General features: G+C 64.4%; 49 protein-coding genes and 1 tRNA gene (1 of these 50 running past the window's edge). 28 read left to right on the top strand and 22 right to left on the bottom strand.

What is annotated here, in order from left to right; translation table 11 throughout:
• Window positions 1-113: 113 nt before the first annotated feature.
• Entirely contained in the window at window positions 114-1,340 is a 1,227-nt protein-coding gene (locus AC3G7M_RS17235; protein WP_489213358.1) for a GGDEF domain-containing protein, read from the top strand.
• Between the two features lie 471 nt (window positions 1,341-1,811).
• Here the strand turns inward: AC3G7M_RS17235 and AC3G7M_RS17230 are convergent, their stop codons facing one another.
• Window positions 1,812-2,291, bottom strand: coding sequence for an Lrp/AsnC family transcriptional regulator (locus tag AC3G7M_RS17230; protein ID WP_489213357.1), 480 nt, complete (start codon window positions 2,289-2,291; stop codon window positions 1,812-1,814).
• 248 nt (window positions 2,292-2,539) lie between these two features.
• Here AC3G7M_RS17230 and AC3G7M_RS17225 point away from each other — a divergent pair, with 248 nt between their 5' ends.
• The 6 genes from AC3G7M_RS17225 to AC3G7M_RS17200 all read left to right on the top strand — a co-directional run bounded on the left by AC3G7M_RS17225 (window position 2,540) and on the right by AC3G7M_RS17200 (window position 7,856).
• Entirely contained in the window at window positions 2,540-3,487 is a 948-nt protein-coding gene (locus tag AC3G7M_RS17225) for a homocysteine S-methyltransferase family protein (protein WP_489213356.1), read from the top strand.
• Window positions 3,488-3,536: 49 nt separating this feature from the next.
• Window positions 3,537-4,334, top strand: a complete 798-nt coding sequence (locus AC3G7M_RS17220) for a transporter substrate-binding domain-containing protein (protein ID WP_489213355.1) — start codon at window positions 3,537-3,539, stop codon at window positions 4,332-4,334.
• A gap of 72 nt (window positions 4,335-4,406) precedes the next feature.
• Complete coding sequence (locus AC3G7M_RS17215) at window positions 4,407-5,714, top strand: NAD(P)/FAD-dependent oxidoreductase (protein WP_489213354.1); 1,308 nt, start codon at window positions 4,407-4,409, stop codon at window positions 5,712-5,714.
• Entirely contained in the window at window positions 5,711-6,463 is a 753-nt protein-coding gene (locus AC3G7M_RS17210; protein WP_489213353.1) for an amino acid ABC transporter ATP-binding protein, read from the top strand. Before AC3G7M_RS17215 ends, AC3G7M_RS17210 begins: the two co-directional genes overlap by 4 nt.
• On the top strand, window positions 6,460-7,167 hold the full coding sequence (locus AC3G7M_RS17205) for an ABC transporter permease (RefSeq protein WP_489213352.1): 708 nt from the start codon (window positions 6,460-6,462) through the stop codon (window positions 7,165-7,167). Before AC3G7M_RS17210 ends, AC3G7M_RS17205 begins: the two co-directional genes overlap by 4 nt.
• On the top strand, window positions 7,164-7,856 hold the full coding sequence (locus tag AC3G7M_RS17200; RefSeq protein ID WP_489213351.1) for an ABC transporter permease: 693 nt from the start codon (window positions 7,164-7,166) through the stop codon (window positions 7,854-7,856). Before AC3G7M_RS17205 ends, AC3G7M_RS17200 begins: the two co-directional genes overlap by 4 nt.
• Before the next feature lie 18 nt (window positions 7,857-7,874).
• Here AC3G7M_RS17200 and AC3G7M_RS17195 read toward each other — a convergent pair whose 3' ends face one another.
• A complete protein-coding gene (locus AC3G7M_RS17195) occupies window positions 7,875-9,500 on the bottom strand; it encodes an amidohydrolase (RefSeq protein ID WP_489213350.1) in 1,626 nt (541 codons plus the stop codon).
• Window positions 9,501-9,673: 173 nt separating this feature from the next.
• Between AC3G7M_RS17195 and AC3G7M_RS17190 the strand changes: the two genes are divergently transcribed.
• Window positions 9,674-10,915 (top strand): alpha/beta hydrolase, encoded by a 1,242-nt coding sequence (locus AC3G7M_RS17190; protein ID WP_489213349.1) that lies wholly within the window; start codon window positions 9,674-9,676, stop codon window positions 10,913-10,915.
• Window positions 10,916-10,923: 8 nt separating this feature from the next.
• Here the strand turns inward: AC3G7M_RS17190 and AC3G7M_RS17185 are convergent, their stop codons facing one another.
• Window positions 10,924-12,369 carry an aminotransferase gene (locus AC3G7M_RS17185; RefSeq protein WP_489213348.1) on the bottom strand — a complete coding sequence of 482 codons (1,446 nt, stop codon included), beginning with the start codon at window positions 12,367-12,369 and terminating at the stop codon, window positions 10,924-10,926.
• A gap of 165 nt (window positions 12,370-12,534) precedes the next feature.
• Between AC3G7M_RS17185 and AC3G7M_RS17180 the strand changes: the two genes are divergently transcribed.
• The gene (locus AC3G7M_RS17180) at window positions 12,535-12,969 is read left to right on the top strand and encodes a YeeE/YedE family protein (protein ID WP_489213347.1); all 435 of its coding nucleotides are present in this window, start codon (window positions 12,535-12,537) and stop codon (window positions 12,967-12,969) included.
• On the top strand, window positions 12,966-13,370 hold the full coding sequence (locus AC3G7M_RS17175; RefSeq protein WP_489213346.1) for a DUF6691 family protein: 405 nt from the start codon (window positions 12,966-12,968) through the stop codon (window positions 13,368-13,370). Before AC3G7M_RS17180 ends, AC3G7M_RS17175 begins: the two co-directional genes overlap by 4 nt.
• Here the strand turns inward: AC3G7M_RS17175 and AC3G7M_RS17170 are convergent.
• From AC3G7M_RS17170 to AC3G7M_RS17155, 4 genes are all read right to left on the bottom strand, one after another.
• A complete protein-coding gene (locus AC3G7M_RS17170) occupies window positions 13,360-14,298 on the bottom strand; it encodes a bifunctional helix-turn-helix transcriptional regulator/GNAT family N-acetyltransferase (protein ID WP_489213345.1) in 939 nt (312 codons plus the stop codon). The genes AC3G7M_RS17175 and AC3G7M_RS17170 overlap by 11 nt on opposite strands.
• Window positions 14,299-14,532: 234 nt before the next feature.
• Window positions 14,533-15,111, bottom strand: coding sequence for a hypothetical protein (locus tag AC3G7M_RS17165; protein ID WP_489213344.1), 579 nt, complete (start codon window positions 15,109-15,111; stop codon window positions 14,533-14,535).
• Window positions 15,112-15,269: 158 nt separating this feature from the next.
• Window positions 15,270-16,787 carry a DUF2142 domain-containing protein gene (locus AC3G7M_RS17160; RefSeq protein ID WP_489213343.1) on the bottom strand — a complete coding sequence of 506 codons (1,518 nt, stop codon included), beginning with the start codon at window positions 16,785-16,787 and terminating at the stop codon, window positions 15,270-15,272.
• Window positions 16,784-17,584, bottom strand: coding sequence for a glycosyltransferase family 2 protein (locus tag AC3G7M_RS17155; protein ID WP_489213342.1), 801 nt, complete (start codon window positions 17,582-17,584; stop codon window positions 16,784-16,786). The genes AC3G7M_RS17160 and AC3G7M_RS17155 overlap by 4 nt, the downstream gene beginning before the upstream one ends.
• A gap of 156 nt (window positions 17,585-17,740) precedes the next feature.
• Here AC3G7M_RS17155 and AC3G7M_RS17150 point away from each other — a divergent pair, with 156 nt between their 5' ends.
• Window positions 17,741-18,589: a DUF6502 family protein gene (locus tag AC3G7M_RS17150; protein WP_489213341.1), complete on the top strand. Its 849-nt coding sequence runs from the start codon at window positions 17,741-17,743 to the stop codon at window positions 18,587-18,589.
• Window positions 18,586-19,812 (top strand): DUF5666 domain-containing protein, encoded by a 1,227-nt coding sequence (locus AC3G7M_RS17145; RefSeq protein ID WP_489213340.1) that lies wholly within the window; start codon window positions 18,586-18,588, stop codon window positions 19,810-19,812. The genes AC3G7M_RS17150 and AC3G7M_RS17145 overlap by 4 nt, the downstream gene beginning before the upstream one ends.
• An 89-nt stretch (window positions 19,813-19,901) precedes the next feature.
• Here the strand turns inward: AC3G7M_RS17145 and AC3G7M_RS17140 are convergent, their stop codons facing one another.
• The 3 genes from AC3G7M_RS17140 to efeU are packed head-to-tail and all read right to left on the bottom strand — an operon-like array spanning window position 19,902 to window position 23,966.
• Window positions 19,902-21,134 (bottom strand): Dyp-type peroxidase, encoded by a 1,233-nt coding sequence (locus tag AC3G7M_RS17140; RefSeq protein ID WP_489213339.1) that lies wholly within the window; start codon window positions 21,132-21,134, stop codon window positions 19,902-19,904.
• A 20-nt stretch (window positions 21,135-21,154) separates the two neighbouring features.
• A complete protein-coding gene (gene efeO / locus AC3G7M_RS17135; RefSeq protein ID WP_489213338.1) occupies window positions 21,155-22,378 on the bottom strand; it encodes an iron uptake system protein EfeO in 1,224 nt (407 codons plus the stop codon).
• Complete coding sequence (gene efeU, locus AC3G7M_RS17130) at window positions 22,365-23,966, bottom strand: iron uptake transporter permease EfeU (RefSeq protein ID WP_489213337.1); 1,602 nt, start codon at window positions 23,964-23,966, stop codon at window positions 22,365-22,367. The genes efeO and efeU overlap by 14 nt, the downstream gene beginning before the upstream one ends.
• Window positions 23,967-24,361: 395 nt before the next feature.
• Between efeU and AC3G7M_RS17125 the strand changes: the two genes are divergently transcribed.
• The 10 genes from AC3G7M_RS17125 (at window position 24,362) to AC3G7M_RS17080 (ending at window position 36,725) form a co-directional block, all read left to right on the top strand.
• Entirely contained in the window at window positions 24,362-25,744 is a 1,383-nt protein-coding gene (locus AC3G7M_RS17125; protein ID WP_489213336.1) for an LLM class flavin-dependent oxidoreductase, read from the top strand.
• 41 nt (window positions 25,745-25,785) lie between these two features.
• Window positions 25,786-26,757 (top strand): sugar ABC transporter substrate-binding protein, encoded by a 972-nt coding sequence (locus tag AC3G7M_RS17120; protein WP_489213335.1) that lies wholly within the window; start codon window positions 25,786-25,788, stop codon window positions 26,755-26,757.
• Window positions 26,757-28,103, top strand: a complete 1,347-nt coding sequence (locus AC3G7M_RS17115) for an LLM class flavin-dependent oxidoreductase (protein ID WP_489213334.1) — start codon at window positions 26,757-26,759, stop codon at window positions 28,101-28,103. Before AC3G7M_RS17120 ends, AC3G7M_RS17115 begins: the two co-directional genes overlap by 1 nt.
• 2 nt (window positions 28,104-28,105) lie before the next feature.
• Window positions 28,106-29,314 carry an acyl-CoA dehydrogenase family protein gene (locus AC3G7M_RS17110; protein ID WP_489213333.1) on the top strand — a complete coding sequence of 403 codons (1,209 nt, stop codon included), beginning with the start codon at window positions 28,106-28,108 and terminating at the stop codon, window positions 29,312-29,314.
• A gap of 277 nt (window positions 29,315-29,591) precedes the next feature.
• Entirely contained in the window at window positions 29,592-30,980 is a 1,389-nt protein-coding gene (locus AC3G7M_RS17105) for an LLM class flavin-dependent oxidoreductase (protein ID WP_489213332.1), read from the top strand.
• Window positions 30,977-32,182, top strand: a complete 1,206-nt coding sequence (locus AC3G7M_RS17100; protein ID WP_489213331.1) for an SfnB family sulfur acquisition oxidoreductase — start codon at window positions 30,977-30,979, stop codon at window positions 32,180-32,182. The genes AC3G7M_RS17105 and AC3G7M_RS17100 overlap by 4 nt, the downstream gene beginning before the upstream one ends.
• Before the next feature lie 2 nt (window positions 32,183-32,184).
• A complete protein-coding gene (locus AC3G7M_RS17095; RefSeq protein ID WP_489213330.1) occupies window positions 32,185-33,702 on the top strand; it encodes a sugar ABC transporter ATP-binding protein in 1,518 nt (505 codons plus the stop codon).
• Complete coding sequence (locus AC3G7M_RS17090; protein ID WP_489213329.1) at window positions 33,699-34,733, top strand: ABC transporter permease; 1,035 nt, start codon at window positions 33,699-33,701, stop codon at window positions 34,731-34,733. The genes AC3G7M_RS17095 and AC3G7M_RS17090 overlap by 4 nt, the downstream gene beginning before the upstream one ends.
• A 1-nt stretch (window position 34,734) precedes the next feature.
• A complete protein-coding gene (locus AC3G7M_RS17085; RefSeq protein ID WP_489213328.1) occupies window positions 34,735-35,727 on the top strand; it encodes an ABC transporter permease in 993 nt (330 codons plus the stop codon).
• A gap of 26 nt (window positions 35,728-35,753) precedes the next feature.
• Window positions 35,754-36,725 carry a sugar ABC transporter substrate-binding protein gene (locus tag AC3G7M_RS17080; RefSeq protein WP_489213327.1) on the top strand — a complete coding sequence of 324 codons (972 nt, stop codon included), beginning with the start codon at window positions 35,754-35,756 and terminating at the stop codon, window positions 36,723-36,725.
• Window positions 36,726-36,812: 87 nt separating this feature from the next.
• On the opposite strand, the gene AC3G7M_RS17075 is transcribed toward AC3G7M_RS17080, so the two are convergent.
• The 3 genes from AC3G7M_RS17075 to AC3G7M_RS17065 form a co-directional block, all read right to left on the bottom strand.
• Window positions 36,813-36,962 (bottom strand): hypothetical protein, encoded by a 150-nt coding sequence (locus AC3G7M_RS17075; RefSeq protein ID WP_489213326.1) that lies wholly within the window; start codon window positions 36,960-36,962, stop codon window positions 36,813-36,815.
• Between the two features lie 143 nt (window positions 36,963-37,105).
• Complete coding sequence (locus AC3G7M_RS17070) at window positions 37,106-37,327, bottom strand: hypothetical protein (protein ID WP_489213325.1); 222 nt, start codon at window positions 37,325-37,327, stop codon at window positions 37,106-37,108.
• Between the two features lie 50 nt (window positions 37,328-37,377).
• Window positions 37,378-38,112, bottom strand: coding sequence for a Crp/Fnr family transcriptional regulator (locus AC3G7M_RS17065; RefSeq protein WP_489213324.1), 735 nt, complete (start codon window positions 38,110-38,112; stop codon window positions 37,378-37,380).
• A gap of 324 nt (window positions 38,113-38,436) precedes the next feature.
• Between AC3G7M_RS17065 and AC3G7M_RS17060 the strand changes: the two genes are divergently transcribed.
• Window positions 38,437-40,974: an HWE histidine kinase domain-containing protein gene (locus AC3G7M_RS17060; RefSeq protein ID WP_489213323.1), complete on the top strand. Its 2,538-nt coding sequence runs from the start codon at window positions 38,437-38,439 to the stop codon at window positions 40,972-40,974.
• A 42-nt stretch (window positions 40,975-41,016) separates the two neighbouring features.
• Here AC3G7M_RS17060 and AC3G7M_RS17055 read toward each other — a convergent pair whose 3' ends face one another.
• Window positions 41,017-41,916, bottom strand: a complete 900-nt coding sequence (locus AC3G7M_RS17055; RefSeq protein WP_489213322.1) for an SDR family oxidoreductase — start codon at window positions 41,914-41,916, stop codon at window positions 41,017-41,019.
• A gap of 98 nt (window positions 41,917-42,014) precedes the next feature.
• Here AC3G7M_RS17055 and AC3G7M_RS17050 point away from each other — a divergent pair, with 98 nt between their 5' ends.
• Complete coding sequence (locus AC3G7M_RS17050; protein WP_489213321.1) at window positions 42,015-42,854, top strand: helix-turn-helix transcriptional regulator; 840 nt, start codon at window positions 42,015-42,017, stop codon at window positions 42,852-42,854.
• Between the two features lie 21 nt (window positions 42,855-42,875).
• Here AC3G7M_RS17050 and AC3G7M_RS17045 read toward each other — a convergent pair whose 3' ends face one another.
• From AC3G7M_RS17045 to AC3G7M_RS17015, 7 genes are all read right to left on the bottom strand, one after another.
• Window positions 42,876-43,019 (bottom strand): hypothetical protein, encoded by a 144-nt coding sequence (locus tag AC3G7M_RS17045; RefSeq protein WP_489213320.1) that lies wholly within the window; start codon window positions 43,017-43,019, stop codon window positions 42,876-42,878.
• A gap of 121 nt (window positions 43,020-43,140) precedes the next feature.
• Window positions 43,141-43,216 (bottom strand) — tRNA-Glu (locus tag AC3G7M_RS17040).
• A 159-nt stretch (window positions 43,217-43,375) separates the two neighbouring features.
• Window positions 43,376-45,253 carry a single-stranded-DNA-specific exonuclease RecJ gene (gene recJ / locus AC3G7M_RS17035; RefSeq protein ID WP_489213319.1) on the bottom strand — a complete coding sequence of 626 codons (1,878 nt, stop codon included), beginning with the start codon at window positions 45,251-45,253 and terminating at the stop codon, window positions 43,376-43,378.
• On the bottom strand, window positions 45,219-46,202 hold the full coding sequence (glpX, locus tag AC3G7M_RS17030; protein WP_489213318.1) for a class II fructose-bisphosphatase: 984 nt from the start codon (window positions 46,200-46,202) through the stop codon (window positions 45,219-45,221). Before glpX ends, recJ begins: the two co-directional genes overlap by 35 nt.
• 174 nt (window positions 46,203-46,376) lie before the next feature.
• Window positions 46,377-47,678: a homoserine dehydrogenase gene (locus AC3G7M_RS17025; protein WP_489213317.1), complete on the bottom strand. Its 1,302-nt coding sequence runs from the start codon at window positions 47,676-47,678 to the stop codon at window positions 46,377-46,379.
• On the bottom strand, window positions 47,675-48,904 hold the full coding sequence (locus tag AC3G7M_RS17020) for an LL-diaminopimelate aminotransferase (RefSeq protein ID WP_489213316.1): 1,230 nt from the start codon (window positions 48,902-48,904) through the stop codon (window positions 47,675-47,677). Before AC3G7M_RS17020 ends, AC3G7M_RS17025 begins: the two co-directional genes overlap by 4 nt.
• A gap of 82 nt (window positions 48,905-48,986) precedes the next feature.
• Window positions 48,987-50,222, bottom strand: a complete 1,236-nt coding sequence (locus AC3G7M_RS17015; protein ID WP_489213315.1) for an OmpA family protein — start codon at window positions 50,220-50,222, stop codon at window positions 48,987-48,989.
• 67 nt (window positions 50,223-50,289) lie between these two features.
• Here AC3G7M_RS17015 and AC3G7M_RS17010 point away from each other — a divergent pair, with 67 nt between their 5' ends.
• The 3 genes from AC3G7M_RS17010 (at window position 50,290) to AC3G7M_RS17000 (ending at window position 54,304) form a co-directional block, all read left to right on the top strand.
• Window positions 50,290-52,098: a PHA/PHB synthase family protein gene (locus tag AC3G7M_RS17010; protein WP_489213314.1), complete on the top strand. Its 1,809-nt coding sequence runs from the start codon at window positions 50,290-50,292 to the stop codon at window positions 52,096-52,098.
• 183 nt (window positions 52,099-52,281) lie between these two features.
• On the top strand, window positions 52,282-52,788 hold the full coding sequence (locus tag AC3G7M_RS17005) for a YgdI/YgdR family lipoprotein (protein WP_489213313.1): 507 nt from the start codon (window positions 52,282-52,284) through the stop codon (window positions 52,786-52,788).
• A gap of 178 nt (window positions 52,789-52,966) precedes the next feature.
• Window positions 52,967-54,304: a DNA recombination protein RmuC gene (locus AC3G7M_RS17000; protein WP_489213312.1), complete on the top strand. Its 1,338-nt coding sequence runs from the start codon at window positions 52,967-52,969 to the stop codon at window positions 54,302-54,304.
• A gap of 51 nt (window positions 54,305-54,355) precedes the next feature.
• Here the strand turns inward: AC3G7M_RS17000 and AC3G7M_RS16995 are convergent, their stop codons facing one another.
• Window positions 54,356-55,072, bottom strand: coding sequence for an OmpW/AlkL family protein (locus tag AC3G7M_RS16995; RefSeq protein ID WP_489213311.1), 717 nt, complete (start codon window positions 55,070-55,072; stop codon window positions 54,356-54,358).
• A 378-nt stretch (window positions 55,073-55,450) separates the two neighbouring features.
• Here AC3G7M_RS16995 and AC3G7M_RS16990 point away from each other — a divergent pair, with 378 nt between their 5' ends.
• Window positions 55,451-56,881: the 5' portion of a glycosyltransferase gene (locus AC3G7M_RS16990; protein WP_489213310.1), read on the top strand. It continues 2,337 nt past the right edge of the window; the window shows 1,431 of its 3,768 coding nt (coding positions 1-1,431); its start codon is at window positions 55,451-55,453; its stop codon lies beyond the right edge, outside the window.

Raw genomic sequence — 56,881 nt, 5'->3', positions numbered from 1 at the left:
CAGCCCTGCCGATTGCTTGATCGGACGAGCCCGACAAGCCAAAGGGCGATACTATGATCATCACTGACCTTGCGAGTCTGCGCTCGATGGCCTGCCGGGGCGATGGCTAGCCAATGGTGCTGGACCCCGTCACAATCCTCGTCACGCATCTCCTGATCATTCTGCTGGTAAGCGTGAGCTACCTGGTGGCCTGGACACAATCACGGCGGGAGGAGCCGCTGCTGTGGATGTTTGGTGCCACGGTAAACGTTGGCATCGGCATTGCTGCCCGCTTCGTCCTGGCCGAGCCGCTGTCGCTTGTTCTCAGCAATGGGCTGATCGAAAGTGGCGCCGTCTGTCTGTGGTTTGCCTGCCGGCGATTGCGGGCCGCGCAGGTTTGGCCGGCGGTGCTGCCCGTGCCTCTGCTGCTGTGGTGTTCGCTGCCGGCCGTGCCCCTGCTGGGTGGGCTGGGTCCGCGGATCGTCATCGCCAATGTCGTTTTGGGCGGGTTCTTTCTGCTGGCCGCCCGCGAGATTTGGATTTTTGCGCGGGCCTATACGTTTCTGCGATTCTATATGGCCGGTCTTCTGGTGGCGCAGGCTGGCGTCTATGGCACTTGGGCGATGATCAATCTTGTCGACCCGCCGGGTCCGCGCGCCGATCTGCTCACGCTGCGCGGTCTTGCAGAGACCGATCTCGTCTCACTCGTCACGACCCTGCTGCTGGCGATCGGCTTTATCGTGCTGGTGCGGGAACAGACCTTACGTCGCTATCGGCAGGCCGCATTGCTGGATGCGGTGACCGGCATCGAGAATCGCCGCGCCTTCGATGACAGCTTGCCCGTGCTGATGGCCGAGGCTTATCGCCGGCGCCGGACGCTGGCTGTCATCATGATGGATGTCGATCATTTCAAATCCTACAATGACCTCTACGGTCATCCGCAGGGGGATGCGTGTCTGCGCCGGATCGCGCAGGCGCTTGAGGCCGCGATGCAGGCGGCCATGACGCCGCCCGGCGAGTCGGTCTATCGCTATGGCGGAGAAGAGTTCGTCGCCCTGGCCAGCGGGCTTGATCTGACAGCGGCCCAGAGCCTTGCCGAAGGTCTGCGTCGTGCAGTGCGGGATTTGCGCCTGCCGCATCAGGCGCAGCCTGACGGCATTGTGACCATCAGCATGGGCGTGGCGGTGGCGGAGCCTGCGCTGGACGGCGCCGCGCAGCCCGCACCGGCGGCAGTGCTGACCGCAGCCGATGAAGCGCTGTACCAGGCCAAGCGCAGTGGCCGTGACCGCATCGTAATCGTAAGCGCCGGGCAGAGTTTGGCTGTTTCGCCGCGAGACCGCATGGCCCCCGGCCTCAGCTAGCGCCTTGTCCGGGGTCAATCCCGACCTCAGGACGCCGGGTGCCCCATCATCGCCGCGGTGTTGTGTCAGGAGAGAGGCATTGCGTGACACAGTGTTGCTGTGACGCATTGCGGGGTTGAACCAATCGATTTTCACCTCACATACCATCCCAGCTGATGAACGCAGAATTCACACTGGTTCTCAGGATTTTATGGGAGAAGAAGTATGAAGTTTATTGCGCAAAATCTTCGGTGGTTGCTGATGGTTCTTGGTGTTGCGGGCGCGGGAGCTATATCAGTCTCTGCGGCTCAGGCCGATTACTATCATGACCATCATCATTACCATCATCGTCACTATTACCAGGACCATGCTCATCCGCATGGCTACTACCGTTACTATTGATCCCGACGCGGGATTGACGGAAAGGGGCACCGCAAGGTGCCCCTTTTTTTGTGCCTGGCATGCGCGGGCGACGGTCGATAGAAGGCGACTTCAGTCCGTCGTTTCAACCGGCACGGCGAGGCCGAGTTTGAGGATGTTCAGCACGACATTGGTATTCATACGCCGGACCTGGGGGTTATGCGCCATGATGCGCGCCGAGACAGCGTCGAATGCCTCCACATCCTCGGCGACGATGATGAGGATGACGTCGACGAGGCCGGTCACGTAATAGGCCTGCTGGATTTCCGTCTGCTTGTCCGCCCAGGCGCGGAAGCGGGCGAGGGCGACGTAGTTTTCGCGCTCGATCTCAAGCCCGACCAGGAAGGTCATCAGCTTTCCGGTCGCCTTGCGGTCCACGACCGCGATCTCCGCTGTGATGATCTTGTCCTGCCGCAGGCGCTTGATGCGCCGCTGCACAGCCGAGGTTGATAGTCCGACCTTTTCGGCGATCAGTTCCGCCTTCATCTGGCAGTCTTCCTGCATGATCGTGAGGATCTTGCGGTCGAAGGAATCCAGCGGTTCGGACATCATCTCTCCGTTGGCAAGGGGTCAGGGGCGGTGGCCGCCTGCAGGGCAATCGGCAGGCGGCAGCCATAGCATGATCGTGAGGTCGGGGGAGTGGCCAGACCGCAATGGCCGATGAAAAATGGTGCTTTATCGAGATATTTTCGCGTCATAGCGCGACGCAGGGGTATTTATGAGCGCATTTCCGAAAAATTTGCGGATTTCATGCAGCCTGTCGCCTGTAGCGTTCCCGGCCGTTCGAGGGATTGAGTAGCATGATTATTCTGGATGGCGGCATGAGCCGCGAATTGCAGCGGATCGGAGCCCCGTTCCGCCAGCCCGAGTGGTCCGCCCTCGCCCTGATTGAAACGCCCGCCCTGGTCGAGCAGGTGCACCGCGAATTCGCGAGCGCCGGCGCCGATGTGATCACCACCAACAGCTACGCGCTGGTGCCCTTTCATATCGGGGAAGAGCGCTTCCGTACCGAGGCACCGATGCTGGCCGCACGCGCCGCCCAGGTCGCGCGGCAGGCGGCGGATGCGGTCAATGCGGCGCAGCCGGGCCGTGCAGTACGTGTGGCAGGCTCTCTGCCGCCCATCTTCGGCTCCTACCGGCCGGATCTGTTCGATGCCACGCGCGCGCAGGACTATCTCTCCGTTCTCGTCACCGGCCTTCGCGCCGGTGTCGATCTCTGGCTGGGTGAAACGCTCTCCAGCATCGCCGAGGCTCAGGCTGTGATGCAGGCTGTGGCCGGCGACAGCCGCCCGGTTTGGATGTCCTTCACCCTGGAAGACGGACCCGAGGTGCCAGGCACCGAACCCCATGCGGCGCAGCCGCGTCTGCGTTCCGGCGAGACGGTGCGTGACGCGGCAGACTGGGCGGCGCAGGCCGGTATCGCCACGCTGCTGTTCAATTGCAGCCGGCCGGAGGTGATGGCGCCGGCGGTGCGCGTCGCCGCGGCGGTCTTCGCCGAGCACGGCGTGCAAATCCCGATCGGCGTCTATGCTAATGCTTTCGAGGCGCATGACGACGAGAAGGCGAACGAGACGATCGCCGACATCCGCCACGATCTGGACAGCGCCCGCTACGGTGACTGGGCCGATCAGTGGGTCGCGGCCGGCGCTTCCATCATCGGCGGCTGTTGTGGCATCGGCGTGCGCCATATCCACGCCCTGTCCCAGCGTCTGCGCGCGGAGCCGGTGCCGGCGCCCACCGCCGCCTGATGCGGTCTCACCCTTAGTCTTCCACTTTTTGCAACAGGACCAATCATCCATGAAACGCTTCCTGCGTCTGCTGCTGACGGCGGCACCGCTCTTTGGCTTTGCGAGCCTTTCGGCCACGATCGCGGCGCCGGCGCATGCCGATACCATCACCGTCGGGCTGGATGACGAGTCCTACCCGCCCTTCTATTCCAAGGGGTCGGACGGCAAGTGGGTCGGCTGGGAGCTTGATCTGCTGCATGCGGTCTGCGCGGAGATGAAGACCGAATGCAAGACCAAGGAAATCGCCTGGGATGGGCTTATCCCGTCGCTGCAACAGAAGCAGATCGACATGATCTGGGCGTCCATGACCATCAACGGCGAGCGCCGCAAGGTCATCGACTTCACGACGATGTACTACAATTCGCCGATCGTCATGATCGGTCCCAAGGATGACACAACGCCGGTCGATTGCGGCAATCTTGCCAGCTTCAAGGGCAAGGTCATCGGCGTGCAGCCGGGCACGATTTTCTCGGCCTATCTGAAATCGGCCCCGCCCTCGGTCCAGGTGAAGACCTATGACACCGAGGACAATGTGCTGGCTGACCTCGCCAATGGCCGCATCGACTATGCGCAGGAAGGCATCAGCACCTTCGCGGTCTTCCTGGCCAAGAACCCGGACTTCGTCGTCAAGACCACCTGCCCCGGCAATGACATTCTGGGCTATGGCGTCGGCGGCGGCCTGCGCAAGGGCGATACGGCGTTGCGCGATAAGGTTTCTGCGGCGATCATCGCGGTTGTTAAGGATGGCACCTGGGATTCGATCACGGCGAAATACCCGGTGCTTAAGGGCGCGATCATCAAACCCTGAGACGCGTCCAAGCCACGGCCGCGAGACGGCGACGGATGAGAGAGTAGAGCGATGGGTCCCTATGTTGATTCTGTGACCTCAGATGAGGTTCTGCCGTCGCGCGCCAGCGTGGTCGTGATCGGCGGTGGCATCATCGGGACCTCGGCTGCCTTCACGCTCGCCAGCCGTGGCGTGTCGGTCGTGCTGTGCGAAAAGGGGCATATCGCGGGCGAGCAATCGAGCCGGAACTGGGGCTGGGTGCGCCAGGCCGGGCGCGACGCCCGTGAGATGCCGCTGATCGTGGAAAGCCTGCGCCTGTGGCGCGGGCTGGATCGCCAGATCGAAGCCGAAACCGGCTTCCGCGAATGCGGCGTGCTCTATGTCGCGGAAGACGAAGATGACGAGCGCAGCTTTGCCCAATGGCTGGATATGGCAGCGCCCTATCAGATCGGTGCCCGCATGGTGCGGGGCGCTGAGATGGAAGCGCTGATGCCGGGCGCGTCCCAGAAATTCCGCAGCGGCCTGCATGTGCCGAGCGACGGCTGTGCCGAGCCGCAGAAGGCGGCGCCTGCCATTGCCCGCGCGGCCCAGGCCAAGGGTGCGACGATCCTCGCCCATTGTGCCGTGCGCGGGCTGGAAAAGACCGGCGGCCGGGTCAGCGCTGTCGTCACCGAACGCGGCACGATTGCCTGCGACGCCGTCATCCTGGCCGGCGGCGCCTGGTCCAGCCTGTTCTGTGCCAGCCTCGGCATTCGTTTGCCGCAAATCAAGACGCTGTCTTCGGTGCTGCGCACCGCACCCGTTGCGGAGGGTCCCGGCCCCTGCACCTGGATGGGCGATATCGGCTACCGTCGCCGCCGTGACGGCGGCTATAGCATCGCCCATGGCAGCGGCCATGTCACGCCGGTCGTACCGGATTCCTTTCGCTATATGAAGGAGTTTTGGCCGAGCGTGAAAAACGAGGGTAAAAACCTTCGCCTGCGCGTCAACGATCTCTCGCGCTTTGAGTTCACGACGCCGCGGCGCTGGGCGCTGGACCGCGAAAGTCCTTTTGAGAAAGTTCGCGTGCTCGACCCCGCGCCCAACAAGGCGCTGAACGCCATCGCGCTGGAAGCGATGCGCAAGCTCTATCCCGCCTTCCGCGAAGTACCGGTGGTGCAGGAATGGGGCGGCTATATCGATGTGACGCCCGACATCGTGCCCTATATTGGGGGCACGGAGGCTTTCCCAGGTCTGGTGATCGCGACCGGCTTTTCAGGCCACGGGTTTGGCATCGGCCCCGCTGCCGGCAAGCTCGCCGCTGAAATCGCTCTGGGAGACACGCCCTCGGTCGACCCCACGGCATTTCGCGTCAACCGCTTCAGCGATGGCTCCCCCATCGTGCTGGGCGCGGAATTGTGACGGCATCCGATCAGTGCGCGGTGGTGCTGGAGGGGGTGAACATCGCCTTCGGCACCAATCACGTTCTGCGCAATTTTTCGCTGGGTGTCAGGCAGGGGGAGCGGGTGGTAATCTGTGGCCCGTCAGGCTCGGGCAAGTCGACCATGATCCGCTGCATCAACGGGCTGGAGCGCTATCAATCCGGCCGCATCGTAGTCGACGGCATTGCACTGACGCGCGACGCAAGCTCGCTGAAACGCATTCGCCGCGATGTCGGCATGGTCTTCCAGTCTTTCAATCTGTTTCCCCATCTGACCGTGCTGCAGAATTGCATCCTGGCGCCGATGTCGGTACGCGGCATGAAGCGCGCTGAGGCTGAGGCATTGGCGATGGACTATCTCGGCCGCGTGAAAATCCCCGAACAGGCCAGGAAATATCCAAGCCAGCTGTCCGGCGGCCAGCAGCAGCGGGTCGCCATTGCGCGCGCGCTGTGCATGCAGCCGCGCGTCATGCTGTTCGATGAGCCGACATCCGCGCTTGACCCCGAAATGGTCCGCGAAGTGCTGGATACCATGGTGGAACTGGCAGATTCGGGCATGACCATGCTCTGCGTGACGCATGAAATGGGCTTCGCGCGGCAGGTGGCTGATCGGGTCATCTTCATGGATGGCGGCGAGATCGTGGAAAGCGGGCCGCCGGACGCACTGTTCGCGGCGCCCTCGACCGACCGTCTGCGGCGCTTCCTGGCCCAGATCCTGCGCAGCCATTGAGCGGGCTCGACAGCATGATGGGGGGCTACGGCAGCCAGTTCGCAGCTGGTATCCTGCTGACGCTGGAAATCTCCGTCTGTTCCTATGGCATCGGTCTGATCTTCGGCGTTCTGGGGGCGAGCGCAAAACTGTCGTCCTGGCGGGCGCTGCGCTGGCTGGGGACGCTCTACACCATCATCGTCCGCGCGCTGCCGGAACTGCTCCTGCTGCTGATTGCCTTCTATGTGCTGGCGGGCGCCATTTCGGGCCTGGCCGCGTCCATCGGCCTGGTCAAAAGCGACTTTGCGTTCAGTCCGTTTCTGGTTGCGGTCATATCGCTCGGCTTCATCCAAGGCGCCTATGTGACGGAAATTCTGCGCGCCGGCGTGCTCGCCTTGCCGCGCGGCCAAAGCGATGCGGCGCTGGCGCTGGGCCTGTCCTGGCGCGTGCGCTGGACGCGCGTTCTGGGGCCGCAGGTGATGCGTCACGCGCTGCCTGCACTGGGCAATGTCTGGCTGAACGCGACCAAGGATTCCTCTCTCATCAGCATCGTCGGCGCCTTCGCCGATGTGCTGAAGGTGAGCAGCCTAGCTGCCGCCGCGACCAAGCAGTATATCCTGTTCTATGCGCTGGCCGCGCTGTGCTTCCTGCTTATCAGCGCTGTCTCCATGCTCATCCTGAATGCGCTGCATATCCGCAGCCGGCGCGGATTGCATAGCGCATGAATTTCGACGGCCAGTTCTTTCTGACCCAGGTGATGCCGCAGTTGATCGCGGCGATCCCGATCACGCTGGAGCTGACGGCGATTGCCGCCCTCGGCAGCGCGATCCTCGGCGTGCCCTTGGCGCTGGCTCTGGGCGGCCGCGCCTTGGCCAAATGGCCAGCCCAGGCCTATAGCCTGGTCATCCGCGGCACCCCGATGCTGGTGCAGATATATTTCATCTATTACGGGCTTGGATCGCTCATCCCCGCGCGATGGATGCGCCATAGCTGGGCGTCACCCTATCTGCGCGATGCCTTCTGGTATGGGGTCGCCGCCCTCATCATCAACGAAACCGCCTATGTCGCGGTCATTCTGCGTGGTGGTTTGGACGGCGTGCCGCGGGGTGAGCGCGAGGCTGCGGCCGCTTTGGGCCTGTCACCCTTCACCACCTTCATGCGCATCGTGCTGCCGCGGGCTTTGATGATCACGCTGCCGACCTTTGGCAGCGAGCTGATCCTTCTCCTGAAATCGACCGTTCTGGTCTCGACAATTACAATCTTCGACGTGCTGGGCACGGCCAATGTCATCCGCTTCCAGAGCCTGCGCGTGCTGGAACCGCTGGCCGGTGCGGCGATCGTCTATGTCGTGCTGGTCGGCGCCATCAGCCTCGTCGTGATGGCGATCGAGGCCCGGCTCGCGCGGATGCGCTGAGCCGGGCCTCTGCCGCGGTTATAGCCCGTTATGGGTGATGCGGCCGTCCATCATCGTCAGCAGGCATGTGGCCGTGGACAGCGCATCCGCCGATGCGGTGATCGGATCAACCGTCAGCACCGTCAGATCGGCGCGCATGCCGGGCGTGAGGGCGCCGGAGATCGCTTCCTCATGCACCGCATGGGCCGCGACACTGGTGAGGCCGGCGAGTGCCTCGATCCCCGTCAGCGCCTGGGACGGCTGCACGGCCTCGGCCTCCGTTTGTTCCGCGAGGCGCCGGAAGCGGGCGCAGACAAGAATCTGGCGCGGATCATAGGGCGCGATCGGCCAGTCCGATCCCATCACGACGGGGGCGCCGGCATCGGCGATGTCCCGGCAACGCAAGGCGCGGTTAGCGCGCTCGGTCCCCAGCCGGATCGACCAGTTATCCTGATGATCGGCACGGGTATAGAGCACGGCGTGGGACGGCTGCATGGAGGGGATGACGCCTTCGGCGGCGAAGCGGCCGATATCCGCATCCGGCAGGCTCTCGATATGCTCAATGCGATGGCGCGCGGTACGGCGGATATCCTCCGGCACGTCTTTCAGCGTATCGAGCACGAAGCGCACCGCCTTATCGCCGATGGCATGCGTAATGGTCTGCACGTGGCGTTCGGCGAAGAAGCGAATGGCATGCTGATAGGCCGCGGTATCCGGCCACAGGGCTGACAGGCCTTCGCCGTTGATATCGGGCTCATGCAGCCAGCCGGTGCCGCCGTCGATGGTGCCGTCGATGAAGAATTTGGCCGCGACCACGCGCCAGTGGCGGCCATGCAGGCTTTGCTGGGCCAGAACCTCATCAAGATCGGATTGCGTGGCGCCGGGATTGATCCAGGGTGCGGCATGCAGACGCAGCGGCAGATCGCCCTCTGCCTCAAGGGCGGCAAACAATTCCAGGCTGCGGTTATTCGCATCCATGACGTGAATGCCGGTCAGGCCGGCCGCCGCCATGCGGTTCAGTGTGGCACGGAGGGCGGCTGCGCGCTCGGCGAAGGTGGCGACGGGGATGAGATCACGCACCAGGGCTATGGCTTCCGGTTCCAGCAGCACACCGGTGGGCTTGCCGGCATCGTCGCAGACAATGACCGAGGCGCCGGTAAAGTCGCGCGGACCGGTAATGCCGGCAAGGGTGAGGGCGGTGCGGCTGACGGCGACGCCATGATAGTCGAAAATCAGGAAGCTGGCCGGGCGGCCACCGACGGCCTCTTCGATCATATCGGCGATATGCGGCACGTCGGCATAGCAGATCGGGTCCAGGCTATGGCCCAGCACCCAGCCGCCGGGCGGGGTGCGGGCGGCCTCGGCACGGATGCGGCTCAGCATCTCATCCAGGCTGCGCACGCCGGCAAGGTCCGCGCCCTTCTGCTGGTCACTGCCCGAGACCGGGTGCGCATGGCCATCGACCAGGCCGGGCATGAGGAAGGCGCCCCCGAGGTCGATGACCTGTGTCGCGCTTGTGCGCTGGGCGAGAAGATCCGCCGCCGCACCAAGCCCAGCGATACGGCCGTCCTTGATGGCGATGGCATCGCCCGCGCGCTGGCCGTCTGGCGCGGTCGCGTCGATCAGTCGGGCATTGACGATGATGGTATCAGGCGAAGATGTCATTGCGATCTCTGTGCTGGACGGCGCCATGCTCTGGCGCGTGGAGGAAGGCTGTGTGCGTGGCGCGATGTCATGCACCGGACCTCGCCAAAGCAGTGGTGCTTCGGCATTCTCGCCCGGTCGCATAGGCTATGATTGCGATCGAAAAACATGGGGCGGTAATGGCGGAAAATGAGATGACTGTCGGCCGGCGCGACTTTGCGCGGTCGGCGGCGGGACTGTTCGGCGCGGCGGCCGCACTCGGCACCATTTCGGTCGCGAAGTCTGCCATGGCCGGAACGGCGACGGCGGCGGCCGACGGCGTGACCTATAGCCTGATCGGCAGATGGGACATCGCGAAGCTCAACCAGATCCTGACGACGGATGCGCCGAATTTCTTTGCCCACAAGGTCAGTTTTACCGCGGCCCAGCATGGCGTGAAGCTCTATCGCGTGACCTATCCGTCCGTGATTCCAGAGCAGGGCAATCGGCCGATCCTGGCCTCCGGCCTCGTCGCCGTGCCCGATGTGGCGGGAACAAAGTTTCCGCTGCTCTCCTACCAGCATGGCACGGTCTACGGAAAACAGCAGGTTCCCTCTCAGCCCGATCAATCGCCTGAGACGCAGCTCGTTCTCGCGCAGTTCGCAGGCCAGGGCTATATCGTGATCGGTGCTGATTATTTCGGCATGGGCGACAGCGCGGCAGAGCCCGAGGGCTATCTCGTCAAGGCCAGCCAGCAGCAGGCGCCCTTCGACATGCTGCGGGCGGCGGACGCGGTGTTGGCGCAGTTGGGCGTTTCCGCCAGCCGCCGCTTCCTGGGCGGATGGTCGCAGGGCGGTTTCGTGACCATGGCCTTGCTCGAAAAGCTGGAAGCGAGCGGCATCGCGGTGGATGGCGTGGCGACCGCCAGCGCCCCGATGGACGGGTTTGCGGCCTTCAGCGGCTTTCTCGATTTTCCCCGCAGCATCGACGCCACCTGGGTGCCGGTGCTGTTTATCCTGACGGCATTTTCCTTCGAGAATTACTATGGCCTGCCCGGACTGGCGCGGGCGCTGTTTGCCGACAGCCACTATGACATCGCGCGCGCGGTCTATGAGCGGCAGCACTATGACATGACCAAAGTGCCCACCAAGCTGCATGACCTGCTGCGGCCCGATTATTTCGACCCGCGGTTTTTCATGGCCTCGGCCTATGGCCGGATCGTCGCCGAGACGCTGCAGGCCTATCGCTGGGTGATCAAGACGCCGGTGCGCAACTATTACGGCGAAAGCGACGAAGTCATCACCCCCGGCGTCGGCCGCATGGCCATGACCTATCAACAGGCCATGGGTACAGGCAATACCAAGGTCACCGCACTTTCCACCGGCAAGACCGACCACCGCGGGACCTTCGTCACCGCGGTGCCGGAGTGGAAGCGCTGGTTCGATCAGGCCGGTTGAGCTGGAAATCAGCTGAGGAGGCCTTCCGCCTTCACATCGGCGCGGGTGCGCAGGATCGCCTCGCGCAGTGTCGCGGCCGTCTCGGCGATATGCTCCTCCTCGAAGACGAGCGGGGGCGAGAGCACGATGAGATGGCCGATGGAACGGGCAATGAGGCCGAGTTCATGCGCATGGTCGGCGATGCGATGGCCGATATCCACGGCGGCCGGAAAGGGCTCCCGCGTTGTCTGGTTCTCCACGGCTTCGACGCACATCATGAAATGGCTGCCGCGCACGTCACCCACGATGTCGATATCGAGCAGCGAATTCAGCGCGGCCTCGAATTTCGGTCCGTTTTCACGCACCCGCCCGCAGATGTCCTCGGCTTCCATGGCGCGGATGGTGGCGAGGCCGGCAGCGGCCACCACCGGATGGCCGGAATAGGTGAAGCCATTGGTAAACCAGGCGGATTCGGGCGCGGCATTCAGCACGGCCTGGATGCGGTCGGAATAGATTAGCGCGCCCAGCGGCTGGTAGCCCGAGGTGATGCCCTTGGCCGAGATGATGATATCGGGCTCGATGCCGAAATGCTCGGTGGAGGCAAAGAAATGGCCGAGACGGCCGAAGCCCGTGACGACCTCATCTGAGACATAGAGGATATCGTATTGGCGGCAGAGTCCCTGGACGCGGGCGTGGTAGCCCTGCGGCGGGACAATGACGCCGCCCGCACCGAGCAGAGGCTCGGCGAAGAAGGCCGCGATGGTATCTGCGCCCAGCGTCAGAATGCGCTCTTCCATCTCCTGAATCAGTAGATCGCAGAAGCCCGCTTCATCCAGGCCTTCCGGCCGGCGATAGGTATTGGGAGAGCGCAGCGTCTGCACCATCTCGGTCTCGAAATTGATATGCGGACTGCGCATCGTGTGGCGGCCCGACATGGAATGCGTCAGATAAGTGCTGCCATGGTAGCTGTCGGTCTGCACCAGAATGCGGCGCTTGTCCTTCTTACCCCGCAGCGACTGGTAGAAATGGATCAGCCGCACGGCGGAATCATTCGCGGTCGAGCCGCCGCAGGTGAAGAAGACGTGGTTGAGATCGCCGGGGGCGATGCGCGCGATCTCGCGCGCGAGTTCGGCCGCCGGCAACGAGCCGATATCCACGAAGGGCGTGAAATAGGGCATGCGCCGCGCCTGATCGGCCATCGCCTGCACGATATCCTCGCGCCCATAGCCGAGATTGACGCACCAGAGCCCGGCCATGCCGTCCAGGAAGGGGCGGCCATTGACGTCATAGACATGGACGCCGCGGGCGCCGCTGACGAGGAAGGAGCCGCGTTCCTTGAAGCTCGCAAAATTGGTCCAGGGGTGCAGCAGATGCTGGCGGTCCGACTCCCAGGCAGCCTCGGCGTCCGCCTCCGGCACCACGAATTCCTGGGCGATGGAATTGGAAAAGCGGTCAGCCAGAGTAGAATCGGTCATAATGCAGCAGTCCTGGAGAATTTCTTTCCTACGAGCCGCCTCTGACGCGACAGGCGTAATTTGTGATCGCTTTTTTGGACGGCGCAAGCATTTTGTGATCAAATTCTTCTGGCCAAATTCCGCGGTGCGGGCTGGTGCCGGACATTTTGAATGAGGCAAGGGCTGATGCATTGGCAGGTATGGTTGCAATCCCTGGGCGGCGGGCTGCTCATCGGTCTTGCCGCCGCGATGTTTCTGCTTCTGAACGGCCGCATCGCCGGTATCAGCGGCATCCTGGGCGCGCTATTGCCGCCGCAGGGGCGTGAGGCGCTGACCAATGCGGCCTTCGTCCTTGGCCTGCTGCTGGGTCCGCTGCTGTTCATGGGATTGGCCGGCCATGCGCCGGCGATGGTGCTCCGCGCGCCATGGCCGCTGCTCGTCATCGGCGGGCTGCTGGTCGGCTTCGGCACGCGCCTTGGCTCGGGGTGTACCAGCGGCCATGGCGTCTGCGGTCTGGCCCGCCTGTCGCCGCGGTCGATGGCAGCGGTCTCCGTCTTCATGGCGATGGCCATCGCGACCGTCTTCGTCATGCGCCATCTGCTGCCGGGGATCGGGGTATGAGAGCGCTAGGCGGTCTGCTGGCTGGCCTCGTCTTTGGGCTTGGCCTCGCCATCTCCGGCATGCTCAACCCGGTGCGCGTTCTCGGCTTTCTGGACGTGGCCGGGGACTGGGACCCGAGCCTCGCCTTTGTTCTGGGCGGTGCGGTTTCGGTCTCTGCCCTCGGCGTTCTGCTCATGCGGCGCCGGGCGCGTCCGCTTCTCGCCCCGGCTTTCGCCCTGCCGACGAACACCCGCATCGATCTCCGGCTGGTCGCTGGTGCTGCCTTTTTTGGCATCGGCTGGGGACTGGTCGGGTTATGTCCGGGGCCGGCAATCTCCGGTCTGGTACTAGGTCACGGCGCGAGTTTTGTGTTCGCATGCGCCATGCTGGCCGGCATGTTGCTGTATCGGATCATGCCGTAGTGTCGCTGCCGCTGCCGTCCTGCAGCGGCAGCGTCCAGGTCTCCCCCATCAAGGGCATGCCGAAACGCTCATGCATCGCGGTCTCGGTGATGGTGAAGCCGTGCGCTGCATAGAGGTGGCGGGCGGTTTCCAGAATGGAATGGGTCCAGAGCGTCATCTCCCGGTAGCCCGCCGCCCGTGCGAAATCGACGCAGGCCGAGACCAGCGCGCGGCCGATGCCCAAGCCGCGCGCGAAGGATTCGACATAGAGCAGGCGCAGCCGGCAGAGCCCGTCCCCTTCATCGGTGAGGAAGACCGAGCCAGCCATGACGCCGTCCACTTCGGCCACCCAGCAATTCTCGCGGCCCGGCTTGAACTGGCGCAAAAAATTCGTTGTCACCTCACCTTCGATGACCTCGATCTCAGGACCCCAGCCGTAGTCTTTGCGGTAGAGGATGGACTGCCGCGCGGCGATCATCCCCATGTCGCCTGCGCGAAAGCTGCGCAGGGTAAACCCCCGCTCAGCCGTGGGGTCGAGCAGAGATTGCACGGTCGTCAGCGCCTGGACCAATTGGCCGCGCTGGGCGGGCAGAAGACGGTCCAGGCTTGCCTCGACCACGCTTTGCTGGCGCTCGTCGAGTTCGGTCGCGACGGCGCGACCCGCATCGGTCAGCGCGATGGGCCGCTGGCGCGCGTCTTCCGTGCCACGTACGCGTTCGATCCAGCCGCGGCCTTCAAAGCGGCTGAGGACGCGGCTGACGAAACCGCCATCCATGCCGAGTGCGGATTGAAGCTCGGCCGCGAGAGGACGGTCCCGCTGGGCGATTTCAAACAGCAGCCGCGCCTCCGCCAGGGACATGTCGGTGCCGAGAAATTTTGGGTCCAGCGCGCCGACATACTGCGTGAAGAAGCGGTTGAAGCGGCGTAGGCGGGCGGTTGCGGTTTCCATGGCCGAACCATCGCAAAAGAACTTGACTTAGTCAAGTAATCAGGGCGCGTAGAATCCGTCCAGCACGCTAGGCGGGGGTGGTGATCCGTCGCGATGCCCGCACATCGGTCCTGGCGGGCGCGGTCCGGTATTTGCCCCAGACCACGTCCTGCCAATAACGCTGCCGATGTCACGGGCCAGACCACAATGTCGATGGCGGCTTGATCATGTCCTGACGCACGCGTGAGATAAATATTAATCCATGGAGGTGGGAACTGCAGTCTCCATGTAGCAGTTCGGCTTCTCCATGGTAGATTTCGTGCCTTCTTTGGCTGCCGCGGCCGTCAGTGCCGCGTCATTCCACTCATACTTGATCCGGCGCGCATCCAAGCCTTGGGCAATCAGATCGTCGCGGATCGTTACGAACCGGGCGAGCTTGAAATCCTTCTCGGTCGCCTTGGGATTACCGGCAACCGCGTCATTGCCATGGCAGGTTACGACCAGCGACATGCCGGTCTTCTTCACGTCGTCCGCCGCCAGCTTGATGGCAGCAAGCACATCTTGGTTCATGGCGTCGCCGACCTGATGCTTCTCAAAGTAAGCGATATACATCCGATACTGGTCCGGCCGTGCCATGTGGCTTGGCGCCTCATCGATTGCGGGTGCGAGCGAATCAGCTTGCGAAGCTGCCGCAACAGGTGTCGCCGCGCGAGAACTAAGAGTGCCAAAACATATCAGGCTGACGATCCCGCCTAGTAAAGCGAAGCCCGCAGCCAGGAATCCCGGTTTCCAACGTCTGCGCCGTTGCGGCTTTTCAGTGCTATCTTCGGTCATGCGGCGGTCCCCCATCACTCGCGGTTTGAAGCCTCCCTAGGACTTTTTCAAGGACCAAGGCGCATGGAGAGCCGTGCCGACGCTGCCGTGACCACGCGGAGATCAGCTATCCCAACCGCTGACCGGACCATCCGAAATGAGTTGCCATAGTCAAGTCATCAGGGCGCGTAGAATCCGTCCAGCACGCAAAGCGGCGTGACAATCAGGCTGGCGGCGGCAGCGATGGCGATGGGCAGCAGCAATAGCGCCGGCGGGCCGAGGTCTCGGCGCCCGAGTTGCGGTAGCAGAAACAGCGTCGCCGGCAGCAGTGGCAGGAAATAGCGGCCGGTCGGCCCTTGCACGATCGGGAAACCGACCCGCGTCCAGCTGAGATATTGCGACATATAGATGGCGATGACGATCAGCCCGAGCATGACCGCGAGCGTTACTTGATCGCGTATCCGAAAGCTGCCTGGCCGGCTGTGCTGGTGGTCCGCGATGACGGCGGCCAGCAGTGCCAATGCCCAAAGCGCATAAAGCGGCGGCGGCAGGCGGAGCGAGACGAAGCCGAGGATGCCAATGAACTCCAGCACCAGGGCTTTTTTTGCCCAAAGGGACTGCAGGGTGAGGGTGAGGATGCGGAACGGCTGGGCGACGAGCACCTTCAGCTGCGCGGCGGCATCGGGACTGGTGAAGATGTCTGTCGGCGGACCGGGATAGAGCGGGCCCGCGTGATAGGGCGGCAGCGGCGGCCAGGGCGCTGCAATATGGGTCATGGCATAGAAAGCCCAGCCGAGTGCCGGTGCCGCGCAGAGTATTGCGATGAGCAGCCTGACAGCACAGGCGCTTCGCGCTTCGATCGGAAAAACCAGCAGCAGCAGCAGGCCGGCATAGGGAATTTTGGCGAAGGCGATGAGGCCGAGCAGAAGGGCCGCCGCAATCCAGGCAGGGGAGGGCGCCCAGCGGTCCTGCTGCGTGAAAGACGGGGCCTCCGCCGACCGGGTCAGGCAGGCAAGCGCCAGTACCGCGGTCGCGATGAGCAGCCCGTCCTGATTGAGCGAGGCCGCCAGCGACACTTCCATGGGCAGGGCAAGGGTGCAGAGCAGGACGGCATGGCCGCGCCGCGCGATGCTCAGCGCCAGAATACCGATAAGGGCGAAGACCGCAAGATTGACCAGTCTCCCGGCCAGGAAGCTTTCGGCGGGGCTGGCGCTGACCAGGCGAAGTGCCGCCATGGCGAGGGCGGCGGGGGCATAGAAGACCGGCACATAGAGGGCAAGCGGCGTGATTTCCGCGAAATGCCGCTCGCCCTGCCACGCGGCGGCCCGGGCGTGGCGGATTGTGTCCGCGGTCACCCATTGCCCCGGGCCATCGACCATGGCGGCACCCGCCAGACCAAGATCGGCGGAGACGCCTGCCGCGGCGTGCAGGCTGCCGTCGGGCAGATGGATCATGGTGCGAAGCCCCAGGATTTCGCCATGGGACAGGCTTTCCGCCCGCAGCGCATGGGCGGTTTCATCGGCGACACCGCCGAGGGGCGTGATGAAAGCCAGCATGATGCCGAGTGGCAGAACAAGGACCAGAAAGATGATCAGGCAAAGCCGCGGCATCTGCGGCGCTGTCTGCCCGTCGTGCGGCCGGCCGGCCGGCCGGACACGCGCCGCGCTTTCCCGGCCCTCCCGAAAGGTCAGGCTCATGCCGTGGCCTTCTCCGGCTGGACGGACGGACTGGCAGGCACGGTCAGGCGGCCGCTTTCGGCGCCGAACAGCGCCGAGCGGCGCAGACCCATGCGCGATAGCCGGTAGTCGAGCGAGGTTGCCAGAACGCCGAGCCCGTAGGTCACGCTGCGCGGGAAGTTGATGCTCGACGCCCCGCCGAAATACCGTGTGGGACAGGAGATTTCGCCGAGGCGAAAGCCCGCGTCGATGGCGAGGGCCAGCATCTGATTGTCAAAGACGAAATCGTCTGAACAGCGCAGCAGCGGCAGGCGTTCCAGGACGCATCGGCTCCAGGCGCGAAAGCCCGTGTGATACTCGGACAGGTTCTGGCCGAGCAGAAGATTTTGTGTCGCTGTCAAAGCGCGATTGGCGACATATTTGTACAGCGGCATGCCGCCTTTGCGCGCACCCTGGCCCAGGATACGGGAGCCGAGAACGACATCGTAATGGCCGGACGCGATCATCGAAGCCATGGCTGTGACCAGCCTTGGCGAATATTGATAGTCGGGATGCAGCATGACGACGATATCTGCGCCGCGCGCCAGGGCGGCCGCGTAGCAGGTTTTCTGATTGGCGCCATAGCCGCAATTCTGCTGGTGGCAGATGGTGAAGAGCGAGAGCGCGCGCGCGAGCGGGACGGTGCGGTCTTGGCTCGCGTCATCGGTGAGGATGATATCGTCGACGATATTGCGTGGGATTTCTGCGATGGTGCGGACCAAAGTACGCTCTGCATTATAGGCGGGCAGAACGACGGCAACGCGCTTTCCGAGAAGCATGTATAGGCTCCAATCGTCGGTCTCAGGCCATAGGGTGCAGGCGCGACACCCAGCCTGCTGACGGTCGGCGATCTATAATGTGGGAAAATTTCCCACGCAATAGCCGTGGGAGATGTTCCCACGGAGAACCGCCCATGTTACCTTTCGTATCGACCGATGGCCCCGCATACCCTTCCCACTGAGGCGATCCTGAACGCCTCTGCCCATTTGCTGCGCCCCCTGGTGCGGCTGATGCTGCGCGTGGGCATTACCTTTCCCGTCCTCTCCGAGCGGTTGCGCATGCTGTTCGTGGAAGTCGCGGCAGCCAGTCTGGAGCAGGAGAAGGCGCGCACGGATAGCCGGCTGAGTCTGGCCACGGGCATTCATCGCAAGGAAATCCGGCGGCTGCGCGAGGCGGGCGGTGGCGCGCCGGTGCCGGCTCTGCCCGAGCCATCCTCTGTCACGCTCAGCGCGGCGCTGATCGCCCGCTGGCTGGCGACGCCCACGTCGCCGGGCACGGGGGAGGATCTCTGGCTGCTGCCGCGGAGCGCGGTCGCCGGGCCGTCCTTCGACGCGCTGGTGCGGTCGGTCACCACCGATGTGCGGCCGCGCGCCGTGCTGGATGAATGGCTGGCTCAGGGCATCGTGACGCTGGAGCCAGGCGATCAGGTGCGGCTGAATACGCGGGCCTTCGTGCCTGCACCGGGCGCGGAGGCGCAGCTTTTCTATTTCGGGCGCAATCTGCATGATCATATCGCGGCTGCGGCCGCCAATGTTCTGGCAACCGATCACGCGCCCTTTCCCGATTTGAGTGTGCATTACGATCGGCTCAGCCCACAGGGGGCGGCTGCGCTCGATGCCGTGGCACGCGCCGCCGCAGCGCGGCTGCTGCAGGATATCAACCAGCGTGCGGCGGCGATCGCCGCGCAGGATGATGCATCACCAAACAATGGACCGAAGCGGCGGGTCAATTTCGGCATCTATCTCTATGTCGAGGATGAAAGCGGGACGGGGGCGGCACCGTGAGGCGCTATCTTGCCCTGGCGACGGCCGCCGCGCTGCTGACGGCTTGCACGCCGTTGACCCCCGATCCGGCTGGGTGGCCGGGCGGCCCTGGCACGGCGTGGCTGCGCCCGGTCATGCCCGGTACGGCCTGCCGCCTGCCGGCTGGGGACGGCCGCATGCAGCTCACCGAACGCGGCATCGGGGGCACCGGCCCTATCACGCGGCCAACGCCGATATCAAATCCTGCCGGCACGCCGCCACCGACCGGGGTTGCCGCCGTTATCACCGGTTTCGGCAGCATCTGCTTAGCGGGGCTTGAGGTGCAACTGGCCCCGTCTGTGGCGGTGACCGTCGATGGTGCGGCGGCTGGCCCGCTGCCTCTGGCGGCGGGCGAACGCGCGGTCCTGGTCGCGACATGGCAGGACGACAGGCCGGTGACCGCCCGGATTGCCATCCGGCATGAGATTATCGGGCCGGTGCAAAGCGTGCTGCGGCCCGATCATCTGCTCATCGCTGGCCAGGATGTTCATGTGGCCCCGGGGGCCTGGGTGCAAGCCGCGCTGACGCCCGGAACCTGGGTCGCCGTCAGCGGCCTGCCGCAACCGGATGGCGGCGTGCTGGCAAGCCGGATCGATCAGGCTGCCGCCGCGGCCGGGGTGCTGCTGCACGGCCGTCTGCGGCGGGTCGGGCAGGGCCTTGCCATAGGCGCCTTGCCGGTCTCGGGCGGTAATTTCGATACGCTTGCCGGGCAGCGTGTCAGGCTGGTGGGGAGGCTGGTGGATGACCGGCTGATGGTGGCACTGGCGGTGCCCGACCGGTTGGAGAGCGATCCGGCCCTCGTCTTCGGCCCGCGTGTCACCCACTACGCGATTCAGACCCTGGTCGGCGGTGGAGATGGCGCCGGTCCCTTTGCAGTTCATATGGCTTTGCCACCCGGGACGGCACTGCCCGCCACACCCGAGCCCGCCATTCTGGGACTGGTGCGGACGGGTGTCACCGGACTGGTCGCCACTTCAGTGAGCGTGGCAGGGACAGCGCCTGGTAGCGTCGGCAGCGCGCTGTCAGCCCAGGGCAGTGGTCCGAACTCCGCGAAGGACGCGGGCTTCGCGCGGGGCCCCGCCAGCGTTCATGCCGGCGGCTTGGGGCCTGGCCCATCCGGTCCCTCCGGCCCCGGCCCATCCGGGCCTGGCGGCCCTGGTCCCTCCGGCCCTGGCCCCGGCCCGTCCGGGCCTGGCGGCCCCTGACATCTCTGGCGCCTTGCCGGGATAGCGGTTGCGGGCACAAAAAAGGGCGGCTCAAGCCGCCCTTTTTCACTCATAAAAGATCGGATTGTTCAGGCAAAAATCGCCTGCCCGATATATTCGCCTTCTTTCGGTGCGGGGGGCACGAAGAAAATCCCAGATCCGATATGCGCGATATACTCGTTCAAGGCATCCGAGGCGCCAAGCTTGGTCTGCAGCCTTTCAAAATGGGCCGGATCGTTCTGGTAGGACATGAAGAACAGTCCCGCATCGAGCTGGCCAAACTGATTGAGCCCGTCGGTATAGTTGTAGGGGCGCCGCAGAATGCGCACGCCGCCGTTATTCTCATGCGCCGCGAGCGCGATATGCGCGGTGATGGGAATGACAGGATCGCCGCTGGCATCGACCTTCTTGAAGTCCGGCGTATCGAATTCATGGACGCCGGTCAGCGGCGCGCCTGACACCTTATGGCGGCCGAAGACGTTGTTCTGGTCGCTGACGCGGTCGGTATCCCAGTTCTCGATATGCATCTGGATCTTACGCACGATCTGATAGGAACCGTAGCGCTGCCAGGCCGGACCGTCCTTGACCCAGACGAATTGCTCGAATTCCGCATCGTCACGCAGATTGCGGGTGCCGTCCTTGAAGCCCATCAGGTTGCGCGGGGTTGTCTGACCCTTGCCTGCCGAAGCGCGGCCGAACCCCATCACCGTCCAGCGCGTCTGCGCGCAGCCCGTGCTTTTGGCGATACGCGCCAGATCACGCACGGCATGATAGGCGACCTGCGGATCATCCGCGCAGGCCTGGATGGAGAGATCACCGCCGGTCAGACCAGGGATCAGCGCGTCACTCGGCAGCTGGATCAGCTCGCGCAGCAGCGGCGGCTTCTGATGGCTGAGGCCATAAGTATCGGAGAAGACCTTGGGGCCGAGACCGACGGTGACCGTCAGCGAGGCCGGCCCGAGATTCAGCGCCTCCCCGGTATCGAAACCGACGGCGCTGGGCTGGGCTGGTTCGACCTGCCCGATGGTCGCACCCTGCATCATCTGCGCGATGGCACCGGACCAGAGCGCGAGCAGCACCTGCAGATCACCGACCTTCGCCGTTGTCAGGTCGAAGGTCATGAACATGGAGTGGCGCTGCGGCGGTGTGCTGATGCCGGCCTGCTGGCCGTCGCCGTAGAAGGGATGGCTTTTGCTCAGATCCACAGAATCGTCGCTGCCGGCCGCGGGCGTCGTGGCGGCAAAGGCAGCCGCGTGAGCGGCCACCCCCACGGCGCCCGCAGTCGCGCCGAACAGCACGCCGCGACGGGACAAAAATGGCATTTTCGTTGATTTATCAGACATCACTTATCCGCAGTCGCTACTTTTTCGCCGATCTTCGACAGGGGCTCCTGCAGGGCCTGGATGGCCTTGCTGAGCTTCGCGGCGTCGCTCGCCTTCAACTGGGCGGTATAGAGCTGGTAGCCACCCGCAACACTCTGGTCACGATAGGTATCGAGCATGGCTGTCACCTTGGCGAACTCAGCCTGGACACGGGCGGTGAGGTCCGGGTCGATCTTCTGCATGCCCGGCTCCAGGAAGGCGAAAGCCTGCTGGGCGCCTTCGACATTGCCTGCGAAATCGACGAGATCGATATGGCTGAAGGCTTCTTCTTCGCCGGTCACCTTGGTCGTCTGCACTTCTTCCAGCAGGTCGGCCGCACCATTGGCAAGGTCTTCGGGCTTGTAGGTCAGCGTGGGTGTCAGCTTTGCCAGCATTTCGACATGGGTCAGCAACTCGGCTGCCTGCGTCTTGGTCTCCGCCGTGATGGCGTTGTTCTGGAACAGGTCACGCTCGATCGCATGGAAGCCGTGCCAGCCGACCTTGGGGTCGAGCGCCGAGGCGCGCATGTCAATCAGATAGTCCAGGCTGCCGGCATTGTCGGTCGCCTTGAAGCCGGGCAGCACGAAGCTGTCGACATCGGATTCGATACGCTCATAGAAGGGGCGGGCGAGCGGGTATTCGGCGCGGGCCTTGGCGAGATCACCGGCATCGATATCGGCCTTGAGGATCTTGACGGCATCAACCATGGCGTTGGCAATACCCGTCACGTATTTCGCGTAGCCGATCGTGCCGTCCTGCAGCAGTTGCGTTGCGGTGCCGGAGGCCGCGGGCGCCGCCTCGCCGGTGACGGTGAAGCTCTGCAATTCCTGCGACGCGCCGGGGCAATAAAGCTGATAGTTGCCGCCGCCCAGCGTCAGCGTCAGCCCGACGGAGGGCAGGCCCGGGGCAAGATTTTCCTTTTCACCCAGGATGCGGTTGTCGTTTTGGATCTCGACCTCGGTAATGCCGGTCGCGGTCTTGTTGGTCACCGTAAAGGTGACCGGGCCAGCCTTGGCGTTGGTGTAGTCGATGAGGCAGGCGCCCCCGTTGTCACCGACCAGGGTGACGTGGATCTGGCTGACGCCGTTGGCAATCGGAGCAGACCCGGCTGCTTGCGCCGTGCCGGACAGTGCCGTGGTCATGGAAAGGGTGGCGCCGAAGCCGGCTGCGATCAGCAGCGGGCGCGTAAAGCTATTCAGCGGCATGCGTATTTCCTTCAGTCATGGAATGGACGTGAGACGACGGGCGCGCCGCGGCGGCCGCGCGGTTGAGGGCACGACCTTTCGCGCGGGCGGCGACGGCGAGGGCAAGGGCCGCGACGGCGAGCAGGGCGGGCAGCAATTCCGCCCAGAAAGCGCGTTCCTGCTGCGCGGCGGCGAGGCGGCTGAGCGTGGTGGAGACGGCTGCGCCATAGGTGCTGGCGACCTGCCAATTGCTGTCAGCCTTGCCGCTGACGGTCAGCGGGCGGGGGCCGTAAAGCCCGCTGCCAGAGAGGTTGACGATGGTGATGTCCGATTGTGCGGCGTCCAGAAGCAGGCCATTGCCAGTGGTCCAGACATCGGTGCTGCGGGTTTGGTTCCACTGCGCGTCATAGGGGCCGGGATGGAGCCGGAAGTTGAGGCCAAGCGGCGCCCGCCCGCCATTGAGGTCGAGAACCTGATCGAGGGTCAGCCGGCTCGGCGCCTGGGCCGGTACGCCGCTGGAGGCCATATGCCAATGCAGCGCAGGTCGCCCGTCGCGGCTGGCGGCCTGCGCCTGGCCGGCGGGGAGGGCGATCTGGCTGTCCTGGCCCCGGATGGTGAACTGTAGGCTGTGGCCATCGGGGTCGATCTGCGCCGTGCCGAGGGCCGTCTGGCTGTCATTGCTGGCGACGAGGGGGGCGGCCGGCAGCGGGCCGGGCTTGGCCGCCGGATAGAGCAACGCGAGGCCAGCGGCCAGCGCCAGCAGCAGCACGGCGATGCCATAGCGCAGCCGCACGGCTCCCCGGGGCGAGGGGCGGCGCGCCTGCGGCCAATAGACGTAAAGTGAGACGGGGATGAGATAGGCGAACCAGCCGATAACCTCGACCAGACGCGGATCGGTCGGGATGCCGAGCACGCCGGTGATCAGCGCCGATTGCACCGAGCCGGGCGCGACTAGCCAGGACAGGTTCACGGTCATCTGCTGGCCGGCATTCAGCCAGCCCGCCTCGTGACTGGTGCGGAGGGCCGTCACGACGAGGCCGGCGGCGACCAGAATGAGGAAGGCGCCGGTGACCCGAAAAAACCGCGACAGGTTGATCTTCACGCCGCCGATATAGATGCCCCAGCCGATGACCACGGCGAGCAGCACGCCCAGCACGGCACCGGTCGCGGCCAGCGCCGCCGATTGCGCGGCGGAGAAGGTAGCGAGGAGGAAGACCGCCGTCTCAAACCCTTCCTTGAGCACGGCGAGAAAGGCCATCGCGGCCAGGGCGAAGGCGCCGGTATGGCTCAATGCCTCGGCGGCCTGCGCCTCCAGCTGCCGCTTCATGCTGCGGGCATGCTTGTTCATCCAGGCGATCATGCCGGTGACGAAGAAGATGGCGATGGCGCCGATGACGCTCTCCATCCCTTCCTGCGCGGCCTGCGGCAGGGCCTGTTCGACCAGATCCAGCCCGACGCCGACCAGGATCGACAGGACGACGGCAAGGCCGACGCCGGCCCACATGGCCGCGAGCGACTTGCCATTATTGCGCAGGAAGGCGGCGATGATGCCGACGATCAGGGCGGCTTCCAGTCCTTCGCGCAGGCCGATGACGAAAGTCGCAAGCATGGATTGGCTTCGGCGGAGATCCGCCGCCTTTCAGCGTCAGGATGCGTGATCAGCCCGAGGAGGCCGTGCGTGAGCAGGGGCATATCCGGCCCCAGCTAATATTGCAAGTCATTCGCATTTGCGACGGCGCCGGCCGGCACTGCACGCTGTGCTGGGCAGAGCGTCGGCTTCGGGCCGGCTATTTGCGAAAAAATTGGTGCTGACGCTATTTCAGGGCGATGAGAAATCGTCTAATCGTAATTAGACGATACATAATTGTGTTACATAAATATGCGCACGAAGGATGGGTATAACGGGCATGTGTCAGCCCCCGCGTGGTCGCACCCGGTTATGGTTTTCCTCAATAGCGGCCCCCACCCCATTCCGCCGGACGGCCGCATGAAAGACTCCAGGATTTGACGAAGGAACTTCGCCTCAACGCTTTCACCATGGCGACGCCGGATCATCTGTCGCCCGGTCTCTGGCGGCACCCGCGCAGCGAGGCCATGGCCTATACCAAGCGCGGCTACTGGACCGAATTGGCGCGGATATTGGAGCGTGGCCTGTTCGACGGTCTTTTCATCGCCGATACCCTGGGGGTCAGCGACGTCTACCGGGGGAATCGCGACACCGCGCTGGGCGACGGCCTGCACGTGCCGCTGAATGATCCGCTGCTCGCCATTTCAGCCATGGCCGAGGTGACGGAGCATTTGGGCTTCGGCGTGACGGTGTCGATGACCTATGAGCATCCCTTCACGCTGGCGCGGCGCATGTCGACGCTGGACCATCTCACCGACGGTCGCATCGGCTGGAATATGGTGACCTCGTCGCTTGACAGCGCATCGCGGGCCTTCGGCCGCACCCAGCAGCGCGCGCATGATGCGCGCTACGATATGGCCGATGAATATGCTGCCCTCTGCTACAAGCTGTGGGAGGGCAGCTGGGCGGATGACGCGCTGCGCCGCGACCAGGCAAGCGGCGTCTATGTCGACCCTGCGCGGGTGCGCACCATCCACCATACAGGCGAGCATTTTCAGCTCGAAGCCATGCATCTATGCGAACCGTCGCCGCAACGCACGCCGGTGCTGTATCAGGCCGGGGCGTCACCGCGCGGACGTCGGTTCGGCGCGGAGAATGCCGAATGCATCTTCATCGGCGCGCCATCCAAGCCCGTGCTCAAGAAATTCGTCGCCGCCGTGCGCCAAAGCGTGGCGGAAGCCGGGCGCGATCCATCGGAGGTGCTGATCTTCGCCGAGCATACCGTCATTGTCGCGCCGACGCCGGCAGAGGCGGAGGCGAAGGAGGCCGACTATCGCCGCTATTGTTCCGACGATGTGGCGCTGGCGCTGATGTCAGGCTGGATCGGCACCGATCTCAGCCGGTACGCCTTGGATGATCCGTTTCATCATGTCGACAGCAATGCCATCCGCACCGCGGTGGACGCGATGAGTTCGGCCGATCCCGACCGTGTCTGGACCATTCGCGAGATTGCAGCCTGGTGCGGCATCGGCGGCCTGAGCCCTGTCTCTGTCGGCTCCCCTGCGATGGTCGCGGACAGTCTGCAGGCCTGGGCCGAAGAGACCGATATCGATGGCTTCAACCTGGCCCATGCCGTGACGCATGAAAGCTTCCGTGACATCGCCGATCTGCTGGTGCCTGAGCTGCAGAAGCGCGAGGCCTACAAGCAGGCCTACCGGCCGGGGACGCTGCGGCAGAAGCTGTTCGGTCGCGGCGACAGGCTGGGGGCCGGCCATCCTGCGGCGCGCCACCGGTTTGATCGGGACACGGTGTCTGGATGAGCGGTCACACCACCACAACAGCGAAGAGAGTGAGCGAGCGCATGAAACGATCGAAAATCCTGCTCGGCCTTATCGGCGCCTTCGCCATGGGCAGTGTCGCGGCTCAGGCGCAGGCTCAGGATGTGCCGAGCCTGCAGGGCAAGCGCATCGGCATCACCGTCGCCGGCACCGAGCATTACTGGGACCTCAAGGCCTATCAGGGCCAGGTGGATGAGGTAAGGCGCCTGGGTGGCGTGCCGATCGCGCTGGACGGCGGCCGCAATGACAGCCGCCAGATCAGCCAGATTCAGACTCTGATCGGCCAGAAACCCGATGCGATCATCGAGCAGCTTGGCAGCGTGCCGGTGCTGGAGCCGTGGCTGAAGAAAATCCGCGCGGCCGGCATTCCGCTGTTCACGGTCGATACCGTGTCGCCCTACAGCATCAACGACACGACCTCCGATAATTTCCGCATCGGTGAGGAACTGGCGCTGAAGCTCGCGAGCGATCTTGGTGGGCGCGGCAATATCCTGGTCTTCAACGGCGCCTATAATGTGCCGGTGATCGCCATTCGCTATGACGAGCTGCGTCTGGTGCTGAAGAATTTTCCGGGCATCCATATCATTCAACCCGAACTGCATGAGGTGGTGCCCAATACCGTGCAGAACGCCTATGCGCAGATTACCGACATGCTCGCGAAATATCCGAAGAAGGGTGATATCGCGGCGGTCTGGCAGGCCTGGGACGTGCCGCAGGTGGGGGCGACGCAGGCGATCATCGCCGCGCATCGCGATGAGATTCGCACCTATGGCGTCGATGGCAGCCCGGATGTCGTCAAGATGGTGGGTGACCCGGCATCGCCGGCGGCCGCGGTGGTGGCGCAGCAGCCCTATCTGATCGGCAAGACAGCAGTCGACAATGTCGCGCGCTATCTCAACGGTGATAAGACAGTACCGCCCTATACCTTCGTGCCGTCGATCCTGGTGACGAAGGATAATGCGGCGGCGGTCGCGAAGCAGCTCGGCCAGAGCTGATGACCATGCGCCAGGGCGAGATGAAGCTTGGCCTGTTCCTCTATCCGACAGGCCATCACATTGCAGCCTGGCGGCACCCGGATGCGCAGGCCGATGCGGGCGTCAATCTGGGCCATTACATGCGCCTGGCTCAGGCAGCGGAAGCCGCGAAATTCGATCTCATCTTCTTCGCCGATGGTGCCGGCACGCGCGGCGATGATGTCGACGCGCTGAGCCGGACTGCGCATAATTATGCCGCGCAGTTCGAGCCGCTGACGCTGCTCTCGGCGCTCGCCGTGATGACCGAGCGGATCGGGCTGGTCGCGACGGCTTCCACGTCTTTCAACACGCCCTATCACGTGGCGCGGCAATTTGCCTCGCTGGATCTGCTCAGCCGGGGCCGCGCCGGATGGAATCTTGTCACCTCCTCCAACGAGGCCGAGGCGCGCAATTTCAGCCGGCAGCAGCATTTCGCGCATGGCGAGCGCTATGCGCGGGCGGAGGAATTCGCCGATGTCGTGACCGGCCTGTGGAACAGCTGGGAGGCGGATGCCTTTCCGCGTGACAAGGCAACCGGCCGCTTCTTCGATCCGGCCAAGCGGCATGTGCTGCGCCATGACGGGCCGTTCTTTCAGGTCGAAGGGCCGCTGAGCGTGCCGCGGTCCCCGCAGGGCCAGCCCGTCATCTTCCAGGCAGGATCGTCGGAAGCGGGCATGGAGCTGGCCGCGCGCACGGCCGAAGCGGTCTTCACCGCCCAGCTGCGGGTGGAGGATGCGCAGAACTTCTATGCCGATCTGAAAGGCCGGATGGCGCAGTATGGGCGCGCACCGGACAGTCTGAAGATCATGCCCGGCGTTTGTCCCGTTGTCGGCCGGACACGGGCTGAAGCGCAGGCGAAGTTCGACGCATTGCAGGAGCTGATCCATCCGCGTGTGGGCCTCGCTTTGCTCGCGCCGATCACCGGCGGGCTTGATCTGTCCCGCTATCCGCTGGACGGGCCCATCCCCGAATTTCCGCCGACCAACGCCAGCAAAAGCCGGCAGCAGCTGATGGTGGATCTGGCGCGGCGCGAAAACCTGACCATCCGCGAGCTTTATCTGCGGGTGGCAGGTGCGCGTGGCCATTGGCAGCTGGTGGGCACGGCGGCCGATATTGCGGATGCGCTGGAAGAGCGGTTCGTGCAGTACGGTGCGGACGGGTTCAATGTGATGCCGCCGCTTTTGCCGACCGGGCTGGATGATTTTGTCACGCTTGTGCTGCCGGAGCTGCGGCGGCGCGGGCGCTTCCGCCGTGACTATGAAGGCGCCACCCTGCGAGCCAATCTCGGCCTGCCGGCGCCACGCGAACAGATAAACCAAGGTAGATGACGATGTCGCAGATCAATCAGGGGTGGGGCAGCGGTCCGACTGCGCGGTATGAGGCACTGGCCGCGCGCTTTCGTCCCGTCTTCGCGCGCATAAGGGAAGGTGCGGTCGAGCGTGAGATCGGCCGCCGTCTGCCCTTCGCGGAAATCGGCTGGCTGAAAGAGGCGGGTTTCACCGCGCTGCGCCTGCCCGAGGCTGAGGGTGGCGTGGGTGCCACTTTGCCGGAATTCTTCAATCTGCTCATCGAGCTGTCGGCCGCCGATTCCAATATCACCCAGGCGCTGCGCGCCCATTTCGGCTTCGTCGAAGAAGCGGTGCAGACCACCATCCCCGGCCGGGCGGAGATCTGGTGGCCGCGCATTGCCCGCGGCGAGACCGTCGGCAGTGCCCGCAGCGAGGCCGGGGAGGCGGCGCAGGCGGCATTCGACACGCAGCTGCAGCGCGTGCCGGACGGCTGGGTCATCAACGGGCGGAAATTCTACACTACGGGATCGCTTTATGCCGATTGGCTGCATGTCGCGGCGACGCGGGTGGAGGACGGCGTCTCAGCCACCGCGCTGGTGCGGCGGGATGCGCCGGGCCTGACCGTCATCGATGACTGGAGCGGCTTCGGTCAGACGCTCACGGCCAGCGGCACCGCGACTTTCGCGGATGTGCGCGTGCAGGATGCCGATGTCGTCGAGGACAGCACGATTTTCCCCTATACGCTGCCCTTCTATCAGCTGGTGCATCTGGCGACTTTGGCCGGCATCGGCCGCGCGGCGGCGGATGACGTGGCGCAGGCGGTGACGCGCCGCAATCGTGGCTACAGCCATGCCAATGCCGCTTTGCCGAAGCAGGACCCGCAGATCCTTCAGGTCATCGGCCGGGTGCGCGGGGCGGCCTACGCCGCCGGCGCCATCGTGCTGAAAGTGGCCGAGGCGGTGGAGCGGGTGGCGGCAGCGCCCCATGACGAGACCGCGCTGGCCATCGCGGAAATTGAATCCGCCCAGGCGGTGGGCGTGGTGACGACGCTGATCCTGGACGCGACGACCATCCTGTTCGACGCGCTGGGGGCCTCGGCCGTGCTGCGCGCGGGCAGTTTGGACCGCTACTGGCGCAATGCGCGCACGCTGAGCAGCCATAATCCTCGCATCTACAAGGACCGTGTCGTGGGCGATTTCGCGGTCAATGGTGCCGCCCCGCCGCAATCCTGGCGGGTCGGCCGGGTCTGAGCAGAAGCGCGCCGACCCCGGCGCTGCCCAAGGTCGGCATAGCTTTGCGCCATATTAACGAATGAAAATAGGCTATATAAAAAATTACCTTGAGTGACAGTTCGATCTGGGGCAGAGAATTTTGCCGCGGCATACCAGGATTAAACACGATAAAATCGTTTAATCTTGACAGCCAGGACGCGACACTGTCTGGCCGCGTTCCGCTCGTGCCGAAGCCTACCGATGGACCCGAGGCCGGTCACGCCCGGGTCCAAGTCCACCGCCGAGGAAGCTGACGATGACACGCGAAATTCTGTTCAACGCTTTCGATATGAATTGCGTGGTTCATCAGTCACCCGGCCTGTGGCGCCATCCGCGTGACCGTGCCGACCGCTATATCGACCTCGCCTATTGGACCGATCTCGCGAAGATTCTGGAGCGCGGCAAGTTTGACGCGCTGTTCCTGGCCGATGTGCTCGGCGTCTATGATGTCTATGGCGGCAATACCGATACCGCGCTGCGCGAGGCGACGCAGGTGCCGCTGAATGACCCGATGCTGACCGTCTCGGCCATGGCAAGCGTGACGGAGCATTTAGGCTTCGGCGTCACCAGCACCCTGTCCTATGAGCCACCCTTTACCTTTGCCCGCCGGATGTCGACGCTCGATCATCTGACCAAGGGACGAATCGGATGGAATATCGTCACTGGCTATCTGGATAGCGCTGCGCGCGGTGTATCCGGTGCCGCATCACAGCCCAAGCATGATACGCGCTACCAGATCGCCGAAGACTATATGGCGCTGACCTACAAGCTGTGGGAAGGCAGCTGGGAGGACGGGGCGGTCTTGCGCGACCGTGAGCGCGGCATTTTCACCGACCCCACCCGCGTGCATCGCATCCAGCATGATGGTGATTTCTTCAAGCTTAATGCGATCCATCTCAGCGAGCCGTCGCCCCAGCGCACGCCGGTGCTGTTTCAGGCCGGCACCTCCAGCAAGGGACGGGATTTCGCTGCGCGCCACGCGGAATGCGTCTTCATGGCGGCGCCCACGAAAACAGTCGCGAAATCCTATGTCGCGGATATCCGCCGCCGCGCCGCGGACTATGGCCGCGATCCGCGCGCCATTCGCATCTTCAACCTGACCACCGCGATTGTCGGACGGACGCCGCAGGAAGCGCGCGACAAGCATGCGGATTACCGGAGCTATGTCAGCCATGCCGGCGCGCTGGCGCTGATCTCCGGCTGGACGGGTATCGACTTCTCCTCCTACGACCTTGATGAACCGATCCGTTATATCCGCAACGAGGCTGTACATTCCGCAGTCGAATCCTTCACCACCGCGGACCCTGACCGGGTTTGGACCGTGCGTGAAGTGGCCGAGCATGTCGGGATCGGTGGTTTTGGCCCGCTGCTGGTGGGATCGGCGGTCGAGGTGGCCGACGAGATGGAAGCCTGGATCGCGGAGACCGATCTCGATGGGTTCAACCTCGCCTATGTCGTGACGCCGGAAACCTTCGCCGATATCGCCGATCTGCTGGTGCCGGAATTGCAGCAGCGCGGCCGCTACAAGACCGAGTACGCTCCGGGCACGTTGCGCGAAAAACTCTTTCCCGGCCGGGGGCCACGGCTCGCCGCGCCGCACCCTGCCGCTGCAGTCCGCCCCCTTGCCAAGGAAGCCGCAGAATGAGCGCCGCTGAGCAGCTTGCCCCCGTCACGGTCATTCGCGACGATGCCGAGGCCCTCGCAGTTGCGCATCGCCTGGCGGCCGAATTTGCCCTGGGCGCCGTCGAGCGTGACCGCGATCGCCGGCTGCCGCATGTCGAAATCGACCGCTATTCGCAAAGCGGACTCTGGGCCATCACGGTGCCGCGGGACTATGGCGGGGCCGGCGTTTCTGCGGCGACGCTGGCGGAAGTGACGGCCATCATCTCTGCCGCCGATGGCAGCATCGGCCAGATTCCGCAAAACCATTACTTCGTTCTGGAAGCGCTGCGGCTGACGGGGAGCGAGGCGCAGAAGCGCCTGTGGTTCGGCCGTGTGCTGGCCGGCGCCCGCATCGGCAATGCGCTGAGCGAAGCGGGCGGCCGCACGGTGCATGACTATGCAACGACAATCCGGCCGAACGATGATGGCAAGCTCGCCATCAATGGCCGTAAATTCTATTCGACCGGCGCGCTGTTCGCGCATTGGGTCGCAGCTCTCGCCAAGGATGAGCAGGACCGTGTGGTCTTCGCCTTTATCAGCCCCGATGCGCCGGGCGTGACCCTGATCGATGACTGGTCCAGCTTCGGCCAGCGCACCACGGGCAGCGGCACGACGGTGTTCGAGGATGCGCTGGTCGAGCCCGATGCCGTCATTCCCTTCTATGAATCCTTCGAGACTCCGACCAGCATGGGGCCTCTGGGACAGATCATCCATGCCGCCGTCGATATCGGCATCGGCCGCGGGGCGCTGGCTGAGACGATCGACTTCGTGCGCACCAAATCCCGTCCCTGGATCGACAGCGGCAAAGAGACTGCGGCTGAGGACCCCTACACGATCGCTGCTATTGGCGACCTCACGCTGCGCCAGCATGCGGCGGATGCGCTGCTCGCACGCGCCGGTCACGCGGTTGACCTGGCGGCGCGGGAGCCGAATGAGGAGACGGTGGCGCTCGCCTCCGTCGCGGTCGCCGAAGCGCGCGCCTGGGGCACGGAGGCGGCGCTTGCCGCTGCCAACAAGCTGCATGAGCTGGCGGGCACGCGCTCCACCCTTGCGCAGCACGATCTCGATCGCTATTGGCGCAATGTGCGCGTGCATACGCTGCACGATCCGGTGCGGTGGAAATATGCCGCCATCGGCAATTACTATCTCAACGGTATCAAGCCACCGCGTCACGGAGCGCTGTGAGCATGCCGGAGGAAGCGCTGGCGCTATGCGGGATCGTCAAGATCTTCGGTGCCGCGCGCGCTTTGGATGCTGCGAGCCTGGTTGTCAGGCCCGGCGAAATTCACGGTTTGATCGGCCAGAACGGGGCCGGCAAGTCCACCATCATCAAGGTGCTGGCGGGCCTCTATAAGCCTGACGATGGCACAGTCGCGATCGGCGGCGAGATATTGCCGCATGTGACGCCGCGCGCGGTGGAAGCGCGGGGCGTTCATATTATCCATCAGGAGCCGCTGCTGCCGCCGAGCTTTACGGTGGCGGAAGCGCTGTTCCTGGGCCGGGAGCGGCGGATCGGGCCATTTCTGGCGAAGCGGCGTATGGCACGCGAGGCCGAGTGGATCATCGCGGCCCAGTTCGATATCGCGATTGCGGGCGACGCGCTGATCGGCGACCTGAGTGCGGCCCAGCGGCAGATCGTGCAGATTACCCGCGCGCTGATGGACCGTCCGCGCGTACTGGTCTTTGATGAGCCAACGGCGGCGCTCGTAAGGCAGGAGGCGAACCGGCTGTTTGCCATCATCCGGCGGCTGAGCCGCGAGGGCACTTCTATTGTCTATATATCGCATTATCTGGAAGAGGTGCGGGACCTGTGCGACCGCGTCACCATCCTGCGCAATGGCCGTGATGTCGCGACCCTGGACCCGCGCGAGACACCGATGGCCGAGATGGTGTCGCTGATGATCAACCGGGATATCAGTGACATGTTTCCGAAACAGAATGTGCCGCGGGGCGAGCCGATTTTGGCAGTCCGGTCGCTGCACCGCGCTGGCAGTTTCGCCGATGTCAGCTTTACTCTGCACGGGGGTGAAATTCTGGGCCTCACCGGTCTGCTCGGCTCGGGCGCCAAGGAAGTGCTGCAGGCGCTGTTCGGTCTGACGCAGGCGGATGGCGGGGAAATCCTGGTGCGTGGCAAGCCGGTTTCCATTCCGTCCCCCGGCCGCGCCGTCGCGCGGGGCCTGGGCCTGGTGCCGGAAGATCGGCGGCATCAGGGCGTGGCACTGGATATTTCCGTGCGCGAGAATGCGACCCTCGCGAGCCTCGGCAAGCTGACGCGCTTCGGCCTCATCGATGGCGGGCAGGAGCGGCGGCAGGTGCAGGGCCTGATCGAGCGGCTTGGTATCAAGACGCCGGGGACTGAGACGCGGCTGCGTGATCTCAGCGGCGGCAATCAGCAGAAGGTTGTGCTCGCCAAATGGCTGAGTGCGCAATCGGACGTCTATATTCTGGATGAGCCGACGGTCGCGGTGGATGTCGCCGCGAAGGTGGAAATCTACCGGTTGCTGGGCGATCTCGCGGCGCGCGGTGCCGCCATTCTGATTCTGTCCACCGATCTGATGGAGCTGCGCGGCATCTGCGACCGCATCCTGGTCATGTATCGCGGCCGCATCACCCAGCGGCTGCTGCCGGCCGAAACTACGGCGGACGAGATCCTGGCGGCCGCGACTGGCGCCGATGGCCGTTTGCAAGCGCCGGAGGCCGCATGAGCAGCGATACCATTCTGCCGACCTCGGGGCAGTCCTTCGCGCCTGATCACAGCCGCGCCAAACCGCGGCGCCCGTTCCTCGGATCGGGCCAGTTGATTCGCCTGGCGTCGTTCTTTGCGCTGATTGCCGTATTCGCCTATTTTTGGATCTTCGCCCCCGGTTTCGCGGGTTTCGGCAATCTCACGAATATCATCGAGCAGTCTGCCGTCCTGGGGCTGCTGGGCTTTGGCATGACGGTGGTCATCATCGGTGGTGGTGGCGATGTCATCCGCGGCGGTATCGATCTCTCGCTCGGCGCCAATCTGGGTCTGTGCGTGGCAGTTTACACGGTCTCCACGAATGCCGGTTTTTCCGATGCCTCCGCCGTGGGCTTGACAGTGGCGACGGGGGCGGCTGTCGGGGCGCTGAATGCGCTGGCGGTGGTCAGCCTTACTATGCTGCCGCTGCTCGCGACTTTGGCCGTGATGAATATCTGCGGCGGGCTGGAACTGGTGCTGACTCAGAACACGGTGATCAGTTCAACCTCGCCCTTGCTCGCCTGGATCACCGGCGCGGATTGGCTGGGTCTGTCGGTGACGAGTTGGTCCCTGGTGATTGTCGCAGTGCTGATGCTGGTGCTGATCCATCGCACGCCCTGGGGGCTGCGGCTGCAGGCGGTGGGCGGCCACGCCCAGGCGGCGCGCGCGGCGGGTTTGCGCGTCTCCGTCTATATCGCGGCGAGCTATATCGGTGCCGGAGTGCTGGCGGCCTTCGCCGCCATCCTGCAGGCAGCGCGGCTTTCCGGCAGTTCGCCCGGATCGGGCGATATCCTGCTTTCTGTCGTGCTGACCAGCCTGATGAGCGTGGTCTTTTCGCGCCGGCTGCTGCCCTCCATCGGTGGCACCATCCTTAGCGTCTTGTTCATCGGTGGCCTGATCAACGGTTTCCAGCTGCTCAATGTGTCGAGCTACTGGGTCAATGGCGTGCAGGGTGTGCTGATCCTCGCGATCGTGGCGCTGCGATCGGTGTCACGACCCGCGGGAGCCGCCTGATATGTCCCTGGCCCTTGGCACGACATCCCCGAACCGCCTGCTGATCGCGCGCCTGGTGCGCTGGGTGAGCCCGGTCGCGCTGCTGACGCTGTTTGTCATCTTCGCGGTCGCCTCGCCCACCTTCCGCACGCCCGGCAATCTGCTGCATATTCTGGTCAACAACTTCACCCTGCCGGCGATCGTGGCCCTGGGCATGACGCTGGTCGTCTCGGCCGGCGGCATCGACCTTTCGGTCGGCACCTCGGCCGATATCGCGGCGATGATCTCGGTCACGCTGATGGCGGCGGGCCACGGCCTGGCGCTGAGCCTGGCGGCCGGTCTAGGCGGCGCGCTGGGCGTAGGGCTGGTCGATGCCCTGCTGATCGCGGGGCTTGGCATCAGCCCCTTTCTGGCGACGCTCGGTGTGCTGTTCGTGGGCGAGAGCGTGCAGCAATTGGCGACCAATGGTGGCACGCCGATCTATCTCGTCTCCAACTTCCCTGCGGCTGGTCTGACGGCTCTTGCCCACGGCATATTTCTGGGGCTGCCGGCGCCCTTATGGATTCTTCTCGCGGCCGTCATCCTGGTGCAGGTGTTGCTGGGCGGCACGGCCTTCGGGCGGCATGTGCGCGCCATCGGTGCCGCGCCGCAAGTTGCGCGCTATTCCGGCCTGCCGGTCAGCCGCACGACCTGGGCGGTCTACATCCTGTCCGCATTGCTCTGCGGTGTCACCGGCCTGCTGCTGGCCGCGACCGTCAAATCCTACGTCCCGCTCTCGGGCAATGCCTTTCTGCTTGATGCCATCGGCGCCGTTTTCGTCGGCACCACGATCAGCCGGGAGGCGAAACCCAATGTCCTGGGCACGCTGCTCGGCGTTTTCCTTTTTGGCATGCTGCATAACGGATTGCTGCTGATCGGCTGGAACTTCTACTGGCAGCAGGTCGCGGTTGGCCTGCTCGTTTTCGCGGTTCTGGCAGTGAGCTTCGCGGCTCGCAGTCTGCAATCCGCCGAGTGAATCAAACCCCTATGGAGTTCATCAGAATGTCGTCCAAGATTCCCGTTCTTTTCGGGCTGACGCTCGCACTGGGCCTAGGCGCCGCAGGTGTGGCGCAAGCCGATGACGTGCCAAGCCTGAAAGGCAAGCGCATCGGCATCACCGTCATCGGGACCGAGCATTACTGGGATCTGAAGGCCTATCAGGGCCAGATCGACGAGGTGAAGCGTCTGGGCGGCATCCCCATCGCCCTCGATGGCGGCCGCAACGACAGCCGCCAGATCAGCCAGATCCAGACGCTGATCGCGCAGAAGCCCGATGTCATCGTCGAGCAGCTAGGCAATGGGCCAGTGCTGCAGCCCTGGCTGAAGAAGATCCGCGCGGCCGGCATTCCGCTGTTCACGGTGGATACGATCTCCCCCTACAGCATCAATGATACGACATCCGACAATTACAGCATCGGCGAGAAGCTGGCTTTGCAGCTGGCCAGCGACATTCACGGCCGCGGCAATATTCTGGTTTTCAACGGTTTTTACAGCGTGCCGGTTTGCGCCATTCGCTATGACGAGCTGAAGCTGGTGCTGAAGGCCTTCCCGGATATCCATATCGTCCAGCCGGAACTGCGCGACGTCATCCCCAATACCGTGCAGAACGCCTATAGCCAGGTCACTGACCTGCTGCAGAAATATCCTAACAAGGGCGATATCGCTGCCGTCTGGTCGGCCTGGGATGTGCCGCAGGTGGGTGCCACGCAAGCCATCATCGCGGCCCACCGGCCCGAGGTTCGGACCTATGGCGTGGATGGCAGCCCTGATGTCGTGAAGATGGTCGCTGACCCGAATTCACCGGCCGCGGCGGTCGCCGCCCAGCAACCCTATATCATCGGCAAGACGGCGATCGACAATGTCGCGCGCTATCTCGCGGGCAACCACGATCTGCCGCCCTATACCTTCATCCCCGCCATTCTCGTGAATAAGGAGAATGCGAAGACGGCAGCGGCGGAACTCGGCCAGAGCTGACTTTGGTCCACGGGGCGGAGCCATGGCCGGAATGGCCGCAGCTCTGCCCGTCTCCGCCAGAGTATGGGGGCTGACGCATAGCATGCGTCAGCAATTCGTCCGGCCTTGCATGGCGCAATCCTGGATCGCGCCGGTACGGTGCAGCACCCCACTGATCCAGATACCACCGACGATCAGAAAAATGACGACGACAAGTGCGATGAACGCGCCTCGGCGACTGTTCGGCGGCTCGCTCATGGGTTGACCTTGTCCACACTCCGTCCCTCGCGTCGTCGACAGACCAATGCCTGCGCAGTAACGGCATCCCCGATGGCGACGCGTTGCAGTGTCATTCCAAGGTATTATGCCAGCGCAACCCGTGTTGTCTGCAGACCCGCGGTTCAGGACCCGTTGACTTGCCTGGCGGCCTTTTTCTGCTCGTGCTTGTTCATTTCATGGCCCACGACGCAGCCGGCAGCGGCACCGAGCACCGCATGGTGATGGGCGACATGGCCGGCGACGGCGCCAACGGCCGCGCCAGAGACGCAGCCCGCTGCATGGGCTGAGCCTGCCAAGAGGCCGGTGGCGAGAGTAGCGGCGAGAAAGAGGGTGCTGTGTTTCATCGAGCTTACCTAGGTGCGGCCTCTGTCGAGACAAGGGGCATGTCTGCACCTCAGTCTGCTGGATAGATGCCTTTCAAGACGACATCAAAATGATGGTCGATGGAGGTTGTGCATCCGCAGGCGAGGCGCTGCAGGCCGGCCTCATCCAATACGACAAAGACCCCGCGCCGCGTCGTAATAAGTCCGGCTTCCCGCAATTTGCGGACGGTCTGGGTGACGAAGGTGCGCCCGACTCCCAGCAATTCCGCCAGTTGCTCCTGCGTCATCTCGAATTCGGCGCCTCTGGTGCGCTTGACGGCCGCCAGCAGCCACTTCGCGCTGCGCTGCGTGATGGTATGCGTCGCGTTGCAGGCGGCCGTCTGAAAGACCTGGGCCAGCAGGCAGTCTGAGTAGCGCGCAAACCAGTGGCGCAAATGGATCGAGTCGAGCTTCGCATGTTCCAGCGCGGTGGTTTTTATCCGCAGAAAATGACCGCCGCTGCGCACGACCACTGTCGAGAAAGAGGGTAGGCTGCCGTTCGAGACAATCCCCCCTATCGCGCCTTCACGGCCGACGACCGCCACCTCCACGGCGTTGTTGCTGTGATCGGTATCAACCGTAAAAGAGGCCATGGCGGAACCGCAGGGAAACCAGGTATCGACCACTGTTTCACCGGCACGCTGCAGGATATCGCCCGGCTTGAGATCGAAGACCAGCATATGCGGGACAAGCCGGTTGCGATCCGCCTCCCATAAAGTTGATAGAAGCGCATTTCCTGAAAGGTCTTCTGGACTGGGAGTAGCCATCGTTGTCTCGCTTTAGCACTGCAGAATTTCTGTCCCGAGCGTCTACAAGTGGACGGACGGCTTCCTATTTCTATGTTACTCGCGAACACAACTGATTGAGATAGGGCTCATGGGCGCGTTCACTGGTGCAGCAGCAGGCGGGACAGGGCAGGGCGCGTACGGCGTGCTTGATGCTGCTGCCCAAATGCGAGGTCTCCGCCGCTAGAGCGATCACAGAGCGAAAGCTGTGCTTGCTTGGCTGCTTGGCGCCTGCCGAGGGCTTGATGACTGACAAACACGACCCAGTCTTCGACCATTGTGTCGATGGGATATGATGACCCGAGCATGATTGAAAAGACGGACCTTACAAATTGCGACCGGGAGCCTATTCATATTCCCGGGTCCATCCAGCCGCACGGCGCCATGCTTGTGCTTGACGCCGACAGCTTCACGCTGCGCTTTGCCTCGGCCAATGCGCCAGCGTTTCTGGGCGTAAGCGACATCGTGCATGGGATGCCGCTTGCCGATATTGTGGGGCGGGACGTAGCGCATGATATTCGCAATGCATTTGCCAAGGCGGGCGGTTCGGAAGTAGCGGGCATTTTGCTTGGCGCGAGGCTTCCCGGCGTTGCAGACGCGCTTGATGTGATCATGCATCGCCATCAGGAATTCACCTTCGTTGAATTCGAGCGCGCAGCGGATAGCGCTGGCAGTGCAGAGGGCGCACTCGATATCACGCAGATGCTTGTGCGCAAGATTGGTCTGCATACCGATGTCGGGCAGATCGCGGTAACCGGGGCACGGCTGATACGATCCATGCTGGGATATGACCGGGTCATGGTCTATCAATTCCTGCACAATGGCGCCGGACGCGTGATCGCGGAAGCCAAAAACGGCACTCTTCCCAGTTTTCTGGGGCAGCATTTTCCTGCCTCCGACATTCCCTATCAGGCGCGGCGCCTCTATCTCCAAAATACCATAAGGATGATCGGAGATTCAGCCTATCTGACGGTGCCTATCCTACCGGCATTGCGCCCAGGCGACAAGCCGGTTGACATGTCATTTTCTCAGCTTCGCAGTGTCTCTCCCATCCACTGCGAATATTTGCAGAACATGGGTGTGCAGGCATCGCTCTCGATTTCCGTCATCGTCGATGGTGAACTGTGGGGGCTGATTTCATGCCACCATGACAGTCCTAAGCGCGTGCCGCTGCCTTTGCGCATCGGTGCCGAGCTGTTCGGGCAATATTTCTCTCTTCAGATCGCGGTGGCTGAACGCAGGGCCGAGATTTTGGCCGCCAATCTGGCGCGCGAGCGGCTGGACAAGATCATAGGCGCTTTGGGCGCCGATGGATCTTTGTCTGCCAAATTACGCGAGAATCTGGGCGAGTTTGCGTCCCTGATCCAGTCCGATGGAGCTGCACTTTGGGTTGATGGGCACTGGACCGCCTTGGGGCTGGCGCCGTCGGCCGCTGCGGTGCCGGCGCTGCTCGACCATATCCGCGACAAGGCCAAGGCGTCGATTTGGCACACCCAGGAACTGCGTTCCAATCTCAGTTCCGACCAATACGGAACGGTGGTGGCCGGTGCCTTGGCCATTCCACTGTCGGCATCGCCGCGCGATTACCTGCTGCTGTTTCGGAGTGAGGAAGCACACAATATTGAATGGGCCGGTGCGCCCTTCAAGACGGTGGTCTCGACGCCCCAGGGCGAAAGGCTCAGCCCGCGGGGCAGCTTTTCAACCTGGCGGGAAGACGTGCGCGGCCGATCGCAGCCTTGGACCGACCCGGAACTGGCGATTGCCGAGGCGATCCGCAACTATGTTCGCGACGTTGTCCTCAGACATACCGAGATCAACGAAGAGGAACGCGCCCGCGCTGAAAAGAGGCGCCGCGTGATCAACGCGGAACTCAATCACCGGGTGAAAAACATCATCGCGCTGGTCAAATCCATCGCCTTGCAGACCGGGGCCCATGCGGCGAGCGTTGCCGACTATTCGGCGTCGCTGGAGGGCAGGCTGCGGGCCCTGGCCTTCGCCCATGACCAGTCGCTGGGCAGCAGCACCGGCGATCTTGGGACTTTGGTCGAAGCTGAGGCGAGCCTGCATCGCTACGGCGGCGCGCCGGACAGGGTGGTGGTGTCCGGTCCGGGAATCAGGCTGGACGACCGCAGCTTCGGCGTGCTGGCGCTGGTCGTGCATGAGATGATGACCAATGCCGCGAAATACGGCGCCTTGTCCGTGTCGACGGGCAAGCTGACCATCGGCTGGCGCCGCGACGCCGACGGCAATTGCGAAATCTCCTGGGCCGAGCGGGGCGGACCGGCACTCGCCAAACCCAGGCTCGAAGGCTTTGGCTCCAAGCTGATCCGCACGACGGTCGCGCATGATCTTGGCGGCTCCGTTACCATCGACTACGCGCCGGAAGGGCTGCAGGCTAAACTGGTGGTGCCCGCGGCGCGTATCAGTTCAGCCGAACCGCTGGCGGTCCGCACGGCTGCCGCCGAGACGGCTGTGACCAGCCTCGATGGCCTGTCCGTGCTGATCGTCGAAGACCAGGCGCTGATTGCCCTGGATATTGAAGAAATGATCCGTAAGCTTGGCGCGCGCGAGATCCGGCTGTCCCCCAATGTGGGCGATGCGCAGAAGGCTATCCAGCATTTCGGCGCGGATATCGCGGTGCTCGATTTCAATCTGGGGGCCGAGACCTCCGAAGCGATCGCCGACCAGCTTTTAAGCCAGGGCATCCCCTTCGTCTTCTCGACCGGCTACGGCGACAGCCTGATGATACCCGAGCGGTTCAGGCAGGTTCCCGTCGTCAGAAAGCCGGTCAATGAAGCGGCTCTGGCGGCGCAGCTGGGGCTTGCGCAGAGCATCCTGCACTGAAGCGGCGCTGTCGCTTCGTTGCCGGATCATTCACGGCGGCGGTTAGTGCTGGACGGTGCCATAGTCCATGGCATCAAGATCGCTGATCAGGTCCGGGCCGGTCGGTGCCCAGCCGAGCTTGTGCCGCGTTTGCGCGCTCGACGCGGTCATATCCAGATTGGCAAACATGGCGAGCCAGCCAAAATGGTCTGGCGCTTCTGCCTGCGGGATGGATTTGACCGGGACATTCAGGCCGCGGCCGATGGACTCGGCGATCGCCCGCGCCGTGACGCCGTCTTCAGCGACGGCATGATAGCGCGCCCCGGCTTCCCCGCGCTCCAGCGCCAGCCGGTAGAGGCGCGCGACATCCAGCACATGCGCGGCCGACCAGCGGGTGAGCCCGTCATCCACATAGGCCGAGACGCCTTTTTCGCGCGTCGCGGCGACAAAATAGGTGATCAGGCCCTGCTTGACCGTGTCATGAACCTGGGGAAGGCGCACCACTGAGATATTGACGCCGGTCGCCAGCACCGCTTGGGCCGCGATTTCGGTAGTGACGCGCGGATTCGGGTGGTGGAGATTGACGACGTCCTCGGTCGCGGGCTGGCCTGCGGCCGCGATTCCGATCCCGACCCCGGAGGTGACCAGCACAGGCCGATCGGAGCCCGCGAGCGCGGCGCCGAGGGCCAGGATGACGCGGCGGTCCTTCTCGCAATTGGCGGCGAAATTCGTAAAATCGTGGTCGAAGGCACAATGGATGACGCCCTCGGCCAGCGCCGCACCGCGACCGACACTGTCCGCGTCTTCCAAGGTCGCGCGATAGGGCTCGGCCCCGGCGGCGACCAGGGCCGCCGCACCGGCATCGGATCGCGTCATGCCGATCACCTGATGACCGGCCTGTATCAGCTCTGGGATAATGGCCGATCCGATAAAGCCGGTCGCGCCGGTGACGAATACGCGCATGGCGAAAGCTCCGTTATGGTCCGGCGCTTGATATCCCCCTAAGCTCGATACTGTTAAAGTAGTGACCTTATCATGGTATAATTACCACTAGGATCGGCATGGCGGGCGAGACCGATAAGCGGCTGGGCAGCTATTTGAAGGATCGTCGCATGCGGCTTGATCCGGCGAGCCTCGGCTTTCCGCAGGCGCGGCGGCGAACGCCCGGTCTGCGCCGGGAAGAGGTCGCCCAGCGCGCCAATATCAGTCCGACCTGGTATACGTGGCTGGAGCAGGGACGCGGTGGGGCGCCATCAGCCGATGTGCTGAACCGGATCGCCTTGGGGCTGATGCTGACCGAGCCGGAGCGCGAACATCTCTTTCTGCTCGGCCTCGGCCATCCCCCGGAAGTTCATTATACGCCGGCCGAGGGCGTAACGCCGCGGCTGCAGCGCCTGATCGATTCCTTCGAGGTCAGTCCGACGATCGTCAAGACCGCGACCTGGGACATCGTCGCCTGGAATGCCGCGGCCGCTGTCTTGCTGACGGATTACGGCGCGCTACAGCCAAGCCAGCGCAATATTCTGCGTCTGATGTTTGAAAACAGCCATATCCGCGCGGCGCAGGACGATTGGCAAAGCGTCGCGCGCTTCGTGGTGGGCGCCTTCCGCGCCGATGCGGCGCGGGCGGGGGCCGTGGCGGAAATTGAGGCTCTGGTCGCAGACCTATGCCGGTTGAGCCCGGAATTCGCGACCCTGTGGCGGAACAACGACGTGATCAGCCAGGGGGAAGGTCTCAAACGTCTGCACCATCCCGTGCTTGGTCTGATCGAACTGGAATTTTCAGGCTTTGCGGTTGATGGCCGGCCTGATCTTGCGATGATGATCTACCACCCGGCCACGCCCGCAGAAGCCGCGCGCATTCGCGACTTCATCCGGGCTCGTCAGATGGTCAGCGCATAAGGCCGGCTGAGCGGAAGGGCGTTATGCCCGCTCAGCACCCGCGCTCAGGCGGCGGCGCGTTTCCCAGGGCCACTCGCTATTGAAGCGCTTGAGCAAGCTTGGCTGCCAGACGGCCACCACGGCGAGGAGATAAGGGACGACGACGATGATCACGAAAAACGACATCTTGAAGTCCTTCCGTTTTGGAAGCGTTCCCAGGCCCAGGCGAGGACCATAGCGCTCAAGATGGCTATTGGACAGAAGCGGATAGCGATTTTGGGGATTTTCGATCTGTAAATGAAAAGACTGGCGTCCCGTACGAGATTCGAACTCGTGTTACCGCCGTGAAAGGGCGGTGTCCTAGGCCTCTAGACGAACGGGACGAACCATTCTGGCAGTGCGATGAGATGCCCTGCGGCGCCACATCAGGCCGTGCCGCTGGGTAGCCGAGGGCCGGACGGGAATCAACCCCCAAGAGGCGCATTTTTGGTCAGGCGCGTGACAGAGCACGCCCGCGCCGGGCGCAAGACCTGTAGCCCGCGTCAGGCCCAGGCGGCATCCTGAAGGATGAAGCTGGCGCTGACGGTGCCGTTCCATTCCTCCGCCCGCAGATAGCCCGCCAGATGCAGCGGGCGGCGGCCGGTATCCATCAGCGCCTCCGCCAGCGGACCGGTCTTGGCGCGGAACAGCAGCGTCTTCAGCCTGCCGCCGCCTTCGCCTTCGATGATGGCCCGGATGGTGCCGCCGTCCTTGCCGATGCGGTCGGCTTTGCTGACGCGGGCATGGCTCATGACGAGCAGCGGCTCGTCATTGCCCTGGCCGAAGGGAGCGAGGCGGGAGAGGTGTTCCGCCACCTGCACGGTCGCACCCCGCGGCGTCATGACACCTTCGATGGCGAGCGCGGCGGCCGCTGGCATCAGGCTGGCGGCTGACAGACGGTCATTGAGGAAGCTGTGCAGTGCCAGCACGCCATCGATGGGCAGCGAAAAGCCGGCCGCCATGGCATGGCCGCCGCCGCGTTCCACAAGACCTCCCTGGCGCGCGGCCAGGACTGCCGCACCGATATCGATGCCGGGCACGGACCGGGCGGACCCGGTGGCGCGGCCATCAGCATAGGCCATGACGGCCGCCGGCCGGTTGAATCGTTCCTTGAGCCGCCCGGCGACAATGCCGACGACGCCGGCATGCCAGCCGTCGCCGCCCACCAACAGCGCGGGATGGCCGGCTGCGATCTGCGCTTCGGCAAGGCGGATCGCCCCCTCCATCACGCCCAGTTCGATCTGCTGGCGCTGACGGTTGACGCTGTCCAGCAGCTCGGCGATTTCGCGCGCCTCTTCGGGGTCCTGCGTCAGCAGCAGGCGCAGGCCGAGGCCGGAATCGGAGACACGGCCGCCGGCATTGATGCGCGGTCCGATGGCGAAGCCGCAGCTGGTCGCGGTCGGCACGCCGCGCGTGCCCGCAATCTCCAGCAGGGCGGCGATGCCCGGCCGCTGGCCGCGGGCCATGACGCGCAGCCCCTGAGCCACAAAGGCGCGGTTGAGCCCGGTCAGCGGCATGACGTCGCAGACGGTCGCCAGAGCGACCAGGTCGAGTAGCGCCATGAGGTCAGGCTCGGCCCGCTCCGCGCCGAAGAAGCCCTGCTGGCGGAGCTGGCGGATGAGGGCGACGGCGGTGAGGAAGGCGATACCGGTGGCGCAAAGGCTGCCCTGGCCGGAGCCGCAATCCAGCCGGTTGGGATTGACGGTCGCGAAGATCGCGGGGGGCGGCCCTTCCGCCTTGTGATGGTCCAGCACGATGCAATCCGCCCGGCCAGCGAGGCAGGTCAGGATATCATGGGCGGCGGTGCCGCAATCGACGCAGATGATGAGGCTCGCGCCCTTATCCACGAGGCTGCCGAGCGCGGTCGCGTTGGGGCCGTAGCCTTCCGTCGTGCGGTCAGGAATATGGGTATGGACGATGCAGCCCATGCCGCGCAGCAATTCGGTCATCAGCGCCGTCGAACAGGCGCCGTCGACGTCATAGTCACCAAAGATGCCGATCGTCTCACCGCTTTTGACCGCATCCGCGATGCGCGCGGCGGCATGGTCCATGTCGATCAGCGTGGAGGGGTTGGGCAGCAAGGCGCGTAGCGTCGGCGTCAGATAATGCGCGGCGTCTTCAATGCCGATGCCGCGCACGGCGAGCAGGCGGCCGACGATTTCCGGCAGATCCAGCCTTTGCGCGAGGCCGAGGCCGATATGCGCGGGCAGGTCGGACACGCCCGACCGCCACAGCCAGCGGCGCCCGGACAGGCTGGCATCCACGCCCAGGACAGGCTCGACCTCCGCCGCCGCGAGGGAAGAGGCGAGCGCGCTCAGCGCTGTATCCCCCAGGCCGCGGGCCGCGTCACGCGTTGGTCCAATGCTTGATGGAGAAGTCATGATGCGCTTCGACGAAGCGAACGGTGCCTGACTTGGAGCGCATGACGACGGAATGCGTCACCGCGCCGACTTCCGTGCGCAGCACGCCGCGCAGCATCGGCCCGGTGGTCACGCCTGTGGCCGCGAACATCACGTCCCCGCCCGCGATCTCATGCAGGCTGTATTTACGGTTGGGATCGACCACGCCCATGGTCCGGGCGCGCTCAATCTGCGTGTCGTCTTCGTACAGCAGCCGGCACTGCATCTGCCCGTTCATGCAGCGGAGCGCTGCCGCCGCGATGACGCCTTCAGGCGCGCCGCCGGAGCCGAGATAGATATCGACGCCGCTCTGCGGCAGCGCGGTCGCGATACAGCCCGCGACATCGCCGGCTTCGATCAGCATGATGCGGGCGCCGGCCTCACGGCAATGGGCGACGATCTCCTCATGGCGGGGGCGATCCAGCAGGCAGACGACGAGGTCGGAGATATCGACCTTCTTGGCGCGGGCCAGGTTCCGCAGATTGGCGCCCGCCGGGGCGTCCAGATCGACCACGCCCTGGGGCAGGCCGGCCCCGACCGCGATTTTCTGCATGTAGATGTCGGGCGCGTGCAGGAAGCGGCCCTTATCCGCCAGCGCGATCACCGCCATGCCATTGGCCGCACCCTTGGCGACGATTTCGGTGCCTTCCAGCGGGTCCACGGCGATATCCATCTCCGGGCCGCCGATGCCGACCTTTTCGCCGATATAGAGCATCGGCGCCTCATCCATCTCGCCTTCGCCGATGACGACGGTGCCAGAGATCGCGACTGAATCGAAGGCGTGGCGCATGGCTTCGACAGCCGCGCCGTCGGCCGCATTCTTGTCGCCGCGGCCGATCCATTTGGCGGCAGCGATGCCGGCCGCCTCGGTTACGCGCACCAGCTCCAAAGCCAGGTTACGGTCGGTATGTTGGCGGGGAAGCTGGGCCATGGCGTTGTCCTTCAAATTCGTCTCTGCAATCGTCATCCACGGCTTTATGCCGTGGATCTACCCGTTCAGGCGCCGTGGCGGGTAGCGGCCAGGCATGAAGCCGGGCAGGACGGGTCGACTGCTTCGCGGAGCCGAGTCTAGACCGGCCGGCGCCGATTCGGGAAATGGCGCGCGTCAGGCCGCGCCGATGCGGATCAGGGCCGGCGCTTCCAGCACGCTGTCGAGGCCGGCGATGGCCGCCAGCGCCTGCATCATCGCGCCCTCCGTCGTCTCATGCGTGACCAGCACGATGGGCACCGATTCGCCTGGAGCGCGGCCATGCTGGAGCATGGATTGCAGCGAGACGCCGGCGTCGCGCAGCACGGCGGTGACATCCGCCATGACGCCCGGCCGATCGCGCACCATCAGGCGCAGGTAATAGGCGCCGTGATGGGCCGACATCGGCAGCGCCGGCAGGGTGCCCAGCGCATGGCCTTCCGCACCCCAGATCGGGGTGAAACGCCCGCGCGCGATATCGATGAGGTCCGCCACGACCGCTGAGGCGGTGGGACCGGCGCCCGCGCCACGGCCCATGAGCATGACGCGGCCGACGAAATTGCCCTCCGCCACCACGGCATTGAAGACGCCATCGACCTGGGCGATCTCGTCCGCCTCCGGCACCATGGTGGGATGCACGCGCATGGACACGCCCTCGGCCGTGCGTCGCGCGATGCCCAGCAGCTTGATGCGGAAGCCGAGTTCGCGCGCGAAGGCGATATCGAGCGCAGTGATGCGCCGGATGCCCTCGACATGGAGGGCGGCGAAATCGACCGGCTGGCCGAAAGCGAGCGCGCCGAGGATGGCGAGCTTATGGGCGGCGTCGACGCCGTCGATATCGAAGGCGGGGTCTGCCTCGGCATAGCCGAAGGCCTGGGCATCGGCCAGAACCTCGGCAAACTCGCGGCCCTGCTCGCGCATCACGGTGAGGATGTAATTGCAGGTGCCGTTGAGAATGCCGGAGACGGCGCGGATTTCGTTGGCCGCGAGGCCCTCGCGCAGCGCCTTGATGGCGGGAATGCCGCCGGCGACCGCGGCCTCGAACGCCAGCGCTACGCCGTGCTGCTCGGCAAGCTGGGCGAGTTCGGCGCCATGGAGGGCGAGCAGCGCCTTATTGGCGGTGACGACGGGCTTGCCGGCGGCAATCGCCGCCCGCACGGTATCAGCGGCCGGCCCTTCCGAGCCGCCGATGACCTCGACCACGACATCGACATCTGTGTCTGTCGCGAGCGCCACGGCGGTGTCGTGCCAGGTCAGGCCCTCAGTCGAAATGCCGCGGTCGCGCGAGCGGTCTCGCGCCGAGACGGCCGTCACGATGATCGGCCGGCCGGCGCGGGCGGCGATGAGGGCCGCATTCTGTCGCAGAACGGTGAGCGTGCCGGCGCCAACGGTGCCAAGGCCCGCGATGCCGACGCGCAAGGGTTTGTGGGGGTCGCTCATGCCGATACCTGCGGAGTGGAAGCCTGCGAAGAGGCGGACGCATGGTTGGCGTCCTGGCCCAGGAAGCTGCGGATATTGCGCACCGCCTGCCGCAGGCGCTGGGTATTCTCGACCAGCGCGATGCGAACATGGCTGTCGCCGTATTCGCCGAAGCCGATGCCCGGGGCAACCGCGACATGCGCGCGCTCCAGCAGCAGCTTGGAGAAATCGAGACTGCCGAGATGGGCATAGCGCTCAGGAATGGGCGCCCACGCGAACATGGAGCCGCGCGGACTGGGGATGGCCCAGCCCGCGGCGGCGAGGCCCGGGATCAGAACGTCCCGCCGCTCCCGATACAGCTGGCGGGCGGCGTCCACGCAATCCTGCGGGCCGTTCAGCGCGGCGACGGAGGCGACCTGGATCGGCGTGAAGGCGCCATAATCGAGATAGGATTTCATCCGCATCAGCGCATTGACCAGGCGCGGATTGCCGGCCGCGAACCCCATGCGCCAGCCCGGCATGGAATAGGTCTTCGACAGGCTGGTGAATTCGACCGTGACGTCCTTGGCGCCTTCGACCTGCAGGACGGAGGGCGGCGGCTCACCCTCGAAAAACAGCTCGGCATAGGCGAGGTCGGACAGGATGTAGAACTCGTGCCGGCGGGCGAGCGCCACCAGCTCCTTGTAGAAATCGAGCGTCGCGAGTTCGGCCGTCGGGTTGGACGGAAAATTGACGATCAGCGCGGTCGGCTTCGGCACGGAATGGCGCACCGCCCGGTCAATCGCGCGCAGCATCTCGTCATCCGGGGTCGCGGGGATGGAGCGGACAGTGGCACCGGCGATGATGAAACCGAATTGATGGATGGGGTAGGAGGGGTTGGGCACCATGATGGTGTCGCCAGGGCTGGTGATGGCGGCAGCGAGATTTGCCAGACCCTCTTTCGAGCCCAGCGTCGCGATCACCTCCGTCTCAGGGTCGAGGCTCACGTCGAAGCGGCGCTGATAGTAGCCCGCCAGCGCCCGGCGCAGGCCGGTGATACCGCGGCTGACGGAATAGCGGTGGGTGCGCGGGTCCTGTACCGCTTCCACCAGCTTCGCCACGATATGCGGCGGCGTCGGGCTGTCTGGATTGCCCATGCCGAGATCGATGATATCGGCCCCTTCGGCGCGCGCCTCGGCCTTGGCCTTGTTGACCACGGCGAAGACGTAGGGCGGAAGCCGGCGGATGCGGTGGAACTCTTCGGTCATGGCAGCGGGTCCAGACGGGGGTGAAGCACGAAGGGGAAAAGCCGTTACGCTCAATCCCTCAGCGGCTCAATCCGCACAATCGTCAATCCACCAATCGCGCCAGGCCACCCTGGCCGAGCGCCTGGGCGCTGGGCACCAGATCGCGTACCGGCAAACCGTCTGCCATGAGCTGCACGGTGATGGCGCGGGCGCGTTCCAGCGCCAGTGGCATGGCGGCGGACTGGGCGGCGAGCGCGTCACTGGATGCATCGCCATAGCCGGTGACGGCGATGCGAGCCGTTTGATGACTGGCCGCAAGCTGCTGCAGGGCGCGTTTCATCTTCGCTGTCAGCACGGCCGAACGCGGCGCGAAAGCGACCGGCACTGGCGGCACGGGCGGCAGCGGCGGCGGCGCCACATAGGGGGCGGGCTGCGGCAGCACTTTGGGCGGGACGTAGGTGGAGGGCACGGCCGGGATGGCGAAGCCCGGCACCGCGGCAGGTGCGGGCACGCTGGTGGGCACGGCGGGCGGATGCGCCTCATCCGGCTGGGCGACCGTGCCGGTCGCCCCCGGCACGCTCAGACCGTTATTGGGATCGAAAAACGTGTAATTGGTGCCGACCGCCTGGCCCTTGACTGGCTGCCCGGCGGCATTGACCGGTACGCTGTGCGGGCCGGGACTGCTGGTCGTCTGCGGTTGATCGGGTCCGCCGAAGGTCACGCTGGTGCCGTTGCCCGCCTTGGCAGGCGCCTGGGTCGCGGCGGTTGCGGCCTCGACGGTGCTGGCGGGCGGCAGTCCGGCATTGCTGCCGCCGGGGCCCTGGGCGGCCGCCAGGCGGCGGATGGCATCGGTATCGGCCTGCGACTGCGCGGGTGTCTGGGCGGTGGCCGTCGCCGCAGCCGGGGCCGTGACGGCCTTCGCGGGGGCCGCAGGGGCTGCGGCGGGCGCGCCGCTCGCGGCCGTCTGCGGCAAGGCCGGAATCGGATTGTCGGCCGCGTATTGATGGGCGGCCGCACCTTGAGAGGTCAGCGCCGACTTGAGGTCGGCCCATTCCCAGTCCGGCATGCCGGCCGGGCGCGTGGGTGCAGCGGCCAGATGCGGGAAGGGGGCATGCGGATTGGGCGGCGGCGGCCGGTCCTGCGCGATGGCGCCGCCCTCCAGTCCATGCCACCAGGAGACAGGGTCGATGGCATGGGGCACATCACTGCAGCCTGCCAGCAGCAGCATGAGGGCGGCCGGCGCCACACCCCAGACCGCGCTTCTGCGTGAGCGCCCTGTCGTGACTGTGGGTTGAACCCGGCTGCCCCGGCGCTTACCCTCGGAATCGGTTAGTACCATGTAGCGCATGTCCTTGTAGGCGGCGCCTGATCTAACCCAACCGGGGAAAGCCGGAAAGGATCGTGTCATGGCCGATAGCGAGAAACCGGACCCGCAAGACATCCGACTGCCGGACCCGGAGCTGGTGCGGCGCACCATGACCGATATTGCCGAGCGGTCCCAGCGGATCATGCTCGGCTGGCTGAAGCGCCAGGGCGCGGACAAGCCCGAGGCCGCCCGCGGCAGTGCCGACCCGCTCAATATCGGCGCAGCCTTTCTGGAGATGACGGCCCGGCTGATGGCCAATCCGGCCCGGCTGATGCAGGCCCAGATGGGCCTGTGGCAAGATTATATGGCGCTGTGGCAGAACACCACGCGGCGCATCATGGGGATTGAGACCGAGCCCGTGATCGCCGCCGACCCGCGCGACCGCCGCTTTAAGGACGGCGCCTGGCAAGACAATGAGATCTTCGACTTCATCAAGCAGAGCTACCTGCTTTCGGCCCGCTTCGTGCAGGACGTGGTCCGCGACGTCGACGGCATGGACCCTAAGGTCGCACAGAAGGTCGATTTCTACTCGCGCCAGTTCGTCGATGCGCTGAGCCCGAGCAATTTCCTGCTTACTAACCCGGAAGTGCTGCGCCGCACGGTGGAGACGGGCGGCGAAAATCTGCTCAAGGGTCTGACCAATCTGCTGACCGATCTGGAGCGCGGGCGCGGCAAGCTGCGCATCCGCATGACGGATACCGAGGCCTTCCGCCTGGGTGAGAATATTGCGACCAGCCCTGGCAAGGTCGTCTGGCAGACGCCGCTGATGCAGCTGATCCAGTATGCGCCGACAACGGAGGTCGTGCTGAAGCGTCCGCTGCTGGTCATTCCGCCCTGGATCAACAAGTTCTATATTCTCGACCTGCGCGCCAAAAACAGTTTCGTGCGCTGGGCCGTCAGTCAGGGCCATACGGTCTTCATGGTCTCCTGGGTCAACCCGGATGAGGAACTCTCGGCCAAGGATTTCGAGGACTATATGCAGGAGGGCATCCTCGCGGCGGTCGGCGCGATCGAGACCATCACCGGGCAGCGCGAGGTCAACGCCATCGGCTATTGCCTGGGCGGCACGCTGCTGGCGAGCACGCTCGCCTGGATGGCCGAGAAAAAGGATCGCCGCATCAAATCGGCGACCTATCTGGTGACGCTGCTGGATTTCGCAGAAGCGGGCGAGCTGGGCGTCTTTATCGACGAGCAGCAGATCCAGGCGCTGGAAGAGCGCATGAACAAGCGCGGCTATCTGGAGGGCAGCGAAATGTCGCAGACCTTCAATATGCTGCGCGCCAATGACCTGATCTGGTCTTTCGTGGTCAACAACTACCTGCTCGGCAACGAACCCTTCCCCTTCGATCTTCTGTATTGGAACAGCGACAGCACGCGCATGCCGGCGGCCATGCACAGCTTCTATCTGCGGCGCATGTATCAGGAGAATAAGCTGAAGGATGCCGGGGGCGTCAGCCTGTGTGGCGTGCCGATCGACCTTGGCCGCGTCAATTTGCCGATCTATATGCTGGCGGCGCGCGAAGACCACATCACACCCTGGAAATCGACCTATAAGGGCCTGGCCTATATGAAAGGCTCGAAGCGCTTCGTGCTGGCCGCGTCAGGCCATATCGCGGGTGTCGTCAACCATCCCGAATCGGGCAAATACAGCCATTGGGTGGCGCCATCGACGCCTGACAGCCCCGATGCCTGGGAGGAGATGGCGACCGAGATCGCGGGGTCCTGGTGGCCGGACTGGCAGCGCTGGGTGTCCCGCCTTGCGCCCGAGACCGTGCCCGCGCGTGAGCCGGGCGAGAACGTCACGGTGATCGAGGATGCACCCGGTTCCTACGTCAAGGTCATGGCGTGAGCACGGAGCTGTAACCCAAAGCAGAGGCGGTATGACACTGCGTCTATAAGTGTAGAGCAGATGGCATTGTGCGCTGGTGGTTGAGCAAGATATTACGATCGGAACTACACGCACCGCCATTCCCTCCTTTCCCGCGTTAGTCAACTCGATCTAGTATCGTGATGATCTAACGGGGAGACGGCTATGAAGTGGCTGGGTTTGCTTGTGGCATGTGGTTTGCTAACCGGCTGTGCGAGCAGCTCAATCATGCAACTAGACGCGAATACAGCAAAGATCACCGTCTCAGGGGCGCCGGTCTGCGGCGACACCGGCACCCAGCAGCTGGCTTACACTGACGCTGCAATCGCAACGTTGAAAGCCGGATTCGATGGGTTCATCATCTTAGGAGATGGCGAGTCCAGAACGCTCGCGGGCGTCTCGAGTATGCCCTCGTCATCAAGCACGACGACTCAGGGCAATATCAACATGAACAGCAGCGGAAATTTCACCAATGCTGCGTTGAGTAGCAGCAGTTCGACGACCTATTCTGGCGGGGCGACGATCCCGTTCTTCCGCCATAAGGAGGAGATCGTGGTCCGCATGTTCCACGCAACTGATCCGGCATTCTCTCAAGCGGTTCCCGCCAGAACCGCTCTTGGCCCGAACTGGGCGCGGAAAGTAGCGGACGGAACGCCTTCAACCTGTACGTGAGCGGCCTCCATTGGGGACCAAATGGCATATTTGTCAGATGCTCCTCGGACATCTCCCATATTCTCCGCTACGTCCTTGCGGAATTCCTAGGCGACTGATCAGGGATCGGACTAGCACTTATATAGAGGCCCACTTCCTGTCCGTGGCGCTTAAAGCTTGTCTCCTGTAGAAGCCTGCCATGACCTCTGACATGATTGCTCTTATTCTCGGCCTGATCGGCCTTCTTCTGGGCATCGTCGCCTTCTTCACGGCGCGCGGCGCGGCGCGGGAGCGGGACGGCAGCGCGGAGCGGCTGCGCCTGCAAGCCGACCAGATGCTGGCCGGCATCCGGGCGGAGGCCGATGGCACGCGCACCCAGCTCGCGGCCACGGAACGGGGCCTGACGGCCGCGATCCAGACCGGCACCACCGGCGCGCTGACGAAAGCCTTCGAGCAGATCACCGCCGCCACCACGGCCGTCTCGGCCGCCATGGACACGATGCGCCTGTCGGCCGTGGAGGAGCAGCGCCGCATCGGCGCCACGCTGGATCTGCAGCTGACCACGCTGCGTGAGAGCAACGAGAAGCAGCTCACCAGCTTGCGGGAAAGTAACGAGAAGCGTCTGGCTGAGATGCAGACCACGGTGAACGAGCAACTGCACGCCGCCGTTGAGAAGCAGATGGAGCAGAGCTTCGCCCGTGTGGTTGATCAGTTTACCGCCGTGCAGAAGGCGCTGGGTGACGTGCAGGCCGTGACCGCGCAGATCGGCGATATCAAGCGCCTGTTCACCAATGTGAAGACGCGCGGCGGCTGGGGTGAGGCGCAGCTGCGCGCCATGCTGGAAGACGTGCTGCCGATGGGCAGTTTTGAGGCCAACCGCAAGCTGCGCGAGGACAGCGACGACATGGTCGATTTCGCGGTCGCCATGCCGATGCGCGGCGGCGCCAAAGTGTGGCTGCCGGTCGATGCGAAATTCCCGGTCGAGGATTACGAGCGCCTCATCATCGCGGCCGAAGCGGGCGACACTGACGGCGAGCGTCAGGCGCGGCGTGGGCTTGAGCGCCGTCTGCGCGACGAAAGCCGCAAGATCTATGAAAAATACATCAATCCGCCGGTGACGGTGGAATTCGGCGTGCTGTATCTCGCGACCGACGGGCTTTATGCCGAGGTCGCCCGCGTGCCGGGCCTGCTGGAGGAAATGAGCCGCGAATTCCGCGTCATGATCCTGGGGCCAAGCCTGTTTCCGGCGCTGCTGCGCACCGTCCAACTCGGCCATGTCACGCTGGCGCTGGAGGAGAAGGCCGATCAGATTCGCGCCCTGCTGGGGGCGACCAAGACCGAGATGGCGAAAATGGATGTCGTGCTCGGCAAGCTTGCGAAGAATGCTTCCAGCATGAGCAATACGATCGAGCAGGCGCGCACGCGGGCGCGGCAGGTCGGGCGCAAGCTCAAGACCCTGGAATCGGTGGACGAGGGCAAGTCCGACGAAATCCTGGAACTCGAAACCGAGTTCCAGGCGCTGGAAGACGAAATCTGACGCGCTGCGGCGGGCCGGAATCCCCTGTTATTCCGGCCCGCCTCTCGACCCTCAGAACCGGTAGCCGATACCGGCACCGATCACTGTGGGGTTGAGGGCTGTCTTGGCCGTCACCTCACCCACGGCGCTGTCGATATGGGCCGTGGTATTGAGAAACATCTGCTTCGCATCGACATTTGCGAACCAGTGGCCGGAGAAGTTGTAGTCAAAGCCGATGTCGAGCGCGGGGCCAGCTGTGGTGTCCAGGCTGAACTTGTTGATGACCGGTCCAGAGGGATCGGTCGCGTAGAAGAAGGCGACCGTGACGCCGACACCGACATAGGGGCTGAAGCGGTCATCCGGCAGGAAGTGGTATTGCACGGTCAAGGTTGGCGGCAGCACCCAGGCATTGCCGACATCGACATGGCCGAGCGACGTGTCACCGGCGGAAATGCGATGATGCGTGCTGGCCGCGATGAGTTGCAGCGCCCAGTGGTTGGTCACGAAATAGGTGCCCGTCAGTTCGGGGGAGACGCCGCCGCTGGCATTCACCTTGCCGCCGATGGGCGAGATGCTGCTGGAGAAGGTTTCGGGTATCACGCCGATGATGCTAAGGCTGGCCTCGAATGTGCCGGCCCTGATCGGCACGTCGGCGGGTTCAAAGAAGCCGGAGGAAGCCGCCGGCGCTGGTGCTTGATTGGTCAAGCCCTGGGCGTGGGACACTGCAGGGTAAAGACCGAGAGCCGTCACTGCGATTCCCCCCAAGCCAATCATGCTCAACCGCTTCATGCAACCCTCCATCCGTCTGTCTATCTGTCTCTGAGGGCTATGAAGGCAGGCGCAGGCCGCAAAAACTTTGATCGAGCGCAAAGCACGATCATGCTGCAGTGCAATGCAGCCTTGCGCCGCCATGATCGGGATGGACGTCTGCCGCGCGGCCCCGTGATTGCCGCTGGGGGCGAAATCCCCCAGGATGACCTCGCCTGACGGCCTAAGCGGACGATTTGGCTAAGGTTTAATGAAACCATAAAAATAAGCGGTCTTTGGGCTAGTCTTAACCAAAAAATAAGTAGTTGTGGCCGACACCACGGCGGGCGATGTCATCATGGATCGACCCGGATTGCGCTTCTGGAGGCGGCTCTGACGACGGACAAGAGGCAGGCTCTATTGGCGGAGATCGATGCCCGCTATTTTGATGCGGCATTCTATCTGGAGACCTATGCCGATATCCGCCGTGCCGGCATCGATCCTTTTGTGCATTACCAGAACTGGGGTGTCTTCGAGGGTCGTGATCCCAACGCCTTCTTCTCCAATACCTGGTATCTGTTGCAGAACCCGGACGTGATGGATGCCGGGGTCAGCGCCCTCCATCACTATGCGACCTTCGGCGTCAAGGAAGGGCGCAATCCGCATCCGCATTTCGACATCAGTTTCTACGCCAATCAGGTGCCGGAGGCGGCGGAGGAGCCGCTGCTGTATCATCTGCGCATCGGGCAGGCCCGTGGCCTGCCGACGGAGCGCCAGTTCACGCTCGCCGAAGCGCAACCCTCCGGCGGCAAGCCGCATGAGCCGCCATCCGATATCGCGGTCGATGTCGTCATCCCCGTCTATCGCGGTCTGGCGGAGACCCAGCGCTGCCTGCGCAGCCTGCTGCGGGATCGCCGGCCCGGGCGGCCCGGGCTGCTGCACCGCATTGTGGTGGTGGACGATGCCTCGCCCGAGCCGGCACTCTCCCGCTATCTTGACCGTCTGGCGGCGCGCCGGTTCATTCATCTGCTGCGCAATCCGCGCAACCGCGGCTTCGTCGCTTCGGCCAATCGCGGCATCAAGGAAGCGGGCACGCGCGATGTCGTGCTGCTCAATGCCGATACTGAGGTGCCGGCCGGCTGGCTGAGCCGGCTCGCTGGCCATGCCTACAGCCACCCTAAGGTCGCCAGCGTCTCCCCCTTTTCCAATAATGCGACGCTATGTTCCTATCCCAGCGTGACAGGGGGGCCAATTCCCTTCGGCGAAAGCCTCGCGGCCATCGACGCGGCCTGCGCCGCCGCCAATGCCGGCCGGTCGGTCACCGTGCCGACGACGGTCGGATTCTGCATGTATATCCGGCGCGACGCCCTCGACGCGCTGGGCGTGCTGGATGCCAAAACCTTCGGCCGCGGCTATGGCGAGGAAAGCGACTTCTGCATGCGCGCCAATGTCGCCGGCTGGCGCCACCTGCTGGCTTGCGACCTTTTCGTCTATCACCGTGGCGAAGTGAGTTTCGGTGAGCATGCGCCGGAGCGTGTCGATCATGCGCTGCTGCTGCGGACCCGCTGGCCCGATTATGAGCGGCGCGTAGGGCTGCATCTGCGACTGGACGAGGCGCGGCCCTTTCGCCTGGCGACCACGCTGCAGCTTTTCGCGACCAACGGACGCCCCACCATTCTGATGGTCCAGCATGCCTATGATGGCGGCATCGGCCATTATGTCCGGGATCTGACGGAGCGCTGCAGGGGCCTGGCCAATGTGCTGCTGCTGCGCGCCACCATGGATGGGCGTGGCGTCGCGCTTGCCGTGCCGGGCGCGGCAGGACACCCGGACTATGTCATCCCCTTGCCG

Source organism: Acidisoma sibiricum (genome assembly GCF_057837225.1).
Note: the sequence above shows the minus strand (reverse complement) of the source record. Positions and strands in the feature narration are given on the sequence as shown.

Excerpts from the sequence above, each read along its gene's own strand:
- AC3G7M_RS17235 (WP_489213358.1), top strand. The coding sequence starts at position 114 with ATGGTGCTGGACCCCGTCACAATCCTCGTCACGCATCTCCTGATCATT.
- AC3G7M_RS17230 (WP_489213357.1), bottom strand. The coding sequence starts at position 2,291 with ATGATGTCCGAACCGCTGGATTCCTTCGACCGCAAGATCCTCACGATC.
- AC3G7M_RS17225 (WP_489213356.1), top strand. The coding sequence starts at position 2,540 with ATGATTATTCTGGATGGCGGCATGAGCCGCGAATTGCAGCGGATCGGA.
- AC3G7M_RS17220 (WP_489213355.1), top strand. The coding sequence starts at position 3,537 with ATGAAACGCTTCCTGCGTCTGCTGCTGACGGCGGCACCGCTCTTTGGC.
- AC3G7M_RS17200 (WP_489213351.1), top strand. The coding sequence starts at position 7,164 with ATGAATTTCGACGGCCAGTTCTTTCTGACCCAGGTGATGCCGCAGTTG.
- AC3G7M_RS17195 (WP_489213350.1), bottom strand. The coding sequence starts at position 9,500 with ATGACATCTTCGCCTGATACCATCATCGTCAATGCCCGACTGATCGAC.
- AC3G7M_RS17190 (WP_489213349.1), top strand. The coding sequence starts at position 9,674 with ATGACTGTCGGCCGGCGCGACTTTGCGCGGTCGGCGGCGGGACTGTTC.
- AC3G7M_RS17185 (WP_489213348.1), bottom strand. The coding sequence starts at position 12,369 with ATGACCGATTCTACTCTGGCTGACCGCTTTTCCAATTCCATCGCCCAG.
- AC3G7M_RS17180 (WP_489213347.1), top strand. The coding sequence starts at position 12,535 with ATGCATTGGCAGGTATGGTTGCAATCCCTGGGCGGCGGGCTGCTCATC.
- AC3G7M_RS17175 (WP_489213346.1), top strand. The coding sequence starts at position 12,966 with ATGAGAGCGCTAGGCGGTCTGCTGGCTGGCCTCGTCTTTGGGCTTGGC.
- AC3G7M_RS17170 (WP_489213345.1), bottom strand. The coding sequence starts at position 14,298 with ATGGAAACCGCAACCGCCCGCCTACGCCGCTTCAACCGCTTCTTCACG.
- AC3G7M_RS17165 (WP_489213344.1), bottom strand. The coding sequence starts at position 15,111 with ATGACCGAAGATAGCACTGAAAAGCCGCAACGGCGCAGACGTTGGAAA.
- AC3G7M_RS17160 (WP_489213343.1), bottom strand. The coding sequence starts at position 16,787 with ATGAGCCTGACCTTTCGGGAGGGCCGGGAAAGCGCGGCGCGTGTCCGG.
- AC3G7M_RS17155 (WP_489213342.1), bottom strand. The coding sequence starts at position 17,584 with ATGCTTCTCGGAAAGCGCGTTGCCGTCGTTCTGCCCGCCTATAATGCA.
- AC3G7M_RS17150 (WP_489213341.1), top strand. The coding sequence starts at position 17,741 with ATGGCCCCGCATACCCTTCCCACTGAGGCGATCCTGAACGCCTCTGCC.
- AC3G7M_RS17140 (WP_489213339.1), bottom strand. The coding sequence starts at position 21,134 with ATGCCATTTTTGTCCCGTCGCGGCGTGCTGTTCGGCGCGACTGCGGGC.
- efeO (WP_489213338.1), bottom strand. The coding sequence starts at position 22,378 with ATGCCGCTGAATAGCTTTACGCGCCCGCTGCTGATCGCAGCCGGCTTC.
- efeU (WP_489213337.1), bottom strand. The coding sequence starts at position 23,966 with ATGCTTGCGACTTTCGTCATCGGCCTGCGCGAAGGACTGGAAGCCGCC.
- AC3G7M_RS17120 (WP_489213335.1), top strand. The coding sequence starts at position 25,786 with ATGAAACGATCGAAAATCCTGCTCGGCCTTATCGGCGCCTTCGCCATG.
- AC3G7M_RS17115 (WP_489213334.1), top strand. The coding sequence starts at position 26,757 with ATGACCATGCGCCAGGGCGAGATGAAGCTTGGCCTGTTCCTCTATCCG.
- AC3G7M_RS17110 (WP_489213333.1), top strand. The coding sequence starts at position 28,106 with ATGTCGCAGATCAATCAGGGGTGGGGCAGCGGTCCGACTGCGCGGTAT.
- AC3G7M_RS17105 (WP_489213332.1), top strand. The coding sequence starts at position 29,592 with ATGACACGCGAAATTCTGTTCAACGCTTTCGATATGAATTGCGTGGTT.
- AC3G7M_RS17100 (WP_489213331.1), top strand. The coding sequence starts at position 30,977 with ATGAGCGCCGCTGAGCAGCTTGCCCCCGTCACGGTCATTCGCGACGAT.
- AC3G7M_RS17095 (WP_489213330.1), top strand. The coding sequence starts at position 32,185 with ATGCCGGAGGAAGCGCTGGCGCTATGCGGGATCGTCAAGATCTTCGGT.
- AC3G7M_RS17090 (WP_489213329.1), top strand. The coding sequence starts at position 33,699 with ATGAGCAGCGATACCATTCTGCCGACCTCGGGGCAGTCCTTCGCGCCT.
- AC3G7M_RS17085 (WP_489213328.1), top strand. The coding sequence starts at position 34,735 with ATGTCCCTGGCCCTTGGCACGACATCCCCGAACCGCCTGCTGATCGCG.
- AC3G7M_RS17080 (WP_489213327.1), top strand. The coding sequence starts at position 35,754 with ATGTCGTCCAAGATTCCCGTTCTTTTCGGGCTGACGCTCGCACTGGGC.
- AC3G7M_RS17075 (WP_489213326.1), bottom strand. The coding sequence starts at position 36,962 with ATGAGCGAGCCGCCGAACAGTCGCCGAGGCGCGTTCATCGCACTTGTC.
- AC3G7M_RS17070 (WP_489213325.1), bottom strand. The coding sequence starts at position 37,327 with ATGAAACACAGCACCCTCTTTCTCGCCGCTACTCTCGCCACCGGCCTC.
- AC3G7M_RS17065 (WP_489213324.1), bottom strand. The coding sequence starts at position 38,112 with ATGGCTACTCCCAGTCCAGAAGACCTTTCAGGAAATGCGCTTCTATCA.
- AC3G7M_RS17060 (WP_489213323.1), top strand. The coding sequence starts at position 38,437 with ATGATTGAAAAGACGGACCTTACAAATTGCGACCGGGAGCCTATTCAT.
- AC3G7M_RS17055 (WP_489213322.1), bottom strand. The coding sequence starts at position 41,916 with ATGCGCGTATTCGTCACCGGCGCGACCGGCTTTATCGGATCGGCCATT.
- AC3G7M_RS17050 (WP_489213321.1), top strand. The coding sequence starts at position 42,015 with ATGGCGGGCGAGACCGATAAGCGGCTGGGCAGCTATTTGAAGGATCGT.
- AC3G7M_RS17045 (WP_489213320.1), bottom strand. The coding sequence starts at position 43,019 with ATGTCGTTTTTCGTGATCATCGTCGTCGTCCCTTATCTCCTCGCCGTG.
- recJ (WP_489213319.1), bottom strand. The coding sequence starts at position 45,253 with ATGACTTCTCCATCAAGCATTGGACCAACGCGTGACGCGGCCCGCGGC.
- glpX (WP_489213318.1), bottom strand. The coding sequence starts at position 46,202 with ATGGCCCAGCTTCCCCGCCAACATACCGACCGTAACCTGGCTTTGGAG.
- AC3G7M_RS17025 (WP_489213317.1), bottom strand. The coding sequence starts at position 47,678 with ATGAGCGACCCCCACAAACCCTTGCGCGTCGGCATCGCGGGCCTTGGC.
- AC3G7M_RS17020 (WP_489213316.1), bottom strand. The coding sequence starts at position 48,904 with ATGACCGAAGAGTTCCACCGCATCCGCCGGCTTCCGCCCTACGTCTTC.
- AC3G7M_RS17015 (WP_489213315.1), bottom strand. The coding sequence starts at position 50,222 with ATGGTACTAACCGATTCCGAGGGTAAGCGCCGGGGCAGCCGGGTTCAA.
- AC3G7M_RS17010 (WP_489213314.1), top strand. The coding sequence starts at position 50,290 with ATGGCCGATAGCGAGAAACCGGACCCGCAAGACATCCGACTGCCGGAC.
- AC3G7M_RS17005 (WP_489213313.1), top strand. The coding sequence starts at position 52,282 with ATGAAGTGGCTGGGTTTGCTTGTGGCATGTGGTTTGCTAACCGGCTGT.
- AC3G7M_RS17000 (WP_489213312.1), top strand. The coding sequence starts at position 52,967 with ATGACCTCTGACATGATTGCTCTTATTCTCGGCCTGATCGGCCTTCTT.
- AC3G7M_RS16995 (WP_489213311.1), bottom strand. The coding sequence starts at position 55,072 with ATGAAGCGGTTGAGCATGATTGGCTTGGGGGGAATCGCAGTGACGGCT.